The organism is Corynebacterium sp. Marseille-P3884, from assembly GCF_017942225.1.
Lineage (GTDB): Bacteria > Actinomycetota > Actinomycetes > Mycobacteriales > Mycobacteriaceae > Corynebacterium.
The window spans coordinates 1-56,851 of record NZ_JAGKSD010000010.1 but is presented as its reverse complement, the minus strand read 5'-3'; the positions used below and the strand labels follow the sequence as shown (position 1 = coordinate 56,851).

The following is a 56,851-nucleotide window of genomic DNA, read 5'->3' as shown; positions in this document are numbered from 1 at the left end:
GAGGGGATCGATCCAGCCACACCGGTCTCCCACATCGCCGACCGCCTGAAAGAGGAACGCCACCTGTTCCACCTCGCGGTCAGTCGCGCGACCGACCGGATCGTGGTCACTGCGGTGCATTCGGAGGACGGCGACGAGGTGGTGGAACCTTCGCGCTTCATCACCGAATTCGCCACGGAATTCGGGATTGTCCCGCAAGAGATCGCCGCGGCGCCCATAACTGCGCAGGAGCGCGTCGCCGCGGAGGGTGCGGAGGTGCCAGCGCTCTTCGACACCGTCGGCAGTGAGGTGCGCGCCGAGGCCGATGCAGTTCGGGTGCTGGCGGTCGAAGACATCGTGGCGGAATTGCGCCGTGCGCTCACCGACGAGGCATCCAGCGAACAAACGCGCTTGCAGGCGGCACGTCAGCTGGCGCGGTTGGCGGAGGCCGGTATCGCCGCGGCGGACCCGGGGCAGTGGTGGGGGACAACGGAGGCGTCGATAAGCGAGCCCTTGCCGCCCCCGAAGCAGCTGTCGCCCTCGCGCATTGAGGGGCTGCTGGAATGCCCGATGCGCGGTGTGCTGGAACGCGAGATCGCGCCCGCAGTCAACGATGCGATGACGCGCGGCACGCTCATTCACTATTTCTTCGAGGCGCTCGGAAACGGTGCGGATCCAGATCTCGCCCGCGCCGACACGATCGCCGCTTACCGCACACTCTTCAGCGTCCCGCCGTGGAAGGAAGCCAACGACCTAGCTGAATTCACTGCGGTGCTCGAGCGATGCGGGCAGTGGATCGACTCCACTCGCGGGACATTCTCCCAGCTCGGCGTGGAGGTGCCGGTTCATGTGGAGGTCGCTCCAGGCCTGGCCATCGGCGGGCGCATTGACCGGCTGGAGCGCGAGGGTGACGCGGACGGTGATGGCCCAGTGCAGGTCGTGGACCTGAAGACCGGGAAGAATGCGACGGCGCAGAAGAAGGTCGACGAGCACCCGCAGCTGCTCAGCTATCAGCTCGCACTGAGCCGCGGTGTGTGGCGTGATGGCGCAGTGGTCACCGCCGGCGCGGGCGAAAAACCGCTGGACGTCGGCGGCGGAACCCTGTTCTTCCCGGCGACGAACGCGAAGAAGCCCACCGTGCGCACGCAGGCGCCGAAGGATGCCGAACAGCTCGACGAATTCGCGGAACTGATCCGCCCGCTTGTCGATGAAATGACGGGCCCCACCCTGCGTGCTGTCACCGGCGACCACTGTTCGTTCTGCCAACTGAAATCGATCTGCCCGGCTCAGCCCGAAGGAGAGGTGACCACCCGTGGCTAGCGCTGTCGTCCCACCCACAACGCTGTGGCGCTACATGGGCGAGAAATTCATGCCCACCGACCAGCAGGCCGCCGTCATCGGCGCGGAACCGGGCCCGCTGCTCGTCGTCGCCGGTGCCGGTGCCGGCAAGACCGAGACCATGGCCTCGCGCGTGGTGTGGCTCGTAGCCAACGGTTATGTCCGCCCCGAGGAGGTTCTCGGCCTGACCTTCACCCGCAAGGCGGCGCAGGAGTTGGGCAAACGCATCCGCACGCGCCTGGAGAAGCTCGCCGCCGACGAACAGCTGGTGCGCCGACTCGACCCGACGGGGAAACTCGCGGAATCGCTCACAGCCATTGCGCCGACGGTGTCCACCTACGACTCGTACGCCGGCAACCTGATCCGCGAATACGGCCTGCTCGTTCCCGTCGAGCCCGATGCGCGCCTGATCACCGACGCGGAGCTTCACGCCATCGCGTGGGAGGTAGTGAGCAACCACGGCGGCGAATTGCTCTCCGGGGTGGGGGAGAACCCCGCCATGGACACTGTCGTGGAGACGCTGCTGCGGCTGGTCACCAATATGGGCAATGAGCTCTTCCCGCACGAGCGCATCGCGGAAGAATCCGATGCCTTCGTGGCCAACCTCGCGGGCCTGCCCCGCGGCAAACGCCAAGGGGAGGCATACAACCAGACGGTGCAAAAGTGGGTGGACCGGCAGAAGCTGCGCCGCGCGTATGCCGATATGGCGCTCGAGCTTGGCCGCGAGCTGCGAGAGCGCGGCGTGGTCACCTTCAACGAGCAGATGTCCGTGGCAGCCCAGATGGCGGCTGATCACCCGGCGGTGGGCGCCTCCCAGCGTGACCGTTTCCGCGTGGTCATGCTCGATGAATACCAGGACACCTCGCACGCCCAGCGCGTGCTGTTGCGCAGCCTCTTCGGAGAAAACCGCGACGACGCATCCCGGCACGCGCACCCGCTCACTGTCACTGCGGTGGGCGATCCGATGCAAGCGATCTATGGCTGGCGTGGGGCTACGGCGGCGAACCTGGCCGCCTTCGTCGACGATTTCCCGCTGCCGGACGGTTCACCCGCCCCGAAGGCGCAGCTGACCACATCGTGGCGCAATCCGCCGGAAGTACTCGCCACCGCGAATAATGTCTCCGCCGCGGTCCTGGGTACCCCGGAGGGCGGACAGCGTGCCGTCGAGCCGCTGACCTCTAAGCCGGACGCGCAGCCGGGCCGTGTGGAACTGGGCTTCTACGCCACGGAGGACGAAGAGATCGGCGTGGTCGCAGACATGCTCGCCTCCGATTACAGCGACCGTGTGAACGCGGGCAAACCGGTTTCTTCGGCTGTGCTCGTGCGCAAAAACAAGCACTCCCCGGCCATCGCGGAGGCCTTAGAAGAGCGCGGCGTGCCCTATGAGATCGTCGGCACCGCAGGTCTGCTCACTGTGCCGGAGGTGGCGGACACCGTCGCTGTGGCCCGCATGCTTGTCCACCCGCAGGATTCGGCCGCGGCGCTGCGCATTCTGGCCGGCCCGGCGTGCGGGCTGGGTCTGAGAGACATTTCGGCCTTGGCCAGCCGCGCCACCAATCTCGCCGGCGAGCGCCGGACGAGCGCCGTGGACGAGCTGCCCGCCGATACTGATCCGCGCGAGCGGCTTCGCGTACAGCTAGAGGAGCTGATCGAGAACGCGGAGAACGCAGTCGGCGAGAACGAACGCAGTGTGGGCTTGGGCGATGCGGTCGCCGACCTGGGCGAGGCGGAGCGATACTCGCCCGAAGGGCTGGTGCGCCTCCAAGCTCTCGCGGCGAAGCTGCGTGCCCTGCGGACCCGCAGCCTGGGCAAGCGCCTGCCGGACCTGTTCGACGACATCGTTTCCATCTTCGGCATTCGCATCGAAGTCCTGGCGCGCCCGTCCAACACCGGCACGGTTCACCTGGACAAATTCGCCGAGGTGATCGCGTCCTATCCGGGTGCGGACCTCGAAGGATTCTTGTCGTACCTGGATCTTGCCGCCGAGCACGAGGACGGCCTCGAGCCAGGTTCGGTGACCACCAGCGATGACCGTGTCCAGATCCTCACTGCCCACAAGGCAAAAGGCCTGGAGTGGGACACCGTCGCCGTCGTTCACGCGGACACCCAGACGTACAGCGTGACCACCGAGACCTTCCTCACCTTCGTCGAATACGTCCCCGATGACGCCTACGACGTTTTCGACGCGGCCGAAGACCGCAGCGAATTCCAGAAACTCACCGACGAGTACAGGAAGACCAAGAAGGCAGAGCTCGAAGAAGAATCGGCCCGCCTGTTCTACGTCGCTGTCACCCGCGCCGCTGAACGCCTCATGGTCACCGGTTCTGCGACGGTGCCGGACCGCGCGAAGCAAGCCGAGCCGTACCCGCACTTCCTCGCGCTCAAAGATGTGCTCATGCAGCCCGGCGACACCCCCGCCACACAGGTCCTTCACTGGTGGGAGGGCGGAGACACAGAGGAAGAGACCCCCAGCGCCACCCGCGAAGGCACGTGGCCGCACTATGCCGCCGACCCCGCGAGCGTCACCGCCGCGATGCAGGTCCGCACCGCGCGCGAGCAACTGCCCGAGCTGGCCGATGGCGAGCTCTACTCGCTGTGGGAGCGCGACACCGAAGCGCTCATCGAAGAACACGAAGCCGCCCAGCGTCCCGCCGTTCCCGTGGTCATGCCGGCGACGCTCACGGCGTCCGACATCGTCGCTCTGCGCGCCGACCCCGAGCAATTCGCCCGCCGCGCCCGCCGCCCCGTGCCGTTCAAGCCGAATGCCTACGCCAAGCGCGGCACAGCATTCCACGAATGGATCGAAGGCTTCTACGGAGCACGCCCCCTGCTTGACGACGATGAACTGCCCGGCAACCTCGAGCCCGACGTCGATGCCGCTACGTTGGTCCGCCTGAAGGAGAATTTCTCCGCCAGCCAGTGGGCCACGCGCGCCCCCGCGCACATCGAGCACCCCTTTGAAATCGACCTGGGCACTTCGACTGTCCGCGGTCGCATCGACGCGGTCTTCCAGGACGAAGACGGCGGGTGGACCATCGTCGACTGGAAGACGGGCAACAAGCCCCAGGCGGCGGAGATGCGCGCGGCGAAACTCCAATTGGCGGTCTACCGCGAAGCCTGGCGCCGGATCGCCGCGGATGGCAAGCCCATTCGCGCGGTGTTCTTCTACGTTCGCACTGGCGAGGACTTCTCGCCCAGTGACCTGCCGGAACGCGGGGAGCTGGAGGGCTTGCTGCGAATCGCGGCCCCGGCCGGTTTAGAGTCGTGATATGGCGTTTTCGTTTCAGCCGCGGATTTCCTTCCGCAGCCGATTGCGCGGTGAAGAACTCACCGCGCTGCCCGACCATGCGCTCATCAACGTCATCCGCCTGCCGCAGGAGGCGCGGACGACTCCGTGGACGCTGATCTTCAGGCGCTTTATCTACGCGATCATCCTGATGATCCTGGTCGCCGGAATCGTGTGGACGGACAAGGATGCCTATTCTGAGCCGCTGACATTCATCGATGCCGTGTATTACTCGGCGGTGTCGCTGTCCACCACCGGCTACGGCGACATCACTCCGGTGACGCAAACGTCCAGGCTGGTCAACATCTTCATCATCACTCCGTTGCGTGTAGCGTTCCTGATGCTGCTCGTCGGCACGACGCTGTCCGTGCTCACGGAGGATTCCCGCAAGACGCTGCAACTTCAACGGTGGAGGAAGAACGTGCGCAACCACACCATCATCATCGGTTACGGCACCAAGGGCCGGTCCGCTGTCGAGGCATTGCTTGCCGACGGCGCGTCGCCCTCCAATATCGTCGTCATCGACGGCGATAACGAAGCTCTCGTGCATGCGGAGAACCGCGGGTTGGTGTGCGTCCACGGCAACGCCACCAAGTCGGATGTGTTGAAGATCGCCGGCGTGAACCGCGCCCGCTCCGTGGTGGTCGCACCGTCCTCCGACGACACTGCCGTGCTGGTCACACTGTCCGTGCGCGAGATCAACCCGGGCGTGAATATCGTCGCCTCTGTCCGTGAGGCCGAAAACCAGCACCTGCTGGAGCAGTCCGGTGCGGATTCCGTAGTCATCTCTTCGGAGACCGCGGGTCGCCTCCTCGGCATCGCCACCAACACGCCGACCGTGGTGGAGATGATGGAAGACCTGCTGAGCCCCAATGCTGGCTTCACCGTGTCTGAGCGCCCGATCCTTGACGATGAGGTGGGTGCCAACCCGCGCCACCTCGCCGATATCGTGCTCGGCGTGGTCCGCTCCGGTGAGCTGTACCGCCTGGATTCGCCTGAGGCGGAGACGGTCGAGCCGGGCGATAAATTGCTGTATATCCGTTACGCGCCAGAGAATCCCGACGATCTCGACGAAGCTCGGCATGAGGAAGAGGATGATTAAAGCGTGATCGACCTCAGTCAGCTCGATGAGGATCAGCGCGTCGCCGCCACTGCGCCCCGTGGGCCGGTGTGCATTCTCGCGGGTGCCGGCACAGGCAAGACCCGCACCATCACGTACCGCATCGCGCATCTGATCGACCAGGGCTTCGTCGTCCCCCAGAAGGTCCTCGCCGTCACGTTCACCTCCCGCGCCGCCGGCGAGATGCGCGACCGCCTGCGCTTGATGGGAATCGGGGGAGTGCAGGCCCGCACCTTCCACGCCGCGGCGTTGCGCCAGCTGCGCTATTTCTGGCCGCAAGTGGCGGGCGATCTGCCGTGGACGCTCATCGACAACAAATTCCCGTTGGTCGCTCGCGCCACCCGCACGGTCGGACTCGAGCCGGACAAGGAACTCGTCCGCGACGTGCTCAGCGAGATTGAGTGGGCGAAGGCCTCCCTGGTCACGCCAGAAAGCTATGCGCAGGCCATCGAGAAAACCCACCGCGAGCCGCCGACCTCAGCCGAAAAGGTCGCCGCGGTGTACAAGCGCTACGAGGAGTCCAAGACCAGCCCGGATGGCATGGGCCTCGATTTCGACGACCTGCTTTTGCATGTCGCGGGAGCGCTCGAGAATGCGCCGGCGGTGGCGGAGGAGTTCCGCAACCAGTACCAGACCTTCGTGGTGGACGAGTACCAGGACGTCACGCCACTCCAGCAACGTGTGCTCGAGGGCTGGCTGGGCCAGCGAGACGATCTCACCGTCGTCGGCGACGCGAACCAGACCATTTATTCCTTCACTGGCGCGACCCCGGACTACCTGCTGAATTTCTCCCGCACCTACCCGCACGGCACCGTTGTCAAGCTCCAGCGCGACTACCGCTCCACGCCGGAGGTCACCGAGCTCGCCAACACGGTCATCTCGAAGGCTACCGGCAGGGAAGCGGGCACCCGCCTCGAGCTCGAGGGCATGCGTGCGCCTGGCCCGGAGCCGACATTCGCGTCCTATCCGGATGAGCCGTCGGAGGCGCGCGATATCGCCGGGGAGATCAAAAAGCTCATCGCGTCCGGCACGCCCGCCAGGGAGATCGCGGTGCTCTACCGCATCAATGCGCAATCGGCCGTGTTCGAGCAGGCGCTTTCCGACGCCGGGATTGTCTACCAGGTCCGCGGCGGCGAAGGATTTTTCACCCGCCCCGAGATCCGTGAAGCGATCAATGTCTTGGTCTCCGCCGTAAACCGCACTGATCTCCCGGACGACCCGGTGGTTGTTGCGAAAGCGGCCTTCGCACCGCTGGGGCTGTCTGCGACAGAACCTGAGGGTGCACGTCAGCGCGAGCGCTGGCAGACGCTCAATGCACTGGTAGAGCTCATTGGTGACATTGTCAGTACCGGCGAGGCCACCTCTATGCCGGGCGTGCTGGCCTCCCTGCGACAGCGTGCGGAATCGAAACAGCCGCCAGCTGTGGACGGCGTGACTCTGGCCAGCCTCCACGCCGCCAAAGGCCTGGAATGGGACGCCGTTTTCCTTGCCGGGCTGGTGGAGAAGACCCTGCCGATCTCGCACGCCATCAAGGCCGGCGACGCCCAGATCGAAGAGGAGCGCCGCCTGTTCTACGTGGGCATCACCCGTGCGCGCGAGCACCTGCACCTGTCGTGGTCCTTGGCCCGGCAGGAGGGCGGCCGCGCATCCCGCGAGCGTTCGCGCTTCCTCGACGGCATCGCCCCGCAGCTCGACGTCGAGCAGGCCCCCGAGCGCCTCAAGCGCGCGAAACGCTGCCGTGTGTGCGGCAACCAGCTGGGCACCCCGGCGGAGAAGAGCTTGGGCCGTCACGAGGACTGTGAGCCGACTTACAACGAATCAGCGTTCTTGGCGCTCAAGCAGTGGCGCCTCGATACCGCACGCGATGCCCAGATCCCGCCGTTCATGATCTTCACCGACGCGACGTTGCTCTCCGTCGTGGAAGCCATGCCCGCGAGTGAGAATGAGCTGCTGGACATCTCCGGCATCGGTCCCGCGAAACTGGAACAGTACGGCGACGATCTCTTAGACGTCCTCGAGGACTACCGCTAACTCCCGACGGAGATACACACCGGGCACCGCGGGTGCTGCTCCATGTCCAGCAGCGACACCGTCTGCGCGCCGAGCGGGTCGACCACCGCTGCCCACCCGGCGCTCGGCATCTCACCCACAATCCCTGGCGGGTCCGGGATGCCCGCCAATCTGCGCACGGTCAGTGCCGCTGCTGCTGCCCCGGCAGCCGCGATGACCGGATCGATCGTTCGCGGCTGGATCTCCAACTGATCGGCGGCCGCACGGAATTGGTCGTCGCGGTCGCTGACATGCATGTGCGCGCACATGCCGCACGCATGACTCGGGTGGCGGGCAACAGGTCCGATGATCACCCGCGAATCGAAGGACAACACCGGCACGACCCAGTTGCGGTGCTCTTTGAGGGGCCGGCTCCACTTCACGTATTCGCCTCCGCCATCAACCACGATGAGCGGTGCACCGGCCATCCGGTTCAGAAAGCTGCGGGTGTCCTCGCCCGCCAGCCGAATCCGCACTGTCGCACCAGAAGCTTCCAGCACCCGTCTGATCTCCTGAGCCAGGGGAGTGGCGCCCAGCAGCGCCACTGTGGTCCGGGCTGAGGGGATGAGGATGTTGTAGGCACACAAGTCGTCGATAAGCGAGCGTGCCGCGGTGGAATCGACGCTGCACTCGCCCACGAGCTGATCTTGCAATTGCTTGATTGTCAGCGGCCATTTCGTGCTGCGCAGCGACATGGCGAGCGCTGGTGCGACGCGCGTGTCCACGATTCCGCTGCGTGTCGCGTCGAGGCCGAATTGCACAGCCGTGTCCCCTCGCGTGACAACGTGCACCCCGTGGCCGAGCGTGACTAATGTTGAATCATCTAAACGCATGATTTTCCCCCCTGACACTCACTATTCCACTGCACGAGAGCCGACGCACCTATGAAACGTCTACTTCAGTCGACATCGGGCAGTGATGCGTGGCCGCCCGAAGGCGTGGATGTGATCCGATCGGCGCGCAGGAAACGGACCGTGCAGGCACGGCACGTGGGGGAGCGGATCGAAGTGCGGATCCCCGCGCGTTTCAGCGCGAAGGAGGAACGCGAGGCCGTCGAGGAGATTCTGGCGAAGCTGAAACGGCGCACTACCTCGAATGCCGTGTCCGACGACGAACTTCTCGCGCGCGCCAAGAAGCTGAATGCGCAGGTGCTCGACGGCAAAGCGCGCATCGGTTCCGTGCGGTGGGCGAGCAACCACAACACCCAGTGGGGATCGTGCACCGTGTCCACGGGCGATATCCGGATCAGCGACCGTCTACGCGATGTGCCGGATTATGTCGTCGACGCTGTCGTCGTGCATGAGCTGGTGCACACCTTCATTCCGGGCCACGGACCGGAGTTTTGGCAGTGGGCCGACCGAGCCCCTCGCGCTGAGCGCGCAAAGGGCTACCTTGAGGCCTACCAGCGGTTCGGCGCGCGCTAGTCGTCGTCCTTCTCGTTGCCGCGCTCGTCCTCGCTCGGGCCCTGCTCATTGGCGAGCATCTCCTCGAGCTTGGCGATCTCCTCGTCGAAATCGGCATCCGGCGCATCGTCGAGAAGCGTGTCGATGAAGGCCGCTGGATTATCCAAGTGCTCCGCCGTGGGCAGGAAGTCCGGGTGGTCCCAGACTTTGTCGCGGCGGTCCACACCGACGGCGGTGGTGGCCCGGCGCCACAGCTCGGCGGCCTCGTTGGTCTTCGGCGCGCCGAGCTCGATGCCGACGATGTTGTTGAACGCATGCTCAGCTGAACCGCCCGTTGCGCGGCGGCGTGCCCATGACTCGGTGAGAGCCGCCGTGGACGGAATGCGCTCTTTGAGCGCGTCCTCGACAACCACTTCGACCCAGCCCTCGACGAGCGCGAGCAGCGTTTCCAAGCGGGACGCAGCTGCGGCATTGCGCGAGGTGACGCGCGGGGACATGTCCATGTCCTGCATTCCCTGCATCGCTTCCTGCAGCTTGGCCGGGTCGCCCGATTCGAGGTCCAGGTTGCGGAGCTGCTCTTCGATGTGGGAGGTGTCCAACTCCAAGCCCATCGAGTACTCCTCGACGGAGGACACGATGCGTTCCACCAGCCACGGCACGTGGGTGAACAGGCGCTGGCGGGCGGCCTCGCGCGCGGAGATGTACACGAGCACTTCCTGGCCCGGCACCGACAGCTGGTCGGAAATCGGCTCGATATTCTTCGGCACGATGCCGATCACGCCGCTCGGGGCGACGGGCAAGCCGAAGTCGTTTCCGGTGAGAGCCTGGTTAGCCAAGTCGCCGAGCGCCTGGCCCAGCTTGGCACCGAAATTCATGGAGTTGAAGTGACCGAGCATCTGCGTGATCGGCCCGAAAATCTCGCGGGCCTGCTCCGGCATCGCATCCAGCTGCGCGCGGTCCATGTGCTCCGCGACAGGGCTGACCAAGCGCTTCCAGGTCGGCAGGGTGTTTGTCAGCCACTCGTCTGCGCTCCACGCCTCTGCCCGCGCACCGGAATCGGGCAGAGAAGAGGCATCATCGAGCCACAAGTTGGCCAAGCGGGTCGATTCCGTCACCGCAGTGCGGTCGTTTGCCGTCATGCCCTTCGGTTCCTTGATGGACCGGCGCGCGGTGCGCAGCGCCACGTCGTAATTCACCGGATCGCGCTTCGGCTTCTCAGCCTTCTGGCCCGGCTGGCCTTGCTGGCTCATGCCGGAGAGCATCTCGCCGAACTGGCCGAGGATGTCACCGAGGTTGCCGCTGAAATTCGCGTTGCCCCCGTTGCCGAAGGCGAAGCCGAACTGGCCGAACGGGTCGTCGCCGCGGTCATTGCGACCGTCGCCGTCATCACGGCCGCCGTCGCGGTCGTCATCGCGGTCGCGGTCGCGGTCGCGATCGTCGTCGTTGGGGAAAGAGAACCCGAATCCGTTAACCATGGTGGCAAGCCTACCGGCGGGTATCAGGGCCGGTCCACGATGGGAGGAACGCTGTCAGCGAACACGAGGGCACAATGTAGGCTTTACATCCGTGGAAAATCCCGCAGCAGACCAGACCGATGCCCAGCGTTCGACTCGCCGCGCCGCCATCTGGGGCGGCGTGCCCCTCGCGGTGATGGCGCTGATGCTCATGCTCGGCGGCATCCCGGGCACGCCGGTCAAGCTGACAGTGCCGTACGCTGCGGAAAGCGCCGGCCCGACGTTCAATACCCTGGCTGAAGTGGAGGGCACCCCGGTCATCGAGATCGAAGGTGGCGAGGTCGACGAGACCTCCGGCTCGCTGGATATGACCACCGTGTCCGTGCGCACCAACATGACGATGGGGCAGGCGATCGGCCGCTGGCTGTTCTCCAACGACACGCTCGTGCCCATCGGCCAGATCCTCCCCAAAGACATGACCGACGAGGAGATGCGCAAGCACAACGAGGCTTCCTTCGTCGCATCCGAGGCCGCCGCGACCGTCGCCGCAATGAAGCACCTGGGTGAGCCGACGAAGGTCATCGTCCACGACGTGCTGCCCGATACCGCCGCAGCGGATGCGCTCAAACCCGACGACACCATCACCGCGATCGACGGCGAGGAGGTCACCGAACCGCAGCAGATCCAAGACAAGGTCCGCGCGAAGAAGCCGGGCGATGACGTGACCGTCACTTTCATCCGCGGCGACGGCGATAAGCAAGACACCACGATCACCCTCGGCGAAAACCCGGAGGACAAGGAACAGCCGTTGCTCGGTGTCACGATGACGTCCGAACCCGCCGGCGACATCAACGTCACCTACAACCTCAACGACGTCGGCGGCCCGTCCGCCGGCATGATCTTCTCGCTCGCCGTCATCGACAAACTCTCGCCCGGCGAGCTCAACGGCGGCCGCAATGTTGCAGGCACCGGCACCATCCGGGAGGACGGCACCGTCGGCCCCATCGGCGGCATCACGCACAAGATCGAGGGCGCGCGCGATGGCGGCGCCGAGCTCTTCCTCGCGCCCGAAAAGAATTGCGCCGAAGCACGCAAGGTCGACAGCGGCGACATGGTCGTTGCCAAAGTAAGCACGCTTGACGACGCCATCAGCGCCATGCACGACTTCTCCACCGGCCAAGAAGTACAGACCTGCGAGGCTGAGTAGGGCCGGAGCGCTCACGATTGGGGAGTTAAGCCGCTCACGATTGGGGAGTTAAGCCGCTCACGATTGTGGAGTTAAGCCGCTCATGATTGGGGAGTATGGCATGATAGGTGCAGATCAAAGCACTAGGGGGATACTGATATGAGTGACCGCCTCGAGACAATAGTTTCACGCCGTATTTCTGACCTTTTGCGTGGCCTTTCCCTAGAGGAGCCTGTCGTCGCACTGCACGGCCCTCGTTCGGTAGGAAAGTCGACTGTTTTGAGAAGCTACTGCCGTGAAGCCAAAGGTGAGCTCCTCGATCTCGACGACATCAATGTGCTGGAAGCAGTGAGGGGTAATCTCTCCGCGACTGCGAAAGCGGGAACACCGCTCTGTGTCGACGAATATCAAAAGCTCCCGGCAATTCTCGACGCGATCAAAGCGCGCTTGAATGAAGAAGGGAGTCAGCCAGGCACCGCTGTGGTCACAGGGTCGACACGGCACGATGCCTTGCCTCAGACGGCGCAGGCTTTGACCGGACGAATTCATCCGATAACGATTTGGCCGTTGTCGCAGGGTGAGATCGCCGGCGTCAGAGAGGATCTGCTCGAATGTCTGTGGGAAAATCCCGAAGATGCCGTGCAGTCGGTGCTCACCTCGGATACGTTGCGCTCGGAATACGTGGAGCGTGTTTGCGCCGGGGGAATGCCACTGGCATTGCGGCGGTCAGCCTCGGCGCGTGGCCGTTGGTTCGACGATTTCGTGCACACCAGTGTGGAGCGGGATGCGACTGAACTGAGTCGCATCCGCGATAGGCAAGCGCTTGGTGATTTCCTGCGCTACCTGACCTCGCAGACAGGGCAATTGCTGAATATCACCTCGGCTGCTCAGCAGATGGGGGTCGATCGTAAAACGGTAGAATCACACCTTCGCTTACTGGAAGACCTCTTCCTCGTCTCCCGGCTTGGCGCCTGGGGAAAGACTCTACGGAGTCGAGTGACTAGCGCTCCTAAGATCCACGTCGTCGATTCAGGAGTCGCTGCTCGGTTGCTTCAGCTGACGCCGGCAAAGCTCACCGGACTAGACCCTCAGTCTTTGAGTAGCTTCGGGCATCTTCTTGAGACTTTCGTTGTCGGCGAGTTGCGGAAACAAGCGTCGTGGTTGGAAGAAGGGGCGACTCTCGGCCACTGGCGCACAAGCGACGGTGTCGAGGTCGATTTGGTCATGGAGCGTCCGGATGGAAGCATTCTCGCCTTCGAGGTCAAAGCCAACGAGCGTGCACCCGGATCTGATTTCAAGGGACTCCAGCAGCTGCGAGATCTGACGGGCGACAGGTTTGTCGCTGGTGTGGTGTTCACAACCGGGCCGAGGTCATACACCTATGAAGACCGGCTGCACGTGCTGCCGGTCGACAGGCTTTGGACATCGGTCCGCAACGGTGACTAGCTTGTTTTCTCCGATAATTCCTTGGCAGCAGAGGAGGGGGCAGTTTCGGACTCGTCCGCGCCCTTCTCGGCGAGGCCGAGCTCGTAGATCCGGTCGCGCGGGTCCTCCATCTCGGACGACATCATCTGCTGGAGGACCTTGCCCTCTTCAACATTGACGACGGTGATGACGGCTGTGCGGCCGATCATGCTCCAGCCAACGAGCTGGTTTTCGGTCTCCTCGACGATGGTGGAGCTCTTCAGCCCCTCCAAGACATTCGCGGTGTCCTTCGCCATGGCTTCGGATTCGAAGAACTGGAACTGGCCGATTTCTTTACCGCTGCAGTCATACGAGCTGCGAAGGCTTGTTTCGGTGCAGGTCTCCAAGGCGTCGAAAAGCGATTCTGGCGCGAGCGACGCGAACGTCTCGCGGACTTCCTCGAGCTTGTCCGCGCTGCCGCCGCCGTTCATCCAACGGCCCTTGCTGCTGGTTTCTGCCGCGGGCGATGTCGTCGAGGTTGTCGTCGTTTCCGAGTCCTCTTCGCTGCTCGTGGATTCTGTCGTTTCGGGTGCCTCTGACGATTCCGTGGTCGGCTCGGCGGGTTCTTCCTCATTCGACGAGCAGGCGGACAGCCCGAGAGCGAGCACGAGCGCGGCGGGGATGCACGCGCGGCGGGCGAACGTGCGGCGGGTGAGCGTGGGGGACAGCACGGCAGCGGACTCCTTTGATCGACGTGCTCTAGTCTATTTCCTCGTTGTCCAAGCTGTAGCGCAGCGCGCCCAGAACGGCGGGTGCGACGCCTGGGCCGCCGCGCAACTGAATCTCATCTTGCGCGAAGGGGCCTGCTTCCTCCAATTCCTCCTCTGTCGGGCGCAACTGCAGCAAGGTCTGCTCGATGCCTTCCTCGCGCAGCACACCGGAGAACAACCGCGCCGGGCGCGCGGAATCTGCTGAAGCGTCAGCGGTGTCTTTGAACATGATCTCCTGGGCGAGCACGAGCCCCTCGATCTCCGCGGGCCACACCAAACGGGTGAGGTAATCCCCCAATTCATCCGAGCCCGGTTGAATATGCTCCGGCATATCCTCTTGCACGATCAGCGTCAGCGGCGATGCTGTTTCCTCCTCCAACGAGGCGAGCTGATCCGCCACCAATTCCGTGGGCACCAGCGCGAAGAGGGTAGGGGAGGCATCCCACCCTTCGGCGTGGACGAATTCAACAGCTTCCATCATGGCCTTGTTCAGAGCCTGCTGGGGGCGTTGTAACTGGGGCAAGAGGGAACCCTTCTGGTCTTTTAGGCGTTGAACAATTTAGTGTTAGAGCTTAATAGAATGCCACAAGCCTGATAAGGAGCTGGATTTTGGCCACGCGCCTCAACCGCCCCCGCCCAAAGCCGGGGAAGTCCTCGAATAGACTCGCGATCATCCTCGGGCTCATCGCCCTGGTGCTCTTCCTCGTTCCGATGCTGGTCGGTGTGTACACCGACTTCCGCTGGTTCGGTGAGTTGGACTACCGCGGGGTGTTCACAAAGACCATCCTGGCGCGCGTCGCGCTGTTTGTGATCTTCGGCCTGGTCGGCGCCGCGATCACGTGGGCCGCAGCTTTTTTCGCATGGCGCGGACGCGAGCGTGATGACGATTTCTTGGGCGACCCGAATTCGCCGATGACGGTCAACCGTGCCGCCATCCAGTCCGGTCTTCGCCCGCTGCTGCGATGGGTGCCGCTCGCCGTTGGTCTGGTGTCCGGTCTTCTCGGCCAGAGCACGTGGCGCACCTTCATGCTGTGGCTCAATGGTGGCCAATTCGGTTCCACCGACGCGCAGTTCGGTCGCGACCTCGGCTTCTACGCTTTCGCTCTGCCGGCGCTCACCACGATCGTCAGCGTGCTGTCGATGCTGCTGGTCGTCGCCTTCCTGGTCGGCCTGGTCGGCCACTACCTGCTCGGCGGCATTCGTATTGCCAGTCAGGCCGCAGGCACCAAGGGCCATATTTCCCGTCCGGCGCTGATCCAGCTCGCCGTCACGGCTGGTCTGTGGATGCTGGTCAAGGCGCTCGATTACTGGCTGCAGCGCTACAGCCTCCTGTTCGACCGCAACGATATTTTCACCGGTGCCTCCTACACCGATATCAATGCACAGCTTCCGGCACGCATCATCCTCATGGTCATCGCGATCTTGGTCGCTGCCGCATTCTTCGCGTCCGTCGTGTTCAGGGACCTGCGTGTTCCCGTCATGGCGACCGTGCTGATGGTGTTGTCCTCCTTGGTCATCGGCCAGGCGTGGCCGGCTCTGCTTCAGCAGTTCTCCGTCAACCCGAACCGCCAGGAACGCGAGTCCGAGTACATCGCCCGCAATATCGAGGCCACCCGTGAGGCATACGGGCTTACCGACGACAAGGTCACTTACGAAAACAACTGGGGCGCGGAGAAGACCGACGACAGCGAGGTCGGCAACGAGTCCGCCACCATTTCGAATATCCGCCTGCTCGACCCGGACATCCTCGGTCCGACCTTCACCCAGAACCAGCAGCTGAAGAACTTCTACGGCTTCCCGGACAGCCTGGCCATGGACCGCTACACCGTCGACGGCGAACTGCGCGACTATGTCGTGGCCGCCCGCGAGCTCGATCCGAACGCCCTGCAGGAAAACCAGAAGGACTGGCTGAACCGCCACACCGTGTACACCCACGGCAACGGCTTCGTCGCCGCGCAGGCAAGCATTGTCGACGAAGCAGCCCAGGATGCCGGCTCCACCCGCGGCGGCCTCCCTGTCTTCACCGTCTCCGACCTGCAGGCCAACGAGAACGCCGCGGAGAAGAAGGACGCTGAGGACTTGGGCATCCGTGTGGACCAGCCGCGCGTGTACTACGGCCCGGTCATCTCTTCCGCCGAGGACGGCCTCGACTATGCCGTTGTCGGCGACGTGGGCCAGGGCCCGCTCGAGTACGACACCGACGGCACCCAGTTCACCTATGACGGTGAGGGCGGCGTCGGCATCGGCAACTGGATCGACCGCGTCGCCTACGCGATCAAGTACCAGGAGCTTAACCTCATCCTGTCCGACCGCGTCGGTGATAATTCCCGCATCCTCTACGACCGCGACCCGCGTGAGCGCGTGGAGCGCGTCGCGCCGTGGCTCACCACCGACCAGCAGACCTACCCCGCAGTTATCGACGGCCGCATCAAGTGGGTCGTCGACGGCTACACCACGCTGTCGGCGCTGCCGTATTCCACCCGCACCTCCTTGCAGTCCACCACGGTGGACGCACTGAACCCGGAGGGTACTGACCAGCGTCTGGTCAACAACGAGGTCGGCTACATCCGCAACTCCGTCAAGGCCACCGTCGACGCCTACGACGGAAGCGTGGACCTCTACGCCTTCGACGAGGAGGACCCCGTTCTCAAGGCGTGGATGGGTGTCTTCCCGGACACCGTCCACCCGTCGTCGGAGATCTCCGAGGACCTTCGCGAGCACCTCCGTTACCCGGAGGATCTGTTCAAGGTTCAGCGTGAGCTGCTGGCCCGCTACCACGTGTCCGACCCGGGCGTTTTCTTCAACAACGACGCCTTCTGGTCCGTCCCGAACGATCCGACCGCACCGGAAGGCCGCAACGAGCTGAACCAGCCGCCGTACTACGTCGTGGCAGCTGACCCTAAGACGAAGAACCCGTCCTTCCAGCTCATCACCCCGTACCGCGGCCTGGACCGCGAGTTCCTCGCCGCCCACATGGCTGTGTCCTCCGACCCGGAGAACTTCGGCCACATCACCGTCCGCGTTCTGCCGACCAATACGCAGACCCGCGGTCCGAAGCAGGCCCAGGACGCCCTGATGTCGTCCGACCAAGTCGCCCGCGACCGCACCCTGTGGGAGGGGTCCAACACCCTGAAGAACGGCAACCTGCTGACTCTCCCGGTCGGCGACGGCGAGATCCTCTACGTTGAACCGATCTACTCGCAGCGCAAGGACCAGGCATCCGCCTTCCCGAAGCTGCTTCGCGTGCTGGTCTTCTACAAGGACCGCGTGGGTTACGCCCCGACCGTCTCCCAGGCCCTAAGCCAGGTCGGCATCGACGCTAAGGAAGCCCAGGACATCAGCATCGCCGGCGAAGGCGTTCCCGACACCGAGGCCGAGCCGCAAGACGGCGAGGAGCAACCCGCCGACGAGAACAAGCCTGACGACGCCCCGTCCGGCGGCGACAAGGACAGCGCCCTCAAGGACATCGACGACGCCCTCCGCGGTATCGAGGATGCCCGCGACGGCTCCTTCGAGGAATACGGCCGTGCCCTGGACAAGCTCGACCGCGCCGTGGAGAACTACCAGAACATCCAGTAGTCCCACGGTGAACAAAGGGTGAACAATCCCCTGGCCGGAATCTGTCTGGCCAGGGGATTTGGCCTTTTATGGTGTCGTGCGTATAGTTAACGCCGTTGCCGATCACGGCAGCAGGCGAGTAGTCGCCCGACGCGGGGTGGAGCAGCTCGGTAGCTCGCTGGGCTCATAACCCAGAGGTCGTTGGTTCGAATCCAGCCCCCGCTACTAAGATAAGGCCCCTACCAGTGCAAATGTGAACTGGCCCCCGAAAGTTGGACTGGTTTAATTCTAGGCGGTTAGGGCTTCAAGGGTCTGATTCCGATATTGCATCGGGGTCAGGCCCTTGAGTCGTTGTTGGATGCGTTCGGTGTTGTACCACCCGATGTACTCGTCGATCGCTTGGTTGAACTCTGCGACCGTGTCGAAGACTTCACCGTGGTACATCTCTGTCTTCAAGTGTCCAAAGAAGTTCTCCATGACCGCGTTGTCGTAACAGTTGGCTTTACGCGACATAGACTGCACACCACCGTTGTCGCCGATCAGGTCACGCCAGGAGGCATGCTGGTACTGGAAGCCTTGGTCGGTGTGCATCATCCACCCGGGTTCAGGTGCACACGTCGCGATTGCCTTGGACAAAGAATCGGCGGTAAACGCTGTCGACGGCGATGTGGCAACGGTGTGGGCAACGATTGAACGGTCGAACAGGTCCATCACCGGTGACAGGTAGACCTTGCGGCCTGCGACCCTGAACTCGGTGACGTCGCTGACAAAGACGGTGTTTGGCTTATTTGGGGTGAACTTGCGGTCGAGCTTGTTGTCAGCGATGTGGCTGATCGTCCCAGCGTAGGAAACATAAGGTCTACGTTGGCGGATCTTGGCTCGAACGCCCATCTCACGCATGAGTTTGTAGACGAGTTTGTGGTTGACCACCCACCCCTGGTTACGCAGGTCCAGCAGCACCCGCCGGTAGCCGTAGCGATGCTTGTTACGTTCAAAACTTGCCCGGATCGCGTCTTTGAGCTCGGCGTGCTTATCTGGCTGGCCGAGGCGTTTCTGGTGGTAGAAGAACGTCGACCGTGGGATACCTGCTGCCTCTAGCAGGTGTTCCAGGCGGTGGTGCGACTTGAGGATGACAATCGCCTGGACTTTCAGGCGCGTCCCTGATTCCTCAAGTCCCGCAATTTTTTTAAATAAGCGTTCTCCGCTTCCAACCGCGCGATCTGACGGCGCAGCATCTCTTCTTCTGTAAGCCGCTTCGGTGTAGACGAGCCTTTGGGTCTGCCCTTCGGCTTCGGCTTCAACGCGACATCGCCACCGTTACGCCATTGCCGCGACCAATAACTGACCAGCTGATCTGACGACAGGCCAAACTCACGCGCAAGATCCATCTTTGTCTCGCCGGCCAGGTGGCGTTGGACAACTTCCTTTTTGATTTCGAACGAGTACTGCTGCTTTGTCGGCTTCTCCACAAGACATAGCCTGCCATGCAGCTGAAACCGCCGATAAAGTTTGCGCGTCACATCTCTCGAAACTCCAACGACCTTCGCAGCAGCTTGGCTCCCCATTCCCTGCTCGAAACACTCCACTAACTGCTCGCGCTGATATTCACTTAGCGAACTTCGTGCTCTCAATGAAAACTACTCCCCACTAGTCGGTAACTGATTTCTCAGTCCAACTAATGGGGAGCAGTTCAATGCTGGTAGGGGCCTTCTTTATTTTGTGCTCGGATCGCCATTTGGTGCACTACGTGGTGCACTAGGGTCAGAATCCTGCACCCGATGAGGCATCAGCGCTCCAGCAAAGCGGTGCGGGTTTCGCGGTTGTATGCGAGGGCGATTGCAACGAGGAATGCCACGGGAGCCGACAGTTCGGGGGAGATCTGTCTGTGTGTCGGGGGGGACACCGCTCAACCGTGGCGTTCGAGATGAGTATTACACGACTCGCGTCCTCTCGCATGTCGAGAGATGAAAGTGCACCTGACTTGGCTCACTGTGGTGTGACCGACTTAACTCTTGACGCGTACACCTGCTGGTTTGGTGTTGGGGTTGGGTATTTTTCCGCACTAAGGGGTGGGGTGTGGGGCGGACGGTAGTGTGATCTTTTGTGAGCCCGTCTATCCGCACTGTGACGACTGCTTCTGGGGCTACAGCTGTCCAGGTAGTCACGAGCGAACACGCGGGCAATCGGATGTCGAAATCCGATCTCAAGGCGCGACCAATTTATGCCCGAACCGAGGGCTCGATTAATGCGCACCTCAATATCGTCATGGCAACACTCGCAGTAAGTCGAATGATGGAATCAGCAACCGGACGAAGCATTAAACGACTCGTGCGAACTTTCAAAAAGTATCGCAGTTTTGAACTCAGAGTCGAAGACACAACAATCCACGCGGCCACGCCACTACCAGCCGAAGTGCAAAACCTCGTCCACGCCATCACCGAACCCTGACTTCCGCACTAAAATGATCCAACTCAGGAGAAGCGCACGCGGATTAACCTACGCCGGCCAGCAGAATTTCTACGAACTCCTTGCGCTTTTCTACATGGAAGTTGTGGCCCGAGTCAGCCTCGACTTTAACGGCACCGGCGGGAAGAGAATCCATGGCCCTGGCGGCGTCCTCATCACTGGCCGCAGCTTGAAGGACTTCCCCGTCGTATCGCGCTTGACAATGAATATAGGTAACTGGCGCTTGAATCGCCGCAAGTGTTGCTTCTTGATCAAACCCTTCGTTCCAAAGACCCGTAAAGAAGGCATCACCAAACGCTGGGTCATAATCCATGATGTACACCTGTGCCTCATTCATCTCGGGAGGCATGGTCCACAGAGCTATCGGGGCGCCCGGATGCCGAGAGTGATATGCGAGTCCATCACCGATGAACCCCTGAGCAGAGTCCCCAAAGTATTGCCACATTTTTTGGCTGCGCCACTGATAAGCCTGCCAGTCGGTCTCTCCTGAAGACAAGAACTCATGAGTGCTGACAGCTAGGTCCTGATAATTCCACGTATTGCGCGCCTCAGGCAGCTCTGTGGCAAATAGCGGCGGATCTTCTAACACCAGGAAGCTAACCAGTTCTGGATGACGCGCAGCAATCAACGCGGCCAATTGACCCCCAGACGAATGCCCACTTAATACGACGGGTTGGCCAATTGTCTCTATATAACGAGATAGGACGTCTGCGACCTCCACCGCTCGATAAGATTCAAGGCGATCAGACTTGCCATGCCCTGGAACGTCGATGGCATACACTTGGCGGTCCTTGCTGAGGTCACGTAAAGCGTAACCGTACTGGCGCCATCCGCTCGCTTGACCATGGATAAGGACAATAGGGGAACCGTCCCTTGGCTCGCTTACCCCTACATTGAGCTTCACATGATCCACGCTCACCCGGTGCTCTTGATAGCCAGCCTTTTCCAGGGATCTCACAAGACGCGAGTGATACGTGGTTGTGTACCATGCCCAACCGCCAGCACCGGCTGCCGCAAGTGCAACGATTGCCGTCACGATAAGTCCCGCCACCTTCAGGACCCTTTTCCCGACCAGGGCCATGAGCTATCACCTTACCAATACATTTGTATTATAACACCAATAGGTTTGCATTATAGCCTGGCTTGGCTCACTGTGGTGTGACCGACTTAAACACCCCGCTCGGTCATCATCTCTTCGAGATCGCGGTAGCTCACGCCGTAGCGGCAGTACCACCGCACCGCCCACAGGATGATTTCACGGGGGAAATGCCGACCGGAGAAGATGTCCATGGCCGTGATTATTTCACGCCGGTCTTTCTACTGCCCCAACTTTGCAACAGCACCGGTCATGAACCGATGAACCACAAGCGAGTTGCGCGGGTAATGCGTGAGCTCAAATTGTATGGTTACACCAAGAAACGCAAGGTCATCACCACCGTGTCGGATCATAAGAAGCCGGTGTTCCCTGATCTGGTGGGCCGGAAGTTCACCGCTGACAAGCCGAACCAGCTCTACGTTGGGGATATTACGTACCTGCCGATTGCGGATGGGTCGAATATGTGCCTGGCGACGGTCATTGATTGCTATTCCCGCCGGTTGATCGGCTTTTCCATCGCGGATCACATGCGCACCAGCCTGGTCCAAGACGCACTGCTCATGGCCAAAGGCCAGCGTGGAAGCCTGACTGGGGCGATTTTTCACTCGGATCACGGCAGCGTTTACACCGCGCACGCATTCCAGAACACCTGTAAGGAATTAGGGATCAGGCAGTCGATGGGATCAATCGGTACCAGTGCGGATAACGCCTTGGCGGAGTTGTTCAATGCCGCGATGAAGCGGGAGGTCCTTCAGGATTCCAAGACATTCATGAACCAGTTGATCTGCCGCCGAGATGTTTTCCGCTGGTGTACCCGTTACAACACGGTGCGTCGGCATTCCTGGTGTAAATATCTCGCCCCTGCGGTGTTTGAGGAGCGCGGTTCTGTTATCCTGAAATCTGCTTCCTGATTAAATCCTCCGTGTCTACTATCCGGGGGTCGGGCCCGCCTTCATCGAAGCTGACTACCACCCGAAGCTCACCACGCACATTCTCCGGATATGCAACGTCTCGCGGCCGACGATCTATCGCGCTCTCAAGCGCATTGACGCCGACACTTAGGCACAGGCTGCGTCGCTAGCGCTCGCACCCGGTAAGCCAAGCATCAGGCTGCGCTAGCGACGCTCAGCACGCTTCAGGTGCGGTGGTGCCGTGGCAGGGCGCGACCGGCAGAGCCGGACCGAATACGGGATTGACCACGTACACCCCGTATTCGTGCAAAGGAGCACTGCCATGTCCACCCATTCCCACACGCTCGCATCCCACGGCGAGATCCTCGCGAACCTCCCCGGCATCCTCGGGTTTTACCCGAACAACTCGCTGATCCTCGCGTTCTTCGTCGACGACGAGGGCGCCGACACCATCCGCCTCGGCCCGGTCGCACGGTTCGACCTGGACGAAGCCGTGGAGAAGCTCACCGAGAGCCGCGAGCGGTTCGCAGCGTGGGTCCACCACCTCGACCTCGACGCTGTTATCGCGTACATGATCAGCGATGACATTGCACAGCCGGTCTTCGACGAGACAGCTACGTACCTCACCAGCGAGGCAGTGCACCTACCGCCGCTGCTCGGGGTGGTGCAGGTGCCCGAGATCGTCACCGGGGCTGCGTGGTGGTCTGTGTACCAGCATCCGTTCATTGACGATGCCCGTGCGCGGGTGCGAGTCAGTCGTCTCCAGCTCGCAGGCAGTCACCGCAGCAGCATCGGCGTCGGTCCAGGTGCCCATGACGATGTAGGTGGCGTAGTCGTAGTGGCTCACGCCGTCTTCCTCGTGGGGGAGAGGCAGGTCGAACGGCTTCGAGATCTCGATCCCCAGTACGCTGAGCTGCTCCGCGAGTTCAGGGTGTGCGGCTGCGACCCTCTCGCGGAAGAAGGGGCAGTAGGGGCAGGGGCAATCGTCGATAAGCGATTGTGCGTAGTAGCTCCTCGTTGCGGCCCGGTCCATGGTTGAAAGACTAGCGCGACGGGAGATGTTTGCTCTGGTAAACATTGAGACCATGTCCACTTCCCGCGCTGACCTCAATAGACAGTCCCCATGGGAGGTCTTCCAGATCTTCCTGCGCCTCGGCTGCACGTCCTTTGGCGGGCCGACGGCACACCTGGGGTACTTCCGCGATGAATTCGTGGAGAAGCGGAAGTGGTTTAGCGACAAGCAGTACGCCGACCTCGTGGCGCTGTGCCAATTCCTGCCGGGACCGGCGTCGAGCCAGGTGGGCATGGCGATCGGCCTGCAGCGCGCCGGATATCTGGGCATGTTCTTGGCGTGGGTCGGCTTCACATTGCCGTCGGTCCTTGTCATGGTGGCATTCGCACTCGGCGTGGCGCAGTTGGGTGATATTAGCGAGGCTGGTTGGCTTCTCGGCCTGAAGGCTGCGGCTGTCGCGGTCGTCGCGCAGGCAGTCTATGGGATGGCGAAGAACCTGGTCACTGGCAAGATTCACGCCGCGATCGCGGTGGCGGCGCTCGTGCTCGTGCTGCTGGTGCCGCATCCGCTGATCCAGGTCGGCGCGATTGTGATCGGCATTGTGGCTGGTCTGGCGTTCCTGCGCGACAAGAAGGACGAGGACGACGAGCCGCAGGCGGAGAGCGGTTCACGCACGCTCGGCATCGTCTGTCTCGTGCTGTTCTTCGCGCTGCTGTTCGTTCTGCCGCTGGTGGCAAAGCTGATCGGCACGACGGGCGCGGACATCTTCGACACGTTCTACCGCGCCGGCGCGCTTGTGTTCGGCGGCGGCCACGTGGTGCTCCCGCTGCTCGAGACGGTCACAGTGGGCCCGGGGCTTGTTGACCATGACACCTTCCTCGCAGGCTACGGCGCAGCGCAGGCGATGCCAGGCCCGCTGTTCACGTTCGCGTCCTTCCTCGGTACCAGCGCGCAAGGCATCAACTGGGCGCTCGGCGCGACAATTGCGACCATCGCGATCTTCCTGCCCGCCGCGCTGCTGGTCCTCGGGGCCATGCCGTTCTGGGAACGCATCCGCCAGATGCCGCGCGCAGGTGCCGCCCTGGCTGGTGCCAATGCCGCGGTGGTGGGCATTCTCGGCGCCGCGCTGTACACCCCGGTCTTCACTGCCGGGGTCACGGGGGTGGCCACGCTGTCCATCGCTGTGGTCTGCTTTGCGGCGCTGACTTCCTGGAAGGTTCCGCCGTGGGCCGTGGTCATCGGCGCGGCGCTTGTCGGCTGGGCGGTGCTCTAGGCTGGCGGCATGAACCCGCTGTTTTCGCTTTCCGATACCCCACACTGGGAGCTTCCCGGCTTCCAGCAGACCTTCAAGCCGGGCGAACTCACAGTCGGCCTGACCCTCCCCATTGAGGAGGACGCGGAGGAGAACCCCGTCGACAGTCTGGACAACCAGCTGCGCCTCATCCGCAAAGCGGAGGCCGGGGGAGTGGCCGCGATCTGGGTGCGCGACATTCCGCTCCGCGTCGAAACCTTCGGCGATGTCGGCCAGGTCTACGACCCGTGGATGTATCTGAGCTATCTCGCCGCGCACACGGAGACCATCGCCCTGGGCACCGCGGCGATCGTCGTGCCGTTCCAGCACCCGCTGCTCATGGCCAAGCGCGCAGGCACCATCGACCGGCTCAGCGGTGGCCGCTTCCTCTTCGGCGTGGCCACGGGCGATCGCCCCGAGGAGTTCCCTGCGTTCGGCCAGGACAAAGGCAAGCGCGACGAAGAGTTCCGCGAAAGAATCGACACTTATCGACGAGCCACCCACACCTCCCACACCCCCATCCGCTGGTCCGGCGGAAAGATGGGTGGAGCCGATGTCGTGCCCAAACCCCAGGCCCGCGAGGTGCCTCTGCTCGCCACCGGTTCCTGCCAGCAGACCCTCGAGTGGCGTGCCGAGCACGCGCACGGCTGGCTGATGTACCACAAGGGCTTGGAGGTTCAGCGCCAGAACGTGCGCAACTGGAACGCCGCGGTGGCCGACTGGGCCACCCGCGAAGGTGTGGCCGGGACCCCGGCGGCGTTCAAGCCCTTCGCCGAATCGTTGTGGCTCGACCTGCACGAGGACCCGGACGCCCCCGCCAGCGGCGGTAGCTTCGGCTACCGTCTCGGCCGCAACGCCCTGGTCCAGCTGCTGCGCTCGCAGCGCGATGTGGGCATTAGCCACGTCATGGTCAATTTCCGCTCCAGTAAGCGTTCCGCCGAGGAGCAGATCGACGAGCTGATCGGGCACGTCATCCCCGCGCTCGAGGACGAGTGGATCTAGATTCAACCCGGCCGCGGCCTCGGACCTAAAACCCCAGGTCAGATTTGGTTCCCGCGGCAATTACGCAATCTAGATCCACCACCCCCGGCTACACCCGGCCCGGCTAGACCCGGTCCAGCGCCGCGGCGAACCGCGCGACGGTGCCGTCGACCTCGTGAGCGACGCTGGCCAGCTGGGAAATAAAGTCGGCAGGCAACTCGAGGCCCGCAGTGGTTTCCACGTGCGCCGCGAAGACGACGGAAGGGTGCTCAGGACGCACCTTCGGTTTCGGGCCATTACCAGAGCGCTTATCCGGAGAAGCCTTCTGCTCCCACTCCGGCGCGATGGTGATCGTCCCCTGAGTTACGGGGACTCCCCGGATTTACAGGCTGATTCACCGAGAAGATTGTTAACAACACCTGCGGATTCTTACGCCCATCCTTGATCTTCGTCCACGCGCCAATCAATGGTGTGCTGGTTTTGCGCGATCTCGGTTTCAGCAATGTCCATCAAACGTACGAGACGGGACTTGATCCAGATGATAGGTAAGGCTAACCTAATGTGAGAATGGTTATCATCTTTTGAGAGGGCAACACAGTGCCGCTTGTGACTGACGAACCCACCACAGCGACCGACGAGTCGACGAGTCGGCCGAGAGGGGGCGACGCGAACGCGGGGAACCCCGTTTGGCTCATCCTCCGGCCGGTGTCCGTCCCCTCCTGCACGGAATCGCCGGGCACACCCCGTATCCGCGGTCGGCGAGGCCGTCAACGGCACCGGAGCTACGGATTTGGTGGTCTGCGCGGCCTGGTTCTTAGGCATCGCCGTGCTCGCGGCGTGGGGCATCGCCGTGAAAACGAGGCCGGGGGAGTCTGCATGACAGGTACGTCCACGGGGGCGGCACCGCCGACGACGGCCCGCGAACCCGAGCATCTAACCCGAAACCGCCGCGTGGACGCGGCCCGCACACCCGGAGACAGAACCAGATGAAGTCGATCGCCCAGATCGTCCAGAACAACCGCAGGCTCCTCGCGGCCTACGAGGACAAGGTCCAGCCGAGGTTCCTAAGCCGCTATGCGCGTGAACCGATGGACGCCGCCGTCGAAGGGCTCGGGGCCGGACGGAATTCCACGTCGCCGACGTCCTCGCGCCGCTCGGCAGGGTCGCCGGGCTGCTAGCCGATGGAGGCATCGCTTACGTGCAGACGTTCGCCGAGGATCCCGACGTGAACGAGCATGTGGACATGGCCGTCGTTGCGAAGATGGGCCACCGGGTGTTCCCGGGCAGCGAGGTCGAGGACCTCGTCGAAGCCAACGGGCTGAAGCTGGGCGGAGCCTCACACGCCGGCATGGTGTATTTCTGCACTCTCACGAAGAAAAGCGCGATCGGGGAGGCGGGCAAGTGAGCGCCGTGGACGGGACCGTAGGCCCGTGGTCGCTGCTCGCCCCGATTCGGACCCGGATGCGTGCGGTGGTCGCGTTATCCGTCCTGTCGTCGGTGGCTACCGTCGCTTCGCTGGTCGGCATCATCGACATCGCGATGACGTACCCGGAGGCCCCGGAGCATCGGACGTGGTTGGCCGTGGCTGTCATCGTCGTCGCCGCAACGGTGCGCATGGCCGCGGACGGCACCGCCGGCATGCTCTCGCACCGGGCGGATAACGACCTGCAGCTCCACCTCCGGCGCCGGCTGGTCGCCCAAATCCGGAAGTTACCGCTGGGCTGGCTGGACGCCCGGCGCTCGTCGGGAATCATCGAGTCGGTTGAGAAGGACGTCGCGGCTGTCCACCAGCTCATGGGCCACACCGTCGGTGAGACCGTGGTGGCGGTGCTGGTTCCCCTGCTTTCCCTCATCGCGCTCGTCGCGGTGGATTGGCGGATCGCGGCGGTGGCGGTCGTCCCCGTGCTGGTCACCTTCGCCCTGATGGGCGTGATGATTTCGCGCGGAGCCCGTCTTCAGCGCGACTACGAGCGAGCCTCCGAAGGAGTGACGGCCGCGGTCATCGAGTTGGTGCGCGGTATCCCGGTGATGAAGTCCTTCGGACGCGCCAACCAGGGCGCGGGTCGCTACGATGCCGCGGCGTTGTCGTTCGTCCGCGCGTGGTCCGCCTGGTCCCGGCAGTCGAACATCTATCTCGGGCTCATCGACGTGGTGACGTCCCCGACCACAGTCCTCGCAGTGGTGTGCGGGGCCGGCCTCGCACTGAGGGACGCCGCGGGCGGCATACCGGAGGGTCTCGTCGCCGGGCTGGTTCTCAGCCTTGGACTCTCCGCGGCGATCGTGCGAGTGGCCATGAACTCCGAACCCATCATCGCGGGGATCGCCGCTCTGAAGTCCATCGCGGAGGTGCTGAGCACGCCGCCGATCGCCGAGCCCGCCGATCCGGTGCCCGCGCGCGGAGGCGCGCTCGAGGTCCGGAACCTGGTCTTCTCCTACGGCGATGGGCCGCGGGTCCTCGACGGGATGTGCGCGACGTTCGAACCAGGGACCCTCACTGCGCTGGTGGGGTCCTCCGGTTCCGGAAAGTCCACCGTCGCCCGGCTGTTGGCGCGTTTCCACGACCCCGTTGAAGGCTCGGTGCTACTGGGCGGCGTCGATCTTCGCGACATCGCCGTGCGCGACGTGCACCGCTCGGTGTCGGTGGTGTTCCAAGATCCACAGTTGTTCACGCTGCCGTTGCGGGAAAACATCCGGCTGGCCAGGAGAGACGCCACCGACGACGAAATCATGGCGGCCGCGAAGCTCGCGAACCTCGATGCGGTCATCGCGGCGCTGCCGAAGCGCCTGGATTCGGTGGTCAACGTCGACGTGACCTTTTCCGGTGGTGAGGCGCAGCGCGTGGCCATCGCGAGGTCGATCGTCACGGACGCGCCGGTGCTCATCTTCGACGAGGCAACCGCTTACGCGGATCCGGCTTCCGAGGCCCTCATCCAGTCCGCAATCGAGCGTTTGGCCCGTTCGCGGACGGTGATTGTGATCGCGCACAGGTTGAGCACGATCCGCAACGCCGACCGCATCCTCGTTCTCGATGGGGGAGCGGTCGCGGAGGTGGGTACCCACGACGAGTTGCTTGCGCGCGGTGGCCGCTACCGGGATTTGTGGCGCGCGTTCGTGCTCGACGACGAACCATCCGCCCCGCGGGGCACTGAATCAGACGATGAAAAGGCGGCAAACCGATGATTCGGGACTTGTGGTCGATGACGGATCGGCGCTCGAGAATGACGCTGGTGTGGCTCATTGCGTTGGCCACGCTTGCCGCGCTGGCCCAGGGAGCGGCGTTCGTCGCGCTGCTGCCGCTGCTGTCGGCTCTGGCCGAGGGAGATGATGCGACGGCGTGGCGTTTCACCGGCGTCATCGCCGGCCTCGCGGCCGCCCATGCGGTGCTGTCCCTCGCCGCGGGGACAGCTGGCAGGGCGAATTCCGCAGCGGTGCTGTCGTCCCTGCTGCGTTCCCTGGGCGAACGCGTGCTGACGTTGCCACTCGGGTACGTCACCAAGTCCACGGCCGGCCGCTTTTCGGAGATGGCGTCGTCGGGTATCGCGTTCGCGGCGTCCGTGCCGCACGTGATCCTGCGGCCCGTCATCGCCGCGGTGGTTACGCCGACCGTCATCGCCTTCGGAATTCTGGCGGTGGATTGGCGCGTCGGTTTGGTTCTTGTCGCGTCAGCGCCGGTGCTCTTCTTCGCCTACCGGGCCATTGGCCGGGTCGGCGGGGAGTCGGACAAAGCGCATGCTGAGGCCGTCGCTGCCGTCTCCGGCAGGCTGATCGAGTTCACCCGCGGCCAGCAGGCGATTCGCGCCGCGGGCGACGGTTCGGCGGCGGACGCGATGGTGGATGAGGCTATCCAGGCCCAACACGATGCGTTCGCGAAGGCGACGTCGACGCAGGGGGCAGCCATCGGACGGTTGGGTTCGATCGTCCATGCGGTGTTCACGGCGGCGGTGATCGTCGCCGTGGCAGTCGCCGCGACGGGCGGGATGGCGCCGGCGCATTTGGCGCCGACACTCATCGTGCTCGTCCAGTTCACCGGACCGATCACCACGGCGGGAGCGTTGTCCGGCGGTTTCGGTGCGGGCCGCAACACGTTAGCTGCGTTGCGTGACCTGCGGGCAATCCCCGCCCTTCCTGAACCTGCCGCACCGGAGCTGCCCGACGGGCATGACGTGGAGTTCCGCGGCGTGAGCTTCGGGTACGGGGATAAGAAGGTTCTCGACGACGTCAGCTTCCGTGCACCTCAGGGAGCGCTGGTCGCCATAGTGGGACCGTCGGGGGCGGGCAAGACGACGGTCATGCGGCTGCTGTCGCGTTTTCATGATCCGGACTCGGGGGAGATCCTCATCGGCGGGGTGCCCTTGCCTCGGATCGGCACCGACGGCGTGAACTCGCTGGTGACCCCGGTGTTCCAGGAGACGTTTCTTTTCGACGCGTCCGTGCGGGACAACGTGGTCTTCGCCGACCCCGGATTCGGTTCCAGGCCCGGTGACGGGGACCGCTTGCGCGAGGCCGCCCGGCGTTCCGGGGTGGACCGCATCGTGGAGCTGCTGCCTTCCGAGTGGGATACCCCGGTGGGGGAGGAGGGGACGCTGCTGTCGGGAGGCGAGCGGCAGCGCCTCGCCATCGCCCGGGCGCTTCTGAAGGATTCCCCGGTGGTGCTTCTCGACGAGCCGACGTCCTCGCTGGATGCGGCCACTGAGCGGGCGATCGTCGGCACGATTGAGGCGTTGCGCGGCGATCACACTGTGATCGTCGTCGCCCATCGCCTGCACACTATCCGCGATGCCGACCTCATCGTCGTGCTTTCGGAGGACGGGACGGTCGCAGAACGGGGCACGCACGATGAATTGCTGGCGAAGGGCGGCCGCTATGCCGAGTCGTGGGCGTGCCGGACGGGGAGTTCCCCGGGATCCAGATCCAGCTCGTCGTGGACCACCACGACGACGGCATCGGAGAAGCGCGGATAGCTAGTTCATCTCGCACCAGATTGGCTTAGTTCCCAGGAGCCAAAGCGCACCGCGCAGACACCCCAGTGGAGGAGCAAGAGCACGAGGAGCGCCAAGGAAAGTGCGTGCCAGCCTTCGTCCCAAGCACCCAAGCACAGACTGCCCACGGGGAAGGTAGAGCCCCACCAACCAGGGCCGTAGGGCACCCAGTGGAGGACAGCCTCGTAGAAGCAGTACATGGCATAGAGGACACACGGTACGGCGAGGGTGAACATGATGAGGCCGTACAGGTGAGTGTCGAAAAGCAATGTCGATGCTGCCGTCGACTGGCCGACAACACCGAGGGGAATCCACGCTGTACCCGCGGCTGCGCCACGTGGGCGCGTGCGGGACCAGTAGCAGTAGAGGAAGAGCGGGATCGCGGTGAAGAACGTGAGGAAGAAGCACAGCTCACCCGCGTAGTGATAAAACTCGCCGTGATGGGTGGCCAGCTGCCCGGCGGATGTCGCGGCGACCATCGGGGACACCAGCGCCAAGCCCCACGGGAACGCAGGCTCGGTGTAGTGAGCGGACTGCTTCCACAAACCCCAGAGTTGCCACAAGCACACGATGATGGCCAGTGGCGCGCCGATCCACCAGCTGATCAGCTGGAACGCATCGTTGCCCGTGAGTGCCGTCCACGCCGAGCCGCACGCGAGCAGCCCCATCGTACATGCCCCACGCCGCCATGTTCTGGCGCCGCGGCGGCTCATTGCGCACGCCGACCGTGAACACAACAAGGAGCCCCGCCGCGATGAGCGCAAAAACGACCTGGGCTACATGAAATCCATGTAACCCAGTCAAACTCGACGCAATCGAGGTTCCCATTAAAGCGCCGGCCCGAGCGGGACCGAACTTTGGCAACGTCATAGGACTAACGCTAGGCCTGCCACCTCGTCTCATCCACTTTGGGTCGGGGCTTTGTGGTTTTTAGGACGCGAATGGCCTGAAGCGCGCCAAGGGAGGCAGCCGGCACTAGAGCGTCACGTTGGCCAGCACCGCGCCGGTGGGCTGCGCCGAGCCTGCGGCGACTTCTTCGGTGACAAGAACTGAAGCGGTGCCACCTGGTAGAGGCATCCACACGTCATCGTGGGGCTCCTGGCCGATGACGCCGGCGGATTCCATGGCGCCGTCGTCCATGACTGCCCAGACTTGTGCCCCCATGCCGTCGTCGAGAGCTGGCTGGCCGTTGACCATGGCACCGCCCTTGCCCATGTCAGAGCTGATCACGATGTCGAGGCTCGCGCCCATCGCATCGGCCTGACCTTGACGCGCGTCGTCGGCCTCCATGACTGCGTGCATTTCGTCGACACCTTGGGCTGTCACGGATTCGCGTGACTCGTCGCCAGTGAATTGGGTGACCGTGAACCCGCCACCGGCGATGAGCACGACGGCGGCCGCTGCGGCGGCTGTGAGACGTCGCCCGGAGCGGTTCTTCCGCGCGGTGTCCAAGTCAGTGACCTGCTCGGTGGCGTCGATACGCTCCATGATTGAGCGTTTGAGCTCCGGTGGCGGGGTGACCGGCGTGGCCGCGGAATTGAAGAGGTCCTCGATATCTTTATCCATCACAGGCCTCCTTTCAACGACACGGCCTTGCGAAGCTTTTGCAACCCGTCGCGCACCCGGGTTTTCGCTGTTCCGAGAGCGACGCCAGTGGCATCGGCGATTTCTTGGTGGGTGAGTTCCCCGAAATACGCGAGCATGAGCGCACTTCGGTGGGGCTCTCCGATTGAATCAATGAGTTCTTGCAGCTCCTCAGACTCTAGTCGCTGTTGAGCTTCGTCTTCAGCGGCAGCGACCCACGAGGTCAGTTGACTGTTGAAATCGTCGGTGTCGCGGGCTTGGGAACTGCGCCAGCTGCGCAGCCGATCGATGGCGCGCGATTTGGCGAGCCGCAATACCCATGACTTGGCGCTGCCGCGGTGTGGGTCGAAGGTGTGGGCGCTCTGCCACACCTCCACGAAGACTTCTTGGGCGACCTCTTCCGCTTGGGCCCGGTCACGCAAGATGTGGGTGGTCAGACCTAGAACCTGTGGGGCCAGAACGTCGTAAAGCTTGGCGAAAGCGACTTTATCGCCCGCGCGCACGCTTTCTAAGAGACGGTCAGGATCCACAGATTCTAAATCTAACACCTGGGTCATGTGCTACTTGGATTCTTCCATCGTTTTGTCTTCGCTCATCATTGCCTCGGAGGACGGGGCCATGGAGTCTTCGCTCATCATGGCCTCGGAGGACGGTGCCATGGAATCTTCGCTCATCATCGCCTCGGAGGACGGAGCCATGGAGCCGTCCATCTTGCCGTCGGTCCCCTCAGTGTCGTTGCATGCGACGAGGCCGGTGGCGGCGATGACGATGGCGCTGGCGCTGGCGATTGCGCGGTTGATAGACATGGTGTCTCCTTCTCTTTTTCGGTTCGCAGGCGCAGTGTTTCTGGCCCGTCATTGAGTACTACGGAGCCGGGGGTTGATGCGGATTGGACCAATCCGGTGTGGGTGCTCACTCCGTAGTGCTGGGTGTAGGAAAGGCAACCGGAAAGTAGAGGAAACTCATGATCGGCGTGATTCTTGTCGGATTCATCGGAGGTGTGATCACGGCATTGTCACCGTGCATTTTGCCGGTGTTGCCGGTGGTGCTCGGTGTCAGTGTCGGGCGTAAACCGTCGCACGTGGTGGCAGGGTTGGTCGTGAGCTTCGCGGCGATCGCGCTGCTGGGTACGTTGCTGCTTAGCGCGTTGCATTTGCCGCAGTCGGTGTTGCGCTGGGCGGGCGTGGTGTTGCTGGCATGGGTGGGGCTGGGAATGATTTTCCCGTCGGTGGGGGAGGTGTTGCAGAAGCCCTTTGACGCGCTTCCGCGCCCCACGGCATTGCAGGAGAAAACACGCGGCAAGGGCGGTTTTCTCATCGGTCTGGCCCTTGGTGCGGTGTACGTCCCATGCGCAGGCCCGGTGCTTGCAGCGGTGACGGTGGCGGGTACGACGGGGCAGATCGGCTGGAACACGGTGGTGCTCACCGTCGCGTTCGCACTCGGGTCCGCGCTGCCGCTGTTCGTGTTCGCTCTGGCGGGCAACAAGATCGGTGACAAGGTAGACGCGGTGCAGCGTCACCGTAAGGCCATCGGCGTGCTCATCCTAGTGTTCACCGTGGCGTTGGCTCTCAACGCGCCGGCGGCGATCCAGCGTGCGCTGCCGAATTGGACGTCATCGCTGTCGAACCGCTTTGAGAATTCGGACTTGGCCAATGACGCTCTCAGCAAGGTCGGCCCGACCGGGAGCGGTTCGCTTCAGTCGTGCCGCCGCGCCGACCCCGCGCAGCTGCAGGATTGTGGCCCGGCACCGGAATTCGCGGGGCTGACGAACTGGATCAACGCCGGCCAACCGCCGAGCTCGCAGGACGGCGGTGTCATGCTCGTCGATTTCTGGGCATATGCCTGCATCAACTGTCAGCGTGCTGGGGAGCACATCACCAAGCTTTACGACGCTTATCGCGATGCCGGCCTCACCGTCGTCGGCGTCCATTCCCCTGAGTACGGCTTCGAGCACGACCTGGGCAATGTCCGCAACGCCGTAGAAAAGGAAGGTATCCACTACCCGGTGGCGCAGGACAACGACTTCGCTACGTGGAGGAATTTCAACAACCTCTACTGGCCAGCCCGCTACCTGGTGGACAAGCACGGCAATGTCCGCCAGATCGTGGAAGGGGAGGGAAGCTACGCCGAGACAGAAAAGCTCGTGCGTGAATTGCTTATCGACGCCAACCCCGACGTCGACCTCCCCGAACCGGTCGAAGGCGGCGAAGCAGCAGGCGGTACAAAGGGCCGCAACCCGGAAACTTATCTCGGTACTGCGCGTGCCGAGTACACCAAGCAGCCCGGTTACACCGACGGAGAGCACGACTTCGGTGAAGCACCCGCACCGGAGCGAGGAATGTTCGCGCTCAGCGGCGAGTGGGTTCTCGAAAAAGAATCTGTCCATTCCACCAGCGGCAGCGGCGGACACCTCGACATCAATGTCTTCGCGCAGTGGGTCCAGCTCGTGGTTTCGGGTGAAGGCGAGATCGAGGTCGAGTATCCGGATGGTTCGACAAAGACATTCCCGGCTACCGACGGCACCCTCGACCTCGTGAAAGCCGAAACGCCCACCGAGGGGATGCTGCGCATCCGGCCCTCGGCAGGCGTGAAGTTGTACTCGTTGACCTTCGGCTAGCCAGCGATGACCTTGTCCAGCGCCTCCGCGAACCGCGCGACGGTGCCGTCCACGTCGGCCCACTTGTCCAGGCCGAACAGGCCGATGCGGAAGGTGGAGAAGCTCCCGGGCTCGCCGATCTGCAGCGGCACACCGCCGGCGACCTGGATGCCGGCATGCTTGAAGGCGGCGCCCGCGGCTTGCTCGGGGCTATCGGCGTGCATGACCACGATGGAGGTGGCTTCGAACCCGGGGGCCGCGACGGAGGAGAAGCCCTTCTCGGCCAGCAGCTCGCGCACCTTGGTGCCCAGCTCGACCTGGCGCGAGGTCAGCTCGTCGAGGCCGATCTCCTTGGCTTCCTTCATCAGCTCGAGGTTGTGTGCGATCGCGTCGGTGGGGACCGTGGCGTGGTAGGCGGCGGAACCGTCGACGTAGCCCTCGGAGATGGCGGTCCACTTGGCCAGGTCCATCGCGAAGCTATCGGAGGTGGTGTTGTCCAGCTCGGCACGCGCGGCCTTCGAGAACATCACGTAGCCGGTAGCAGGGGAGCCGGACCAGCCCTTCTGAGGCGCGGAGATGAGAACGTCCACGCCGGTTTCTTCCATGTTGATCCACTTGGTGCCGGAAGCGACGCAGTCGAGGACCATGAGGGCGTCGACGTCGTGGGCGGCGTCGGCGAGCTTGGTGATGTAGTCGACCGGCAGCTCGAGGCCTGCGGCGGTCTCCACGTGCGCGGCGAAAACGACGGCGGGACGCTCGGCACGGATGCGCTCGACAGCAGCGTCGATGGCGGGCGGGGCGTAGGAGGTGCGCTCGTCGTCGGAGGTCGGTTCGGCGTTGAGCACCGTGACCTTCCCAGCGACACCGGAGGCGTCGAAGATCTGCGTCCAGCGGTGGGAGAAGTTGCCGGTGCAGATGACCAGCGCGTCTTTGCCACGGGCGAATTGGCGGGCGACGGATTCCATCGCGAAGGTGCCGCCGCCGGGCACCACAGCAACAGATTCAGCGTGGTACGTCTCGCGCAGGATCGCCTGGATTTCCTGCATGATGCCGATGAATTTTGCGGACAAGTGGTTCAGCGAGCGGTCGCTGAACACGGCTGAATATTCGAGGAGGCCGTCGGCATCGATATCGGGGCGGGGAAGGGTGATGTCAGTCATGCCCCAACGCTAGCCCGTTTCTCCTACGATGGTGGGCGCTTACCGTGAAAAGGAGAAAACAATGGGTCGTTGGATCGTCGCAATCGTCGGAGCCGTCATCGGTGCACTGCTCACCGGTTTCATTTTGAGCCAGCTCGGTGTCACAGGAATTCTGTACACCATCCTCGTGCTCGTCGGCTCGGCCGTCTGCTCGTCGCTCGCGGGCACGTTGTACTTCCGCGCGAAACGCTAGAGCGCGTTCACGCCGCCAGGCAGGCTCGTCAGCGTCACGTTCCGCGCGTCAGCATGAGCTGCGTGCTTATCGACGAACCCCTGCGACCTCTTCCCCGATGCGCAATACACCACCACATCGGTGCCTTCGGGGAGAGAGTCGATGAAGTCAACGCCGAGCTGCGGGTCAGCAGAGGTCGGGATGTGCTCGGCCCTGGCAGCTGAAATGTCCTTGATGGCCTTCTCGTGCTCTTCCCGCACGTCGAGTGCGACGGCGGCTCCCGTCGCGACGGCCTCCAGGAGCTCCTCGCTCCCGTTATCGGGCACAGCGCACGCCGCGCCTTCATAGTCGGCGAAAGCGGTGACCAGCTCGCGGCCGGGGTCGCGCCGGACATCGAAGCGGCGGATCTGGGTGGTCAGAGCGTCGTACATGTGGAGTGTGCCCACAGTCGCCTCACCGACCCCGGTCAGGAATTTGATCACCTCGGTGGACATGAGTCCGCCGACCACGCTCGTGGTCACGCCCAACACACCGGCGGTGGCGCAGTCGGGCACGGAATCCGCGTCGGGCTGGTCGGGGTAGAGGTCGCGCATGCCCACGCCGTCGTCCGGTGCGCCGGGGCCGGACCACCACAGCGCCACGTCGCCGCGGTAGCGCAGCACCGACCCCCACACGAGGGGAGTGCCGGTGATCTCGGCGGCGTCGGCTGCCATGAATTTGGTGGCGAAGGTGTCCGAGCCGTCAATGAGCACATCGATACCCTCGAGCAGCTCCACTGCATTCGAGGCATCCATTCGGCCGTCGATCGTGGTCACGTCGATGCCGGGCTGCAGCTCACGCAGTCGCTCTGCGGCCACTTCGGTCTTCTTCCTGCCCACATCGGAGGCCCCGAAGAGGATCTGGCGGTGAATATTAGTAAGGTCGACCACGTCGTCGTCGATAAGCGAAATATGCCCGACTCCTGTCGCCGCGAGCGTCTGCATGATCGGGCACCCGAGCCCTCCCGCTCCGATGACCAGCACTTTCGCGCTATGTAGCGCTTCTTGTTGCTCGGGCCCGAAGCCGGGCAGATTCATCTGGCGGGCGGTACGGCGCAATTCTTGCTCGGGAAGAGAAATCACACCCGTCCACTTTAATGGCCTAAGCTTTCTTGGGACACTAATGCCCGCCCACCTATGATTCGGGGCCGATTCCCATGCGCAAATTTCGCGCTGATCCACTGATCTTCTTTACCTCCGTCGGATTCATCGTCGCTTTCGTGGCGCTCACCATCGGTTTCGGTGAACGCGCCCGCGAACTGTATTCCACCGTGTCCACCTGGATGATGGACAATTTCGCGTGGCTGTACATCGGCGGCGTGTCCGCGGTGTTCATCTTCTTGATCGTCTTGTTTGTGTCTCGCTTCGGCAACTACCGCCTCGGCGACGACGATGACGAGCCCGAGTACTCCTTGCCCGTGTGGTTCTCCATGCTGTTCGCCGCCGGCATGGGTGCGACGCTGCTGTTCTGGGGTGCCGCGGAACCGTTGCACCACGCGTATAACCCGCCGCGCGGCGAGTATGAATCGATGAGCCGTGAGGCCATCCGTCAGGCGTTCGAGTTCACCTACTACCACTTCGGTATTCACATGTGGGTGATCTTCACGCTGCCGGGCCTGGCCATGGGGTACTTCATCTACAAGCGCAAGATGCCAGCGCGCTACTCGTCGATCTTCTCGCCGCTGCTCGGCTCGAAGGTGTACGAGTGGCCGGGCAAGCTTCTCGACGCCATCGGCATCATCGGCACCGTCTTCGGCCTCGCCGTCTCCGTCGGCCTGGGCGTGCTGCAGATCAGCGCGGGCCTGAACATTCTGTGGGATGTTCCGCTGGTGACCTGGGTGGAGCTGGCCGTGATCATCTTCATCACCGTCTGCGCTTCCGTGTCGGTGGCCACCGGCCTAGACAAGGGCGTGAAGCTCCTGTCGAACCTGAATATCATCGGCTCGATTGTGCTGCTGGTCTTCCTGTTCGTCGTGGGACCGACGCTGAAGATCATCGAGCACCTCACCGAGTCCTTCGGCATCTACGTGTCGTCGCTGCCGGAGCTGATGTTCTGGGTCGACTCCTACAACGACAACCCGGGCTGGCACGCCACCTGGACCGCGTTCTACTGGGCGTGGACAATCTGTTGGTCGCCGTACGTGGGCATGTTCTTTGCCCGCATTTCCCGCGGCCGCACCGTGCGCCAGTTCATTGCCGGCACGATCTTGCTTCCGGCGGTCTTTGACATCATCTGGTTCGCCACCTTCGGCCGCACGGCGATCGACGTCGAGACGAATGATCCGGGCGTGCTCACCGGCCCCGTCGTGGAAGACGGGGAGACCCCGCAGGCGTTGTTCACCCTGTTGGCGCAGTACCCGCTGTACTTCGTCAGCGGCGCGGTAGCGCTGGCGGTGATCATCTTCTACTTCGTCACGTCGATCGACTCTGCTGCCCTGGTGATGGACATGTTCACCACTGGTGAGGAAGAAGTCACGCCGAGGTATTACCGCGTCGCTTGGGCCGTCGCCGTCGGCGTGGTGACAGCCGCGCTGCTGTTCATCAACGATTCCGGCATCCAGGCGCTGCAGGAAGTGGTGATCATCATCGCCCTGCCGTTCTTCATCGTCTACTTCATCATGATGTTCTCGTTGGTGAAGGCGATGAGCGACGATTCCGCGGCTGCACGCCGCTTCCGTTCCCGCCAGTGGGAGAAGACCGACACTGCGGAGAAATACGAAGAGGCAGACGCCAAGCCTGCGCCGGGTTATGACGAAGAGGGCAACGAGATCGACCGTCCCGAGCTCGAGTACGACCACGAGGAAGGCTCATGGCGCCTCACCGAGAGCGTGCTCACCGAGGCAACGGACGAGGACGAGACGGAGAAGAACTAGAGCGAGAACAGAACCGCATTGACACCGCCGGCGCGAACCAGCGCCGGCTTTGCCATATCCAGGACGTACAGGTCGCCAGTGGGGCTGGCGAAGACGACCCGGTTGCCGTGGTTGTAGACCTGGAACGGCTGGAGACGGCTCGGCTGGCGCTCGAAGCCCTGGTTCCAGCACTTGGTGCCAACCCACTTGCGCTGGATGGACACGGCCGGGATCAGCTCGCCCTTGGGGTTGCACTGTGGCTGGGACTTGCGTGCGCGGTCGCTCACGCAGAGGGTCTCGCCGTCGTACAGGGCGCAACGGACGGAGTTGTCGGAATTGGCAACGAACTGCGGAGCAGCAGCCGCCTGCGGGGCGAGGGCGACGGTCGCCAGGGCCGCCGAGGCGAGGATGGAGGTGATGCGCTTCATGGTGTGGACTCCTTGAGGGAAGTAGTGACGGGTGTCACAGTCCACTACTAGCAGAATTACAGCACCTGGTCAGCCCAACTGGCCAATCCCTCAAAGCTTGACGACGCCACCGCGTGCTCCCTCTTCGGGATCCGCCCCGCACTGCGTGCGAGCATGCCGCCTTCCACAGCCAGACGCATTGCCCGTGCCATGGCTTCCGGGTCCTGGCAGCGGTTGACGGCGCTGGCCAGCAGCACACCGTCGCAGCCAAGCTCCATCGCCAGGGCAGCATCCGAGGCGGTGCCGACGCCCGCGTCGATGAGGATGGGCACTTCCGCGCGGGAGCAAATCAGCTCGATATTGTGCGGGTTTAGGATTCCCAGGCCGGTGCCAATGGGGGAGCCGAGCGGCATGACGGCGGCAGCACCCAAGTCCTCCAGTTTCTTCGCCGCCACCGGATCGTCGGAGGTGTAGGCGAGGACGGTGAATCCTTCGTCGATAAGCAGCTCGCACGCGTCGACCGTTTCCACGACGTCCGGTAGAAGCGTGTGGTCGTCGGCGATGACCTCGAGTTTCACCCAGTCCGTGCCCAGCGCCTCCCGCGCGAGTTTCGCCGTGATCACCGCATCGCGCGCGGTGCGGCAGCCTGCGGTATTCGGCAGTGGCGCGATATTCAGGCGGTTCAGCAAATCGAAGACGGATTCGCCGGCGCCGTCCTGCTTCGCGGCGAACCGGCGCATCGCCACCGTGGTCAGCTCCGTTCCCGATGCGACCAGCGCGCGCTCCAGCATGTCCTGCGAGCTCGCCCCGCCGGTGCCCATGATCAGGTGCGAGTTGAATTTCTTGCCAGCGATCTCCAGCATCGCTAGCCTCCCTGCACGGCGGTGAGGATGTCTACCTGGGCGCCGTCGTCAAGCTTTGTCGTCTCCCACTCGGAGCGCGGAACGACATCGCCGTCGACCGCGACGGCCGTGCCCGCGGGTACCTCGCCGAGACGCTCGCGCAGAAGCTTATCGACGCTTCCTGCCTCCGTCGTGATTTCTTCATCGTTGACGATCAGCTGCATTAGTTCCTCCTTGAATGACGCAGGGGATCACAGGCTTCCAACTCTACGGGTGGCTGTGCACCTTCGACCAGCGCGGCCCCGCACTTCGCGCCCATGGCGGCGAGCAGAATGCCGTGGCGGAAATAGCCGGTGGACACCACGACGCGGTCGCTGACCCGGCCGAGATACGGCAGGTCATCCGGCGAACCGGGGCGCGCGCCGACGTGCGTTTCGATGAAATCGCAATCCTCAATGCCGGGCACGATCTCGCTGGCGTCGCGCAGCAGTTGCAGCACGCCGCCCGCTTGAGGTTGCGCCCGATCGTCCTCGCGCGTCGTCGCCCCGATCGTGAGCGTGCCGTCCTCGCGCGGAATCAGATAAATCGGCCGGTCTTCGACGAAACCGCGAATCACATGGTCGATCAGCGGCCGCTGATGCTCCGGCACGCGCAGCTCCACCATGTCGCCGTAGACCGGGCGCAGCTTCAGCGGATTCTCGCCGTCGAACCAGCCCGTCGTCTCGCGCGCGCCGAGCCCGTTGGCCAGCACGACCTGCTCGGCGTCGACGTCGTTGACATCTTTCACGGCCTCCGCCACGAACTCGACACCGGCGTTGGCGCACGCATCCTGCAGGGCGTTAGCGAACAGCCGTGGACGGACCTGGTGGTCGCCGGGGATATGCACGGCACCGCTTATCGACGGCGCCAGCGCGCCCTCCAGCTTCCGCGCCTCCCGCGTAGTGACTCTCTCCGTGGTCATCCCGTGGAGCTCCTGGTAGGCCTGCAATTCCTCCAGGTGCGTCTTGTCAGCCCGGTCTTTCGCCACCACCAGCGTTCCGTCAGTGCGGTAGCCAGTGGGGGAGTCCGTGTACTTCTGTGTGAGCTCGATCAGCTCCGGGTACCACTTTCCGGCCGCGATCATCAGCGGAAACAGCGGGTCCTGCTTGTACACCACCTCTGCCGCCGGTGCGAGCATCCCGCCCGCGTGCCAGGTCGCGCCGCTGGCAGGCTCCGGGTCGTACACCGTGACGGAGTGGCCGCCGTCGGCGAGACGAAGCGCCGTCGATAAGCCGATAATGCCCCCGCCGATTACTGCAACCTTCATGCTTTCCTTCTTTGCTGCCATTTATCGATCGCCCACCAGAACAACGGAATGAAAGCGACCGCGATGATCCAGTAGATCAACCAGAAACTGCCCGCAAGACCCGTGAGCGTGATCATCGCCGCCAAAATCACGATCGTGATCACGCATGCGATGACACAACGGGTGAGGTCGAATCCCTTGCCGCTCACGTCCGAAGTGCCACGCCACTTGTGGTCCATTGCCTGGATGAGGTCCTTGCCAAAAGCGATGGCGAAAACCGCATAGAACGCGCCGAGCCCATGAAAGAAATTTGCCCAGCGCATGTCCGCGATGCTCCAAAACGTGTAGATGAGTAGCACGAAATTGATCGGGATGGTGGCTACCAGCAGGGCGTATCCCGTTTTTGGGAGCCTGAACACGTAGCGCAGGGCCATCCCGCCGAACAAGCAGAGCCAGTACGCGATCTCCGCGAGAATGATGGCAAGGATCATGATCCCGACCATACGCGCCTCGCCGTACACGAAATTCCTTTAGCGTGGATAGAGCAACCGATTTAGTTAAGGAGAGTTTATGTTTATTCGTTCCCGTGACGATGTCGAGACTGTTGAGTGGGGTGGCGGCACCTCCGAGCGCCTGCTGACCGCCAAGGACAATATGGGTTATGCCGTTGCTCACACCGTCGTGCGTGCCGGCACCGAGTCGAAGCTGCAGTACCGCAACCACCTCGAGGCCTGCTACTGCATCGGCGGCTCCGGCGAGGTTGAGGACACTGAGGGCAATGTCTACCCGATCACCCCGGGCACCTTTTACGTCCTCGACGAGCACGACGCCCACTACCTGCGCGGCGGTAAGGACGAGGACCTGATCCTGGTCTCCGTGTTCAACCCGGCGATCACCGGCGATGAGAAGCATTCCCTGTCTGAGGATGGCTTTAGCTCCTACTAAACATGACTGAACAGCGTATTCGCCGCGCCGTTCTGATCGTGGCGCTGCTGAACTTCGGCTATTTCTTCGTCGAGTTCGCAGCGGCCATCGCGATCGGATCGGCGTCTCTTTTTGCCGACTCGGCGGACTTCCTCGAGGACACCGCAATCAACATGCTGGTGTTCTTCGCGGTGGCGTGGTCGGCGGCGCGCCGTCGTAGAGCGGGCTCCGTGCTCGCCGCCCTGATCCTGATCCCCGCGATCGCCGCGATCGTGACCGTCGTGCTCAAGATCGTGAACCCGGAGCCACCCTCGCCTGAGGGGCTGACCGGTGTGGCTGTAGGCGCGCTCGCGGTGAACCTGATCTGCGCCGTGATCTTGCTGCGCCTGCGCAACGAAGGGTCCTCCCTGGCCACCGGCGCATGGCTCGCCGCGCGTAACGACGCGTTGGCCAACATCCTCATCATCGTCGCCGGCCTGCTCACTTTCGTGTGGGCGACTGGCTGGTTCGACATCATCGTCGGCGCGATTATTGCCGCCGTGAACTTGTCTGCCGCCAAGGAAGTGTGGGAAGAATCCCGCGAGGAGCACGACTCGGTCGAGGAAGCTTTCGCGGATATGGAGGACTGCTGACACTTTCTCACATAAAGTGATGTGGAGCACATGTCACTAGCGATAGGAGACAGGTCTCATGTCCACCGCCAAGAAACAACGCTCCGCATGGCTCGGCCCCGGGCTTCTCATCAGTGCCTCATTCATCGGGCCGGGCACCGTCACCACCGCCACAGTCACTGGCGCAAGTTTCGGCTTCGCGCTGAGCTGGGCGATCGTGTTTTCCATCATCGCCACGATCATCCTGCAGGAAATGTCCGCCCGCCTGGGATTGATGGGCAAAATAAGCACGGGCGAAGCGATGCGCGCGACCTTCGAATCGCCCGTGGCCAAGCTCTTCATGATCGTGCTCATTGTCACGGCCATCGGCATCGGCGGCGCGGCGTACGCGGGTGGCGACACGACGGGCACAGCACTCGCGCTTAGCGACGTGACCCACCTTCCAGTCCCCGTCCTCTCCGGCATCATCGCCGCTGTGCTCGTCCTGCTGCTGCTCACTGGCAGTTATAAATTCTTCGAGCGCTTCATGACTGCGCTGGTGATCATTCTTGTCGGCGTCTTCCTCGTCACCGCTGTGGCCGTGAAGCCCGATGTTGGCGCGCTTCTCCACGGCATCTTCGTTCCCGAAGTGCCCGCTGGGGCAGCCTTGACCGCCATCGCTCTGATTGGCACCACGGTCGTTCCGTACAACGTTTTCCTCCATTCCAACCTGGTGCAGGAGAAATGGGGCAATGAACCGCAGGACCTTGCTATGAAGAAGGCGCGCGTGGACAACGTCGTCTCGATCTCCATCGGCGGCCTGATCACGCTGGCCATTCTCACCACCGCCGCGACCGTGATGTTCAGCCAGGGTTTGGAGGCTGAGTCTGCCGCCGACCTCGCCGACCCCCTTCGCCCCATGCTTGGCGACGTCGCCCCCTGGGTCCTTGCCATCGGCCTCTTTGCCGCCGGCATGACCTCTGCCGTCGCCGGCCCCCTTGGCGCCGCCTACGCCATCTGCGGAGTCATGGGCTGGTCCCGTGACCTGACAGACAACAAATTCCGCGCCATCTACCTCACTGTTGTTATCGTCGGCGCCATCATTGCCATCACCGGCGTCAACCCAGTGCAGGTCATCATCCTTGCCCAGGCCGCCAACGGCATCCTCCTGCCCGTTGTCGCCTTCTTCCTGCTCTACACCATGAACAACAAGAAGCTCCTCGGCGATCACGTCAACGGCCTAGTGACCAACATCATCGGCGGCATCATTTTCGTGATTACCGTCGTCCTTGGAGGCATGACGCTTATCGACTTGTTCTAGTGCTCTAGGGGGTCTCAAATCCGCAGGGACTCCGCAGTGCGGAGTTTTAGGGGGTGCTGGCGTGGGTAGGCGTTTGTGAAACCGCAGGGACTCCGCAGTGCGGAGTTTTAGGGGGTGCTGGCGTCGATAGGCGTTTGTGAAACTGCAGGGACTCCGCAGTGCGGAGTCGGGGGCGGTGCCGCACGTCGGCGTTTTAAAGGGGTTGTTTGGGGCGTCGATAAGCGCTTTGCAAACGTGCAGGAACTCCGCACTGCGGAGTCTCTGACCAGGTATGTTCGAACGCTTGTGCGAGTGTGTCCAAGTCGTTTTGTATGGTTCGTTTAACAAAAGCAAACAACCATTGGGGGGAATCATGTTGGTGATGGAAGCAGGGTCCGAGCTGAGGGCTGAAGTGCTGGCCGAAGAGATTGTTGATAGGTATCGCTCGATGATGCGTTCGAAGGCTGGTCTCTTGGAGATGATCGGGGAGTTCGACCGTCGCAGTCTCGCACAGGAATGTGGGGCGTCCAGCACGGCGACGTGGCTGATGCGCCGTCTGGGGATCTCTGAGTCGTCGGCGCACGAGTATGTGTACGTGGCGCGGCAGCTGCTGAATTTTCCGTATCTGGCGGAGATGTTCGCAGCGGGGAACTTGAGCTACTCGGCGCTGCGGCTGTTGCTCAAGTATCTCACGCCTGAGAATGAGGTTGAGCTGGTGGAAAAGGGGATGGAGCTGGGACATAACGGCCTGGAATGCGCGCTGGCCGGACGTGAAAAGGCCGGAGGTGATAAGCCGAAAAAGGAGTACTACCTGCGGATGGCGAAGGAAGACGACGGGGACCTGACGCTTTGGGCGCGGCTCAATCACGTCGACGGGGATGCCTTCTGCGCCGCGCTGAAGATCGGGCATCTCGCATTCGCGGCGAACGAGGAGGAGCTGACCTCGCTCATCGGGGAGGACGGATACGTCGACCCGGCCAAGCTGGATGCCCTCATCAAGGCGAAGGAGGAGGAAGAGGAGAAGATGCAGGCCAAGAAGGACGTTTCGGGCTTCGGTTTGCCGACGGGGCGTGCGATGGTCCACGCGCTGATGGGCATGGTCAACGCGGTCAGGTCGCAACCGCAGAGCAAGCTCCGGGCGCCGGGCGCGCAGGTCAGCGTGATGGCGACACTGGATGGCCGAGCGTACCTTCCCAATAATGCAGGGGTGGCGTCGGAGGGGCTGGCGAACCTCGTCGCCAACGCGCTGGTGCGCCTGGACACGGTCGATGACCGCGGATTGATCATTAACGCGGGGCGTTCGACGCGTTTGGCAACGGATGGGCAGATCCGCTCCCTGCTGGCCATGTGGGGCGGGCAGTGCGCGATGCCGGGATGCACGCACACGCGCTTCATGGAATTCCACCACATGCAGGAATGGGCCAATGGTGGCCTGACGGACATGGACAACCTCATCCCGCTGTGCTCTGCGTGCCACTCGCTGGTCACGGAGGGCTATGCCGAAATCACCCGTCACGGAGACGAGATCGTCTTCGACTTCGGGGACGGCAGCCGCTACGTGTCCTACAACCACTCGCTGCCGGTCAGGAATGACTCCTACATGATGCCGAAGGTGGAGAAGCGCGGATGTGCCGACAGTTTCGCGAGTTAGCTGCGGCCGCGGTCGACGCTGGCCACCACGTGCTCAACGTAGTCGCGCGGATCCTCGGCGTTCATGATGCCGCGGACGATGGCGACGCCGTCGACGCCGGTGCGGGCGAGGTCCTCGGCATCGTCGACGGTGACATCGCCGATGGCGACGATGGGCAGCTCCGATGCTGCGACGAGGGCGGGGTAGCCGTCGAGGCCCAGGGGAGCGCGGCCCGAGTCCTTGGTCGGGGTGTCGCGGAAGGGCCCGGCACCGATGTAGTCGATGACATCGGAGAAGTCGTTGGCGGCTTCGACCAGCTCCAGGGTGCCAGTGGTCAGGCCGATGATGGCATCGGGGCCGAGCAGGTCGCGAGCAATGCGGGGGTTCAGGTCGTCCTGGCCGATGTGGACACCGGCGACACCGTGAGGGGCGAGGGCGAGGGCGACGTCAACGCGGTCGTCGATAAGCACGCGCGTGGCGGGGTTGACCTCGTGCACGGCGGTGACCACGGACAAACCGAGGTCGTACAGATCGCGTGCGCTGATGGGTTTGCTGCGCACCTGGATGATGCCGACACCGCCCTGGGCGGCGGCGCGGGCGGTCTCCACGATCTGGTCGGGGGCACCGGCGCCGGTAACGAAATAGCAGCGGAGGTCGAGTTCGGTCATGTGCGCCATTGTAGGGACACACCCGTACGGTACGGTTTGTCTATTCAGATCCTCTCGGAGAAGGGACGACCACATGAAGATCCGGGCTTTGGCGGCAGCGGCGTTAGCTGCGCTGGCTCTGGTAGCTGCACCACAGGCGAATGCGCAGGTCGACCCGAATTACCAGTGGCGAACGGACCCGGCGGCAAAGGTACTGGCGGGCAAGCCGTTCGCGCCGGGTGTGCTGCACCGCGTGCCGGGCTCGTGGTTCGACGCACAGCGGGCGAACCCGGGTGCGAAGCATGCGGCATCGCGCGGGCGTGCGCTGTACGGCCCGGGCGCGCCGATCTACGTCGGGCTGTACGGCATGTGCACGGTCGCGGCGGTCGGCACCGACGGTGCGGGGCGCAAGGTGGCGCTCACCGCGGGGCACTGCGGCAACGTCGGCGACCAGGTGGTCGCGTCAGATTCGTTCGCGGCGGGCCCGACGGGCCGGGTCGCGCGGAAGAACGGGGCGATGGACTACGCGGTGATCGAGCTCGGCCCGCGCGCGGACTTGACGGCGAGTTACAACGGCACGACGATCCGCTCGACGGGCGGGTCGGTGCGCACCGGCGACCAGCTGTGCAAGAACGGCTACGCGTCGGGTGTGACCTGCGGAATCAACTGGATGACGGACGGCGTGCGCCAGCAGTCGCAGGTCTGCGCGATGGCGGGCGATTCGGGCGCGCCGCTGTATTCCGGCACGCGCCTGGTCGGGCTGGTCAACGGCTCCTCGATCCCGCGGAATGCGAACCTGCAGTGCATGAGCCCGCTGCAGGGGCCGATCCACTCGCCGACGGTGTCCACGAGCATCGACGCGATCATCCGCGACCTCAACGCCGCGCCGGGAGTGGGCAACGGCTTCCGCCTCGCGCGCTAGCTGAGGCGGCCGAGTACCTCGTCGTGCAGCAGGCCGTTAGTGGCCACGGCACCGCCGCCGTGCGGGCCGTCCTCGCCAGCAAGCGAGGTGAAGCGGCCGCCGGCCTCAGTCACGAGGACGGACAGGGCGGCCAGGTCCCAGAGGGAAACCTCAGGTTCGGCGGCGATGTCCACGGCGCCTTCGGCGACGAGGCAGTAAGAGAAGAAATCGCCGTAGCCGCGCAGGCGCCACGCATCGTCGGTGAGCGAAATCAGCTGGTCACGCAACCCGCGGTCGCGCCAGCCGCTCAAGGAAGAGATGCTTATCGACGCATCCGCCAGCCCCGGAACCCCCGAGACCCCCAGCCGGGTGACGCTTCCGTCGGCGAATGTGCGCCACGCACCGGCGGCCTCACTGGCGTACCAGCGGCGTGCCAGGGCAGGGGCGCTGATGACGCCGACGACGGGCTTGCCGTCCTCAAGCAGGGAGATGAGTGTCGCCCACACGGGCACGCCGCGGACGAAATTCTTGGTGCCGTCGATCGGGTCGATGACCCATTGGCGGCCGGAGAACTGCACGTCGCCGCCGAATTCTTCGCCGAGGACGGCGTCGGCGGGGCGGGCGGTGCCGAGTTTGTCGCGCAGCGCGCTCTCGACTGCCACATCAGCGTCGGAAACGGGGGTCATGTCGGGCTTGGTATCCACCTTCAGGTCGGCGGATTCGAAGCGCTCGAGAGTTATTGCGTCGGCAAGCTCAGCCAGTTCGAGGGCGAGGGCGAGGTCGTCGGAGTAGTTAGCCATGCTGTTCAAGCTTAGCCAGCACTTCGTCGACGAGCTGGCGGTTTCCGGCAACGCACCATGTGACCCCGCCGGCATCGGCCTTCACTGCCTTGCCACCGGCAGCCTCAACGAGTGCTTTGCCGGGCAGCCAATCCCAGTCGGCGACAGAGTGCTGCAGCCAGCCGCCGATCCCGCCAGATGCGACGGTCGCCAGGTCGATGGAGCCGGCACCGAACATGCGCACGGTGGCAGCACAGTTGGTGGCGTCCAGCCACGCGTTCCGGATGGCTTCGTCTTTCATCGACGTGGGGTGGAGGTAGGTGGCGAGCGCCAGGTGGGGCAGCGGGGCGTCGATAAGCTGCTCGAGCGTGCGGCCGTTCCGTGTCGCGGTGCCGTTGTCTGCGACCCACGTCGTGGCAAGTGCGGGGCGGTGAATCGCGCTGGTCAGAATGCGCGAAGGGTCGCCGGCCTCGCCCTCGACGAGCGCGAGCGCGGAGCAGAAATAATCGGAGCCCGACGCGAAGTTGTAGGTGCCGTCCACCGGGTCGATCACCCACGTGCGCCCGCTTGTCGACGCCTTCGCCGCGCCCTCTTCGCCCACGATTCCGTCCTCGGGGCGCAGGGCCTCGAGTGCTCCCGCGACGAAGTCCTCGGCGGCCGTGTCGGCGTTGGTGACAACGTCGGACACGGAGGTCTTCTGGCCGGTCTCGAGGCCTTCGTCGCGCATGCTCAGCGCCAGGCCCCCGGCTGTCTCGACAAGGGCTCGGGCGAGCTCGGCGTCAGTGGAATTGCGGTGCGAATCAATGAAAGCTGCGGTAGACACAGCCGCCATTATTCCTGAACGTAGACATTCGAGCCGAGCTTGTGGAATTCCTTGGCCATTTCGCGCTCGCCGCGGCGGTAGTCGGTGCCGCCGGCGAAGCTCGGGATGCCCAGATCGGCGATGAGCTTCTTGTTCTTGTCGTCCAGGGCCTCGTCGATCGCATCGCCGAATTCGTCGCGGATGTCCTGGCTGATGCGCATCGAGCAGAACTTCGGGCCGCACATCGAGCAGAAGTGCGCGGTCTTGGCGGGCTCAGCGGGAAGCGTCTCGTCGTGGTACGCCTGCGCGGTCTCCGGGTCGAGGGAGAGCGCGAACTGGTCGTGCCAGCGGAACTCGAAGCGAGCCTTGCTCATCGCGTCGTCCCAGTCGCGCGCACCCGGGTGGCCCTTCGCCACATCGGCGGCGTGGGCGGCGATCTTGTAGGTGATCACGCCGGTTTTCACATCGTCCTTATTCGGCAGGCCGAGGTGCTCTTTCGGGGTGACGTAGCACAGCATTGCGGTGCCGCCCATGGCGATATTGGCAGCGCCGATCGCAGAGGTGATGTGGTCGTAGCCGGGAGCGATATCGGTGACCAAGGGGCCGAGAGTGTAGAAGGGGGCGCCGCCGCACCATTCTTCTTCCTTCTCGTTGTTCACCTGGATCATGTTCAGTGGGACGTGGCCGGGGCCCTCGATCATCACCTGGACATCGTGGTCCCAGGCGCGCTTGCACAGCTCGCCAATGGTCTTGAGCTCCGCGAACTGGGCGGCGTCGTTGGCGTCGGCGACGGAGCCGGGGCGCAGGCCGTCGCCAAGCGAGAATGCGATGTCGTACTGCGCGAAAATCTCGCACAGCTCGTCGAAATTCTCGTAGAGGAAGGACTCCTTGTGGTGGGCGAGGCACCAGCCGGCCATGATGGAGCCGCCGCGGGAGACGATGCCGGTGACGCGTTTCGACGTCAGCGGGACGTACGGCAAGCGCACACCCGCGTGGACGGTCATGTAGTCGACGCCCTGCTCAGCCTGCTCGATGACGGTGTCGCGGAAGATCTCCCACGTCAGGTCCTCGGCGACGCCGCCGACCTTCTCCAGCGCCTGGTAGATCGGCACGGTGCCGATCGGGACAGGGGAGTTACGCAGGATCCACTCGCGGGTGGTGTGGATGTCGTTGCCGGTGGACAGGTCCATCACGGTGTCCGCGCCCCAGCGGGTGGCCCAGCGCAGTTTGTCCACTTCCTCGCGGATCGAAGAGGTGACGGCCGAGTTGCCGATATTGGCGTTGATCTTGGTCAAAAACGCATTGCCGATGATCATCGGCTCGGACTCGGGGTGGTTGATGTTGTTCGGAATGATCGCGCGACCGGCAGCGACTTCCTCGCGGACCTTCTCCGGGTCGCAGTGCTCGCGCAGCGCGACAAAACGCATCTCCGGGGTGATCTCGCCGCGGCGTGCATACGCCATCTGCGTGACACGCTTGCCGTCCTTCGCGCGCAGGGTCGGGCGGGTCGCGCCACGCCATTCCTCGCTGGCCGCGCCGCGCTTCATTGCGCGGGTGCCGTCGTCCTCGAGGTTCCGTGCACGCCCCTCATATGCTTCCACGTCGTCGCGCTCGGCGATCCATTCGCTGCGCAGGTCCGGCAGGCCCTCCTCCGGCTCGGCCCACGGGCCGCGGGTGCGGTACACGCGGAACGGCTCATTCGGACCAGTCGGGGAATCGTCCAGCTCAATCGCGGTTTCCGGAACTTCAAGACCGTCTTCGACAATCGGGGCGTACGAGTGCTTCGGGTGGATTTCAGACGCGTAAATATCAGCCATCAGCTGCTCCTTACTTCCTTCGCTGGTGCTAACCAGACAGGTTCGGACGGTGCTCGCACGGCTCAATATCAGTGCGATCTCAGCCCGCTGCCACGGGCGCCCGTGTGGGTGCGCCACACAGTGTAGGTCGTCTGGCGGCGGTTCGAAGGCGATTTACGAAGTCCACTAGACTTCGCACCTATGCAGCCAGAGACCAGCAACCGGATCCAGTCCCTCGACTCCACCCTGACCACCATCGAGTCGGTCATGGACCTTGACGAGATGGATTCGCGCGCCCGCGAGCTGGAGCAGCAGGCCGCCGACCCGAGCCTGTGGGACGACCCCGACCACGCGCAGACGGTGACCACGGAGCTATCCAACGTGCAGGCCAAACTGCGCAAAGTCACGGGCCTCCGCCAGCGGCTCGACGATCTTCCGGTCATGTACGAACTCGCGGAAGAAGAAGGCGACGCATCGCTTGCCGACGACGAACTGGCCGATCTGGAAACCCAGATCTCCGCTCTGGAAGTGACCACGATGCTGTCCGGCGAATACGACGAGCGCGAGGCAGTGGTGAATATCCGCTCCGGCGCTGGCGGTGTCGATGCCGCTGACTGGGCGGAAATGCTCATGCGCATGTACACCCGCTGGGCGGAGAAGAACGGCCACAAGGTCGACGTCTACGACATCTCCTACGCCGAGGAAGCCGGCATCAAGTCCGCGACCTTCGTCGTCCACGGCGAATACATGTACGGCCAGCTCTCTGTGGAGCAGGGTGCGCACCGCCTCGTGCGCATCTCGCCCTTCGACAACCAGGGCCGCCGCCAGACCTCGTTCGCTGAGGTGGAGGTTCTGCCGGTGGTGGAGCAGACAGAGCACATCGACATCCCCGACTCCGATATCCGCGTGGACGTCTACCGCTCCTCCGGTCCCGGAGGCCAGTCAGTCAACACCACCGACTCCGCCGTCCGCATCACTCACGAGCCCACCGGCATCGTGGTGACCTGCCAGAACGAGAAGTCCCAGATTCAGAACAAGGCCTCGGCCCTGAACGTCTTGCAGTCCAAGCTCCTGGAACTCAAACGCCAAGAGGAAAAGGCCGAGCTCGACGCTCTCGGCGCCGGCGGCAACGCCAGCTGGGGCAACCAGATGCGCTCGTACGTCCTGCACCCGTACCAGATGGTCAAAGACCTGCGTACCAACTACGAAGTCGGCGACCCACAGAAGGTCCTCGACGGCGACCTCGACGGGTTCCTCGAGGCCGGTATCCGCTGGCGCATGGCGGAGCAGCAGGGCGAAGAATCCTAAAATCCTGAACGTCACCTGAATCACCTGCGGGTTCCGCGAGTGGGATTTCCGTGCGACCCGCGTCTGTCACTAGAGTGGCGCGTGTGATCACTTTCTCGAATGTGACAAAGGTCTACCCGACGTCGACGCGGCCGGCGCTGGACGATATCTCGCTGACGATTGAAAATGGCGAGTTCGTCTTTCTGATCGGCCCGTCGGGCTCGGGCAAGTCGTCGTTTTTGGAGTTGTTGATCCGCGAGGAGAACGTGACCAGCGGTGACATCCACTTCGGCGACTTCCACGTCAACGAGCTGAAGGGCAAGGAGGTGAACAAGCTCCGCCAGTCCATCGGCTATGTCTTCCAGGATTTCCGGCTGCTGCCGAAGCTGAACGTGTACGACAATGTGGCGTTCGCGCTCGAAGTCATCGGTAAGCCGAAGGCGAAGATCAAGAAGCTGGTGCCGGAGGCACTGGAGATCGTCGGCCTGGACGCGAAGGCGAACCGCATGCCGAACGAGTTGTCCGGCGGCGAGCAGCAGCGCGTGGCTATCGCGCGTGCGTTCGTGGACCGTCCGCATCTTTTGCTTGCCGACGAGCCGACGGGCAACCTCGACCCGTCTACCGCCGACGACATCATGGCGCTGCTGGCACGCATCAACCGCATGGGCACGACCGTGATCATGTCCACCCATAATGCGCGTGCAGTCAATGACATGCGCAAACGTGTGATCGAGCTGCACCTGGGCAAGCTTGTTCGCGACGAGAGCCACGGCGTGTACGGAACTGTGGGGGCATAACTATGAATTGGAATTTCATCTTCCGTGAGGGCTTCCGCGGGCTGGGCCGCAACCTCACCATGACGATCGCGCTCATCATCACCACTGCGCTGTCTTTGGCGCTGGTCGGTGCGGGCATTCTCATGTCCAAGGTCACCAGCGAGACGAAGGACCTCTATCTCGACCGTGTGGAAGTGATGGTGGAGCTGAACGAGGAGATCTCGGCGGGGGACAAGGATTGTTCGTCGACAAGCTGTGCGGAAGTGCGCGACAAGCTGCAGGCGGATGACCGCGTCGAGTCCGTGACCTTCCGTAACCGCGAGCAGTCGTACGAGCGTTTCGCGGAGCTGTTCCAGGAATCCGACCCGGTGCTGGTGCAGGAGACCTCGAAGGATTCGATGCCGGCGGCGCTGCACGTGCGGCTGGAGGATCCGACGAATACCGAGCCGATCGACGCCGTGCGCGACATGCCGCAGGTGGAATACGTCGCTGACCAGGCCAGCGATGTCCGAGGTGTCGCTGACTCGCTCGATTCCTTCCGCAATGCGACATTCATCATTGCTGCGGCGCAGGCGCTGGCAGCCGCGTTCTTGATCGCGAATATGGTGCAGCTCGCCGCGTACAGCCGCCGCGAAGAGATCGGCATCATGCGCATGGTGGGCGCGACCCGCTGGTTCACGCAGGCGCCGTTCATTCTCGAGGCGCTGATCTCCGTGTTCATCGGCGCGGTCATTGCCACGGTGGGCGTGTGGGCGATCAAATCGCAGATCGTCGACCCGATGCTGGCGGGTGTGTACGAGAATCTGCTCATCGCGAAGCTTTCCGACGGCGCCGTGTGGACCGTCATGCCGCTTGTCGGCCTCGTCGCGCTTCTTGCTTCAGGTCTGGTCGCTCAGGTAGCGTTGCGCTCTTACGTGCGAAAGTAGGAGGTCAGGCATGGCGAAGAAAAAGAAGAAGGACGGTCCGGGCGTCATCGCGTCCAACCGCAAAGCTCGCCATGACTACAACATCCTCGAGACCTACGAGGCCGGCGTCGTCCTAGTGGGGACGGAAATCAAGTCCCTGCGCGACGGCAAGGCATCCCTTGTCGAGGCATTCGCGACTATCGATGACGGCGAAGTCTGGCTCCGCAACCTCCACATCCCCGAATATTCGATGGGGTCGTGGACGAACCACTCGCCGCGCCGCACCCGCAAGCTGTTGCTGCACCGTCGCGAGATCGACACGCTTGAAGGCAAGGTCCGCGACGGCAACCGCACTTTGGTCCCACTGAAGCTCTACCTCAAAGACGGTCGCGTCAAGGTCGAGCTCGGCCTCGCGCAAGGCAAGCAGGACTATGATCGCCGCCAGGACATCAAGAAACGCACCGAGGACCGCGAAATCGCGCGCGAACTCGGCCGCAAATTCAAGGGGATCAAGGCATGAAAACAGCCCTCATCACCGGCGCTTCCCGCGGCATCGGCCGTGCCATTGCCGAGGAGCTGGGCAAAGACCACCACATTCTGGTGGGGGCGTCGAAGGACGCGAGCGCGGTCGTCGATAAGCTTCCCAGCGCTGAGCCGTTCGAGGTCGACCTGCGCGACGAGCAGGCGATCGTCGAGGCCGCGCGCAGGATCGAGAATGTCGATATCGTCGTCCACGCAGCGGGCGTACTGCACAAGGCACCGTTCGACGAGCTCGACGCCGAGCAGTGGCGCGAGACCATGGACATCAACGTGCTCGCGCCCGTCACTCTCACGCGCGAGCTTTTGCCCGCTTTACGACGATCGCGTGGTCTTATCATCACCATCAACTCCGGCGCTGGCTTCCACGGTGTCGAAGAAAACACTGCGTACTGCGCCTCCAAATTCGCGCTTCGCGGCTTCACCGATGCCCTCCGCCTGGAGGAAAAAGGGAAGATCCGCGTGACCTCGATCCACCCGGGCCGCACCGACACGGACATGCTCGCCGACCCGAAGCACGGCGATCGCCCGAAGATGGACCCGGTGAACGTCGCGCGCGCTGTCCGCCTCGCCGTGGATGTCGACCCCGACACGGTAGTCGAATTCTTGCGCGTCGCACCTGCTTGACGTGCGGTATTGATCAGCGCTATTGTTATCTCTCCTGCGGTCAATGCATGATCCCGCCGCAGGACGCGAAGGGGATGACTTGGTTTCGACTTCGCCGACTAAACCAGGGGAAGCGTGCCGGTGCAGGCTGGAGACCACCGATTTGAAGCGTCGCAGCACTTGATAAACGCAGAGAAGAACTCTCAGCGTGACTACGCCCTCGCTGCCTAAGTAGCGACCGCGTGTCTGTCAGGCCGGGCTCGCTCCCGACCCGGATCCTGGCATCGACTAGGGAGCTTGCCCTCTCGCCGTGCCGGTGAGGCGCGGAGGGGACACCTTTTCACCGGCTGGGCCCGTCATCCGGACATGTTCGCCTGATCCGGAGGGTCGAGCAGAGATTCTGTGCGAACTGCGCACGGAGAAGCCCTGGTGCAGTGGCGAAGGACCCGGGTTCAATTCCCGGCATCTCCACAAAGCGATGAAACCGCTGGTCAGTAACGGCCGGCGGTTTTGTCGTTTCCGATAAGCTGTGCAGCGATATGAACCGAGCAATCTTTCGGGGAGCGGTGCTCCTCACTGCAGGCGCGCTGCTTGCCGCCTGCACAACGCCTGCCGATGAAACTCCAGTGGCGGAAGAAAACACCACGACCGCCACTGAAGCAAACACCGAATCCGTCGAGATCGAGGACAACGAGGGGGGCAAGACCGTGCCCGCTGCGCCAAAACGCGTTGTCGCGCAAGACGCCCGCTCCCGTGAGCTGCTCGAAGCGCTCGGCGTTGAGGTGCAGGATCCGCGCAGCGATGCCGACCTCGTCGTTGCCGGAACTGCTGATGGTGCTGCTGCCGAACGTCCGGATGCGGCGTTTGTCGATCTCACGCCCCGCGACGGCATCCCCCTCGACTGGGAGATGGTTCGGCAGATCCAGGTGCTGGGCACGATCTTCGGCAAAGAAGATGAAGCTGCCGAACTGGACAAGGAGTTCTCCGAAGCGCGTGGCCGTGCCATCGAAGCGCGTTCCGAGAAGTGGACCTTCTCAGCGCTGACCGTCAACGGGGAAGAGATGACTGTTCAACCAGCCGACGGCGATACGCTCTGGCAGCCGCTATTCGAGATGCTCGAACTCACACCCGCGTTGAAGCCGGAGGATCCCGCGGATATTCCTGCACTGGTGGAAGCAGAGCCGACGTTCCTCTTTGTAACGGAGACTCAGAAAGACATTGCTGCCGACGGGTATGTGCCGGCAATGCGCGCATTCGCCGGAACCGAAGAGTTGAAAGACATCTCCGCATTAGAAACGGGCCGTGTCTACATTGCACCACTGAACGTGCAGGACACAGCCTCGATCATCGCCTACACGCAGATATTCAACGAACTTGCGGATCATTGGTCCGACATGGGTTAAGACGTTTCAGCTATCGCATCATTCGTGCAGTTCAAAGGCCGCATTTGCATTCTGTAACCACTTAGGGTTAATGTTTTGATCCGTCGCCGCGAGACGTTAAGAACCGGTTAACGGGTCTGAACAGAAGGTGGCGGCGAGAAAAAATTGATATTGCGACAGAGTTGACATCAAATGTCAGCCTAAAGTAATGTCAGACAAGCCGCTAAGGCAGAGGGGCGAAAGTTCCGAAGCCGAGTGTGCGTGTGTTGTGTGAGAACTCGATAGTGTGCCAATGATTTTGTTTGGTTGGTTTGTGTGACTGTTTCATGCCCTTTTTTGTGGTGTGTGCTGGTCGGACGATGCCTGAACCATTGATGGGGTGTTGTTCGTCTGGTTGGTCGCATGGCTGATTGGATTTTTTGTTGTTGTCTTTTCTCCTCGTCGGAGGGGCAGCAATGTTTGATGGACCCTTTGTTGGGTTTGTTTAGTAATTTTTGGATTGCCAGGCCACGCTTTGTTGTGTGGTGTGGTTTGTTTTGGTTGGGTTTTGGGCTTTTCACGGCTCAGTAATCTTTTACTGATTGATGCTCACTTTAGGTGGGTGTTTTTTGTGGAGAGTTTGATCCTGGCTCAGGATGAACGCTGGCGGCGTGCTTAACACATGCAAGTCGAACGGAAAGGCTCCTGCTTGCAGGGGTACTCGAGTGGCGAACGGGTGAGTAACACGTGGG

At 63.2% G+C, this 56,851-nt stretch carries 50 protein-coding genes, 1 tRNA gene, 1 rRNA gene, 1 other RNA gene, 3 pseudogenes and 1 riboswitch (1 of these 57 cut by a window edge); of the genes and pseudogenes, 33 read left to right on the top strand and 23 right to left on the bottom strand.

The features are described 5' to 3' along the window. The 4 genes in view from J5Y21_RS07525 to J5Y21_RS07510 are tightly spaced (at most 3 nt apart) and all read left to right on the top strand, a layout consistent with a single transcriptional unit that may run on beyond the window. A protein-coding gene (locus tag J5Y21_RS07525; RefSeq protein ID WP_210574135.1) for an ATP-dependent DNA helicase crosses the window boundary here: on the top strand, positions 1-1,299 show its 3' end. The gene continues 1,854 nt to the left of window position 1, outside the view; only the last 1,299 of its 3,153 coding nucleotides appear in the window; its start codon lies off the left edge, out of view; the stop codon is at positions 1,297-1,299. Further along, a complete protein-coding gene (locus J5Y21_RS07520) occupies positions 1,292-4,585 on the top strand; it encodes a UvrD-helicase domain-containing protein (protein WP_349236968.1) in 3,294 nt (1,097 codons plus the stop codon). The genes J5Y21_RS07525 and J5Y21_RS07520 overlap by 8 nt, the downstream gene beginning before the upstream one ends. Position 4,586: 1 nt before the next feature. Next, on the top strand, positions 4,587-5,705 hold the full coding sequence (locus J5Y21_RS07515) for a potassium channel family protein (RefSeq protein ID WP_210574134.1): 1,119 nt from the start codon (positions 4,587-4,589) through the stop codon (positions 5,703-5,705). A 3-nt stretch (positions 5,706-5,708) separates the two neighbouring features. Further along, positions 5,709-7,754, top strand: a complete 2,046-nt coding sequence (locus J5Y21_RS07510; protein ID WP_210574133.1) for an ATP-dependent DNA helicase UvrD2 — start codon at positions 5,709-5,711, stop codon at positions 7,752-7,754. Here J5Y21_RS07510 and J5Y21_RS07505 read toward each other — a convergent pair. Beyond that, the gene (locus J5Y21_RS07505; protein ID WP_210574131.1) at positions 7,751-8,605 is read right to left on the bottom strand and encodes a hypothetical protein; all 855 of its coding nucleotides are present in this window, start codon (positions 8,603-8,605) and stop codon (positions 7,751-7,753) included. The two genes, J5Y21_RS07510 and J5Y21_RS07505, sit on opposite strands and share 4 nt — an antisense overlap. Positions 8,606-8,656: 51 nt before the next feature. On the opposite strand from J5Y21_RS07505, the gene J5Y21_RS07500 reads away from it, so the two are divergent. After that, positions 8,657-9,196, top strand: coding sequence for a SprT-like domain-containing protein (locus tag J5Y21_RS07500; protein ID WP_210574129.1), 540 nt, complete (start codon positions 8,657-8,659; stop codon positions 9,194-9,196). Here J5Y21_RS07500 and J5Y21_RS07495 read toward each other — a convergent pair. Further along, a complete protein-coding gene (locus J5Y21_RS07495) occupies positions 9,193-10,650 on the bottom strand; it encodes a zinc-dependent metalloprotease (protein ID WP_210574127.1) in 1,458 nt (485 codons plus the stop codon). The two genes, J5Y21_RS07500 and J5Y21_RS07495, sit on opposite strands and share 4 nt — an antisense overlap. A gap of 91 nt (positions 10,651-10,741) precedes the next feature. On the opposite strand from J5Y21_RS07495, the gene J5Y21_RS07490 reads away from it, so the two are divergent. Together J5Y21_RS07490 and J5Y21_RS07485 are read left to right on the top strand one after the other, a co-directional pair. Further along, the gene (locus J5Y21_RS07490) at positions 10,742-11,836 is read left to right on the top strand and encodes a PDZ domain-containing protein (protein WP_349236967.1); all 1,095 of its coding nucleotides are present in this window, start codon (positions 10,742-10,744) and stop codon (positions 11,834-11,836) included. A 138-nt stretch (positions 11,837-11,974) separates the two neighbouring features. Then, positions 11,975-13,261 carry an ATP-binding protein gene (locus tag J5Y21_RS07485; protein WP_210574123.1) on the top strand — a complete coding sequence of 429 codons (1,287 nt, stop codon included), beginning with the start codon at positions 11,975-11,977 and terminating at the stop codon, positions 13,259-13,261. Here J5Y21_RS07485 and J5Y21_RS07480 read toward each other — a convergent pair. Both J5Y21_RS07480 and J5Y21_RS07475 read right to left on the bottom strand, forming a co-directional pair. Then, positions 13,258-13,950 carry a hypothetical protein gene (locus J5Y21_RS07480; RefSeq protein ID WP_210574122.1) on the bottom strand — a complete coding sequence of 231 codons (693 nt, stop codon included), beginning with the start codon at positions 13,948-13,950 and terminating at the stop codon, positions 13,258-13,260. The genes J5Y21_RS07485 and J5Y21_RS07480 overlap by 4 nt on opposite strands. A gap of 28 nt (positions 13,951-13,978) precedes the next feature. Further along, a complete protein-coding gene (locus J5Y21_RS07475; RefSeq protein ID WP_210574121.1) occupies positions 13,979-14,512 on the bottom strand; it encodes a PPA1309 family protein in 534 nt (177 codons plus the stop codon). Between the two features lie 86 nt (positions 14,513-14,598). Between J5Y21_RS07475 and J5Y21_RS07470 the strand changes: the two genes are divergently transcribed. Continuing rightward, positions 14,599-17,568 (top strand): UPF0182 family protein, encoded by a 2,970-nt coding sequence (locus tag J5Y21_RS07470; protein WP_210574120.1) that lies wholly within the window; start codon positions 14,599-14,601, stop codon positions 17,566-17,568. A 130-nt stretch (positions 17,569-17,698) separates the two neighbouring features. Then, positions 17,699-17,772 (top strand) — tRNA-Met (locus J5Y21_RS07465). A 63-nt stretch (positions 17,773-17,835) separates the two neighbouring features. Here the strand turns inward: J5Y21_RS07465 and J5Y21_RS07460 are convergent. From J5Y21_RS07460 to J5Y21_RS07450, 3 genes and pseudogenes are all read right to left on the bottom strand, one after another. Then, a pseudogene (locus tag J5Y21_RS07460) lies at positions 17,836-19,033 on the bottom strand (IS3 family transposase); the annotation flags it as partial. Positions 19,034-20,038: 1,005 nt separating this feature from the next. After that, positions 20,039-21,094, bottom strand: coding sequence for an alpha/beta hydrolase (locus J5Y21_RS07455; protein WP_095279068.1), 1,056 nt, complete (start codon positions 21,092-21,094; stop codon positions 20,039-20,041). Between the two features lie 89 nt (positions 21,095-21,183). Beyond that, positions 21,184-21,303: pseudogene (locus J5Y21_RS07450) on the bottom strand (IS6 family transposase); the annotation flags it as partial. Positions 21,304-21,360: 57 nt separating this feature from the next. Here J5Y21_RS07450 and J5Y21_RS07445 point away from each other — a divergent pair. From J5Y21_RS07445 to J5Y21_RS07430, 4 genes and pseudogenes are all read left to right on the top strand, one after another. Then, positions 21,361-22,020 (top strand): annotated as a pseudogene (locus J5Y21_RS07445) (IS3 family transposase); the annotation flags it as partial. Between the two features lie 322 nt (positions 22,021-22,342). Next, positions 22,343-23,059: a DUF4192 family protein gene (locus J5Y21_RS11710; RefSeq protein ID WP_246875062.1), complete on the top strand. Its 717-nt coding sequence runs from the start codon at positions 22,343-22,345 to the stop codon at positions 23,057-23,059. Between the two features lie 46 nt (positions 23,060-23,105). Further along, entirely contained in the window at positions 23,106-24,305 is a 1,200-nt protein-coding gene (chrA, locus tag J5Y21_RS07435) for a chromate efflux transporter (protein ID WP_210574119.1), read from the top strand. Between the two features lie 9 nt (positions 24,306-24,314). Then, positions 24,315-25,325 (top strand): LLM class oxidoreductase, encoded by a 1,011-nt coding sequence (locus J5Y21_RS07430; RefSeq protein ID WP_210574118.1) that lies wholly within the window; start codon positions 24,315-24,317, stop codon positions 25,323-25,325. Positions 25,326-25,428: 103 nt separating this feature from the next. Here J5Y21_RS07430 and J5Y21_RS07425 read toward each other — a convergent pair whose 3' ends face one another. Then, positions 25,429-25,584 (bottom strand): hypothetical protein, encoded by a 156-nt coding sequence (locus J5Y21_RS07425; protein ID WP_210574116.1) that lies wholly within the window; start codon positions 25,582-25,584, stop codon positions 25,429-25,431. Positions 25,585-26,290: 706 nt separating this feature from the next. Between J5Y21_RS07425 and J5Y21_RS11705 the strand changes: the two genes are divergently transcribed. The 4 genes from J5Y21_RS11705 to J5Y21_RS07410 are packed head-to-tail and all read left to right on the top strand — an operon-like array spanning position 26,291 to position 30,265. Beyond that, complete coding sequence (locus tag J5Y21_RS11705; RefSeq protein ID WP_246875061.1) at positions 26,291-26,482, top strand: hypothetical protein; 192 nt, start codon at positions 26,291-26,293, stop codon at positions 26,480-26,482. 20 nt (positions 26,483-26,502) lie between these two features. Further along, positions 26,503-26,709: a hypothetical protein gene (locus J5Y21_RS11700; protein ID WP_246875060.1), complete on the top strand. Its 207-nt coding sequence runs from the start codon at positions 26,503-26,505 to the stop codon at positions 26,707-26,709. Positions 26,710-26,714: 5 nt separating this feature from the next. Continuing rightward, complete coding sequence (locus tag J5Y21_RS07415) at positions 26,715-28,484, top strand: ABC transporter ATP-binding protein (RefSeq protein WP_349236966.1); 1,770 nt, start codon at positions 26,715-26,717, stop codon at positions 28,482-28,484. Continuing rightward, the gene (locus J5Y21_RS07410) at positions 28,481-30,265 is read left to right on the top strand and encodes an ABC transporter ATP-binding protein (protein WP_210574112.1); all 1,785 of its coding nucleotides are present in this window, start codon (positions 28,481-28,483) and stop codon (positions 30,263-30,265) included. Before J5Y21_RS07415 ends, J5Y21_RS07410 begins: the two co-directional genes overlap by 4 nt. Positions 30,266-30,270: 5 nt before the next feature. Here the strand turns inward: J5Y21_RS07410 and J5Y21_RS07405 are convergent, their stop codons facing one another. The 4 genes from J5Y21_RS07405 to J5Y21_RS07390 all read right to left on the bottom strand — a co-directional run bounded on the left by J5Y21_RS07405 (position 30,271) and on the right by J5Y21_RS07390 (position 32,673). Further along, complete coding sequence (locus tag J5Y21_RS07405) at positions 30,271-30,951, bottom strand: hypothetical protein (RefSeq protein WP_246875058.1); 681 nt, start codon at positions 30,949-30,951, stop codon at positions 30,271-30,273. Between the two features lie 307 nt (positions 30,952-31,258). Next, positions 31,259-31,849, bottom strand: a complete 591-nt coding sequence (locus J5Y21_RS07400; RefSeq protein ID WP_210574111.1) for an anti-sigma factor — start codon at positions 31,847-31,849, stop codon at positions 31,259-31,261. Further along, a complete protein-coding gene (locus J5Y21_RS07395; RefSeq protein ID WP_210574109.1) occupies positions 31,849-32,424 on the bottom strand; it encodes a sigma-70 family RNA polymerase sigma factor in 576 nt (191 codons plus the stop codon). Before J5Y21_RS07395 ends, J5Y21_RS07400 begins: the two co-directional genes overlap by 1 nt. A gap of 3 nt (positions 32,425-32,427) precedes the next feature. Next, positions 32,428-32,673: a hypothetical protein gene (locus tag J5Y21_RS07390; RefSeq protein ID WP_210574107.1), complete on the bottom strand. Its 246-nt coding sequence runs from the start codon at positions 32,671-32,673 to the stop codon at positions 32,428-32,430. A 158-nt stretch (positions 32,674-32,831) separates the two neighbouring features. Between J5Y21_RS07390 and J5Y21_RS07385 the strand changes: the two genes are divergently transcribed. After that, entirely contained in the window at positions 32,832-34,484 is a 1,653-nt protein-coding gene (locus J5Y21_RS07385) for a cytochrome c biogenesis protein CcdA (RefSeq protein ID WP_210574105.1), read from the top strand. Here the strand turns inward: J5Y21_RS07385 and J5Y21_RS07380 are convergent. After that, on the bottom strand, positions 34,481-35,623 hold the full coding sequence (locus J5Y21_RS07380; RefSeq protein WP_210574103.1) for an aminotransferase class V-fold PLP-dependent enzyme: 1,143 nt from the start codon (positions 35,621-35,623) through the stop codon (positions 34,481-34,483). The genes J5Y21_RS07385 and J5Y21_RS07380 overlap by 4 nt on opposite strands. Before the next feature lie 61 nt (positions 35,624-35,684). Between J5Y21_RS07380 and J5Y21_RS07375 the strand changes: the two genes are divergently transcribed. Further along, a complete protein-coding gene (locus J5Y21_RS07375) occupies positions 35,685-35,855 on the top strand; it encodes a glycerol dehydrogenase (protein WP_210574101.1) in 171 nt (56 codons plus the stop codon). Here the strand turns inward: J5Y21_RS07375 and J5Y21_RS07370 are convergent. Next, complete coding sequence (locus J5Y21_RS07370) at positions 35,852-36,955, bottom strand: ThiF family adenylyltransferase (RefSeq protein ID WP_210574099.1); 1,104 nt, start codon at positions 36,953-36,955, stop codon at positions 35,852-35,854. The two genes, J5Y21_RS07375 and J5Y21_RS07370, sit on opposite strands and share 4 nt — an antisense overlap. Positions 36,956-37,029: 74 nt before the next feature. Here J5Y21_RS07370 and J5Y21_RS07365 point away from each other — a divergent pair, with 74 nt between their 5' ends. Next, the gene (locus J5Y21_RS07365; protein ID WP_210574098.1) at positions 37,030-38,745 is read left to right on the top strand and encodes a BCCT family transporter; all 1,716 of its coding nucleotides are present in this window, start codon (positions 37,030-37,032) and stop codon (positions 38,743-38,745) included. Here the strand turns inward: J5Y21_RS07365 and J5Y21_RS07360 are convergent. From J5Y21_RS07360 to J5Y21_RS07340, 5 genes are read right to left on the bottom strand one after another with little or no spacing between them, the layout of a single operon-like run. Continuing rightward, positions 38,742-39,152, bottom strand: a complete 411-nt coding sequence (locus J5Y21_RS07360) for a hypothetical protein (RefSeq protein WP_210574097.1) — start codon at positions 39,150-39,152, stop codon at positions 38,742-38,744. The two genes, J5Y21_RS07365 and J5Y21_RS07360, sit on opposite strands and share 4 nt — an antisense overlap. Before the next feature lie 56 nt (positions 39,153-39,208). Beyond that, positions 39,209-39,994 (bottom strand): thiazole synthase, encoded by a 786-nt coding sequence (locus J5Y21_RS07355; RefSeq protein WP_210574096.1) that lies wholly within the window; start codon positions 39,992-39,994, stop codon positions 39,209-39,211. A 2-nt stretch (positions 39,995-39,996) separates the two neighbouring features. Continuing rightward, positions 39,997-40,197 (bottom strand): sulfur carrier protein ThiS, encoded by a 201-nt coding sequence (gene thiS, locus J5Y21_RS07350; protein WP_210574095.1) that lies wholly within the window; start codon positions 40,195-40,197, stop codon positions 39,997-39,999. Beyond that, positions 40,197-41,279 (bottom strand): glycine oxidase ThiO, encoded by a 1,083-nt coding sequence (gene thiO, locus J5Y21_RS07345; protein ID WP_246875057.1) that lies wholly within the window; start codon positions 41,277-41,279, stop codon positions 40,197-40,199. Before thiO ends, thiS begins: the two co-directional genes overlap by 1 nt. Further along, complete coding sequence (locus tag J5Y21_RS07340; RefSeq protein ID WP_210574093.1) at positions 41,276-41,749, bottom strand: hypothetical protein; 474 nt, start codon at positions 41,747-41,749, stop codon at positions 41,276-41,278. Before J5Y21_RS07340 ends, thiO begins: the two co-directional genes overlap by 4 nt. Before the next feature lie 79 nt (positions 41,750-41,828). On the opposite strand from J5Y21_RS07340, the gene J5Y21_RS07335 reads away from it, so the two are divergent. The 4 genes from J5Y21_RS07335 to J5Y21_RS07320 all read left to right on the top strand — a co-directional run bounded on the left by J5Y21_RS07335 (position 41,829) and on the right by J5Y21_RS07320 (position 45,723). Then, a complete protein-coding gene (locus J5Y21_RS07335) occupies positions 41,829-42,203 on the top strand; it encodes an ectoine synthase (RefSeq protein ID WP_210574092.1) in 375 nt (124 codons plus the stop codon). A 2-nt stretch (positions 42,204-42,205) separates the two neighbouring features. After that, positions 42,206-42,814: a cation transporter gene (locus tag J5Y21_RS07330; protein ID WP_210574090.1), complete on the top strand. Its 609-nt coding sequence runs from the start codon at positions 42,206-42,208 to the stop codon at positions 42,812-42,814. Positions 42,815-42,872: 58 nt separating this feature from the next. After that, entirely contained in the window at positions 42,873-44,093 is a 1,221-nt protein-coding gene (locus J5Y21_RS07325; protein WP_210574088.1) for an Nramp family divalent metal transporter, read from the top strand. Between the two features lie 361 nt (positions 44,094-44,454). Continuing rightward, entirely contained in the window at positions 44,455-45,723 is a 1,269-nt protein-coding gene (locus tag J5Y21_RS07320; protein ID WP_210574086.1) for an HNH endonuclease signature motif containing protein, read from the top strand. On the opposite strand, the gene J5Y21_RS07315 is transcribed toward J5Y21_RS07320, so the two are convergent. Next, complete coding sequence (locus J5Y21_RS07315; protein WP_210574084.1) at positions 45,720-46,370, bottom strand: thiamine phosphate synthase; 651 nt, start codon at positions 46,368-46,370, stop codon at positions 45,720-45,722. The genes J5Y21_RS07320 and J5Y21_RS07315 overlap by 4 nt on opposite strands. A 73-nt stretch (positions 46,371-46,443) precedes the next feature. Between J5Y21_RS07315 and J5Y21_RS07310 the strand changes: the two genes are divergently transcribed. After that, positions 46,444-47,271 carry a S1 family peptidase gene (locus tag J5Y21_RS07310; protein WP_210574082.1) on the top strand — a complete coding sequence of 276 codons (828 nt, stop codon included), beginning with the start codon at positions 46,444-46,446 and terminating at the stop codon, positions 47,269-47,271. On the opposite strand, the gene hisN is transcribed toward J5Y21_RS07310, so the two are convergent. From hisN to thiC, 3 genes are all read right to left on the bottom strand, one after another. Continuing rightward, positions 47,268-48,050: a histidinol-phosphatase gene (hisN, locus tag J5Y21_RS07305; RefSeq protein ID WP_210574080.1), complete on the bottom strand. Its 783-nt coding sequence runs from the start codon at positions 48,048-48,050 to the stop codon at positions 47,268-47,270. The genes J5Y21_RS07310 and hisN overlap by 4 nt on opposite strands. Continuing rightward, positions 48,043-48,861 carry an inositol monophosphatase family protein gene (locus tag J5Y21_RS07300; protein ID WP_210574078.1) on the bottom strand — a complete coding sequence of 273 codons (819 nt, stop codon included), beginning with the start codon at positions 48,859-48,861 and terminating at the stop codon, positions 48,043-48,045. The genes hisN and J5Y21_RS07300 overlap by 8 nt, the downstream gene beginning before the upstream one ends. Then, positions 48,861-50,648: a phosphomethylpyrimidine synthase ThiC gene (thiC, locus tag J5Y21_RS07295; RefSeq protein WP_210574075.1), complete on the bottom strand. Its 1,788-nt coding sequence runs from the start codon at positions 50,646-50,648 to the stop codon at positions 48,861-48,863. Before thiC ends, J5Y21_RS07300 begins: the two co-directional genes overlap by 1 nt. Next, positions 50,646-50,762, bottom strand: a riboswitch (TPP riboswitch). (Overlaps the previous gene by 3 nt.) A gap of 66 nt (positions 50,763-50,828) precedes the next feature. On the opposite strand from thiC, the gene prfB reads away from it, so the two are divergent. From prfB to J5Y21_RS07255, 8 genes are all read left to right on the top strand, one after another. Continuing rightward, complete coding sequence (prfB, locus tag J5Y21_RS07290; protein ID WP_210574073.1) at positions 50,829-51,935, top strand: peptide chain release factor 2; 1,107 nt, start codon at positions 50,829-50,831, stop codon at positions 51,933-51,935. A gap of 83 nt (positions 51,936-52,018) precedes the next feature. Then, entirely contained in the window at positions 52,019-52,711 is a 693-nt protein-coding gene (gene ftsE / locus J5Y21_RS07285) for a cell division ATP-binding protein FtsE (protein WP_210574071.1), read from the top strand. A 2-nt stretch (positions 52,712-52,713) separates the two neighbouring features. Next, positions 52,714-53,616 carry a permease-like cell division protein FtsX gene (ftsX, locus tag J5Y21_RS07280; protein ID WP_210574069.1) on the top strand — a complete coding sequence of 301 codons (903 nt, stop codon included), beginning with the start codon at positions 52,714-52,716 and terminating at the stop codon, positions 53,614-53,616. Between the two features lie 10 nt (positions 53,617-53,626). Further along, positions 53,627-54,115 (top strand): SsrA-binding protein SmpB, encoded by a 489-nt coding sequence (gene smpB / locus J5Y21_RS07275; RefSeq protein ID WP_210574067.1) that lies wholly within the window; start codon positions 53,627-53,629, stop codon positions 54,113-54,115. Then, positions 54,112-54,759: an SDR family oxidoreductase gene (locus J5Y21_RS07270; RefSeq protein ID WP_210574065.1), complete on the top strand. Its 648-nt coding sequence runs from the start codon at positions 54,112-54,114 to the stop codon at positions 54,757-54,759. The genes smpB and J5Y21_RS07270 overlap by 4 nt, the downstream gene beginning before the upstream one ends. 70 nt (positions 54,760-54,829) lie before the next feature. Continuing rightward, positions 54,830-55,212: a transfer-messenger RNA gene (gene ssrA, locus J5Y21_RS07265) on the top strand. Positions 55,213-55,277: 65 nt separating this feature from the next. Further along, a complete protein-coding gene (locus tag J5Y21_RS07260) occupies positions 55,278-56,141 on the top strand; it encodes an ABC transporter substrate-binding protein (protein ID WP_210574064.1) in 864 nt (287 codons plus the stop codon). Positions 56,142-56,727: 586 nt separating this feature from the next. Next, a 16S ribosomal RNA gene (locus J5Y21_RS07255) occupies positions 56,728-56,851 on the top strand; the annotation flags it as partial.

Excerpts from the sequence above, each read along its gene's own strand:
- J5Y21_RS07515 (WP_210574134.1), top strand. The coding sequence starts at position 4,587 with ATGGCGTTTTCGTTTCAGCCGCGGATTTCCTTCCGCAGCCGATTGCGC.
- J5Y21_RS07505 (WP_210574131.1), bottom strand. The coding sequence starts at position 8,605 with ATGCGTTTAGATGATTCAACATTAGTCACGCTCGGCCACGGGGTGCAC.
- J5Y21_RS07500 (WP_210574129.1), top strand. The coding sequence starts at position 8,657 with ATGAAACGTCTACTTCAGTCGACATCGGGCAGTGATGCGTGGCCGCCC.
- J5Y21_RS07495 (WP_210574127.1), bottom strand. The coding sequence starts at position 10,650 with ATGGTTAACGGATTCGGGTTCTCTTTCCCCAACGACGACGATCGCGAC.
- J5Y21_RS07485 (WP_210574123.1), top strand. The coding sequence starts at position 11,975 with ATGAGTGACCGCCTCGAGACAATAGTTTCACGCCGTATTTCTGACCTT.
- J5Y21_RS07455 (WP_095279068.1), bottom strand. The coding sequence starts at position 21,094 with ATGGCCCTGGTCGGGAAAAGGGTCCTGAAGGTGGCGGGACTTATCGTG.
- J5Y21_RS11710 (WP_246875062.1), top strand. The coding sequence starts at position 22,343 with ATGTCCACCCATTCCCACACGCTCGCATCCCACGGCGAGATCCTCGCG.
- chrA (WP_210574119.1), top strand. The coding sequence starts at position 23,106 with ATGTCCACTTCCCGCGCTGACCTCAATAGACAGTCCCCATGGGAGGTC.
- J5Y21_RS07430 (WP_210574118.1), top strand. The coding sequence starts at position 24,315 with ATGAACCCGCTGTTTTCGCTTTCCGATACCCCACACTGGGAGCTTCCC.
- J5Y21_RS11705 (WP_246875061.1), top strand. The coding sequence starts at position 26,291 with ATGAAGTCGATCGCCCAGATCGTCCAGAACAACCGCAGGCTCCTCGCG.
- J5Y21_RS07410 (WP_210574112.1), top strand. The coding sequence starts at position 28,481 with ATGATTCGGGACTTGTGGTCGATGACGGATCGGCGCTCGAGAATGACG.
- J5Y21_RS07405 (WP_246875058.1), bottom strand. The coding sequence starts at position 30,951 with ATGGGGCTGCTCGCGTGCGGCTCGGCGTGGACGGCACTCACGGGCAAC.
- J5Y21_RS07400 (WP_210574111.1), bottom strand. The coding sequence starts at position 31,849 with ATGGATAAAGATATCGAGGACCTCTTCAATTCCGCGGCCACGCCGGTC.
- J5Y21_RS07395 (WP_210574109.1), bottom strand. The coding sequence starts at position 32,424 with ATGACCCAGGTGTTAGATTTAGAATCTGTGGATCCTGACCGTCTCTTA.
- J5Y21_RS07390 (WP_210574107.1), bottom strand. The coding sequence starts at position 32,673 with ATGTCTATCAACCGCGCAATCGCCAGCGCCAGCGCCATCGTCATCGCC.
- J5Y21_RS07385 (WP_210574105.1), top strand. The coding sequence starts at position 32,832 with ATGATCGGCGTGATTCTTGTCGGATTCATCGGAGGTGTGATCACGGCA.
- J5Y21_RS07380 (WP_210574103.1), bottom strand. The coding sequence starts at position 35,623 with ATGACTGACATCACCCTTCCCCGCCCCGATATCGATGCCGACGGCCTC.
- J5Y21_RS07375 (WP_210574101.1), top strand. The coding sequence starts at position 35,685 with ATGGGTCGTTGGATCGTCGCAATCGTCGGAGCCGTCATCGGTGCACTG.
- J5Y21_RS07365 (WP_210574098.1), top strand. The coding sequence starts at position 37,030 with ATGCGCAAATTTCGCGCTGATCCACTGATCTTCTTTACCTCCGTCGGA.
- J5Y21_RS07360 (WP_210574097.1), bottom strand. The coding sequence starts at position 39,152 with ATGAAGCGCATCACCTCCATCCTCGCCTCGGCGGCCCTGGCGACCGTC.
- J5Y21_RS07355 (WP_210574096.1), bottom strand. The coding sequence starts at position 39,994 with ATGCTGGAGATCGCTGGCAAGAAATTCAACTCGCACCTGATCATGGGC.
- thiS (WP_210574095.1), bottom strand. The coding sequence starts at position 40,197 with ATGCAGCTGATCGTCAACGATGAAGAAATCACGACGGAGGCAGGAAGC.
- thiO (WP_246875057.1), bottom strand. The coding sequence starts at position 41,279 with ATGAAGGTTGCAGTAATCGGCGGGGGCATTATCGGCTTATCGACGGCG.
- J5Y21_RS07340 (WP_210574093.1), bottom strand. The coding sequence starts at position 41,749 with ATGATCCTTGCCATCATTCTCGCGGAGATCGCGTACTGGCTCTGCTTG.
- J5Y21_RS07335 (WP_210574092.1), top strand. The coding sequence starts at position 41,829 with ATGTTTATTCGTTCCCGTGACGATGTCGAGACTGTTGAGTGGGGTGGC.
- J5Y21_RS07330 (WP_210574090.1), top strand. The coding sequence starts at position 42,206 with ATGACTGAACAGCGTATTCGCCGCGCCGTTCTGATCGTGGCGCTGCTG.
- J5Y21_RS07325 (WP_210574088.1), top strand. The coding sequence starts at position 42,873 with ATGTCCACCGCCAAGAAACAACGCTCCGCATGGCTCGGCCCCGGGCTT.
- J5Y21_RS07320 (WP_210574086.1), top strand. The coding sequence starts at position 44,455 with ATGGAAGCAGGGTCCGAGCTGAGGGCTGAAGTGCTGGCCGAAGAGATT.
- J5Y21_RS07315 (WP_210574084.1), bottom strand. The coding sequence starts at position 46,370 with ATGACCGAACTCGACCTCCGCTGCTATTTCGTTACCGGCGCCGGTGCC.
- J5Y21_RS07310 (WP_210574082.1), top strand. The coding sequence starts at position 46,444 with ATGAAGATCCGGGCTTTGGCGGCAGCGGCGTTAGCTGCGCTGGCTCTG.
- hisN (WP_210574080.1), bottom strand. The coding sequence starts at position 48,050 with ATGGCTAACTACTCCGACGACCTCGCCCTCGCCCTCGAACTGGCTGAG.
- J5Y21_RS07300 (WP_210574078.1), bottom strand. The coding sequence starts at position 48,861 with ATGGCGGCTGTGTCTACCGCAGCTTTCATTGATTCGCACCGCAATTCC.
- thiC (WP_210574075.1), bottom strand. The coding sequence starts at position 50,648 with ATGGCTGATATTTACGCGTCTGAAATCCACCCGAAGCACTCGTACGCC.
- prfB (WP_210574073.1), top strand. The coding sequence starts at position 50,829 with ATGCAGCCAGAGACCAGCAACCGGATCCAGTCCCTCGACTCCACCCTG.
- ftsX (WP_210574069.1), top strand. The coding sequence starts at position 52,714 with ATGAATTGGAATTTCATCTTCCGTGAGGGCTTCCGCGGGCTGGGCCGC.
- smpB (WP_210574067.1), top strand. The coding sequence starts at position 53,627 with ATGGCGAAGAAAAAGAAGAAGGACGGTCCGGGCGTCATCGCGTCCAAC.
- J5Y21_RS07270 (WP_210574065.1), top strand. The coding sequence starts at position 54,112 with ATGAAAACAGCCCTCATCACCGGCGCTTCCCGCGGCATCGGCCGTGCC.
- J5Y21_RS07260 (WP_210574064.1), top strand. The coding sequence starts at position 55,278 with ATGAACCGAGCAATCTTTCGGGGAGCGGTGCTCCTCACTGCAGGCGCG.